We start from the raw sequence: 55,587 nt of genomic DNA on the forward strand, positions 1-55,587 counted from the left end.
CCATCAGTTCTAAGTAACGGTCAATCACCTCAATCACTTGGACATCCCAAGGATCAATTTCTCCCTGTTCGGCTTGGTAAATCAAAAGTGTGATTGTTTCTAATAGCTCGGAAGCTTCCATTAATGGGTTCTAAGTTAATTAATGAGAATTAAAAGATTGTAAATTCACAAAAAGCTGATTGACTATTGGCAAAGTGTGTACTCTATACCTTCGTTCGCATTTTTATTATTCAGGAATTGCTTGCTAGCAGCATCCTCTGAAATTTGTAATCAATCACCATTGTGAATTGTGAGATCAGATTGTGCAACTTTTCATTTCGGAATTGGGCATTGGACATTAGTCAATAATCAATAGTTCATCTTCCCCTGCTCCCCCTGCCTCCCCTACCCCTCTACCCTCTTAATCTGGGGGTAAGTCATGGGCAATAGTGACAGTTGATACAAAGTTACTAGACTTGCCGTTTTTGATCGCATCGAAAGTGCCTTTAATAGTACCAACAATGGGAACAGCAACAAGCGTCCCCAACAACCCAGCAATCTCAAACCCCATTAAAATAGCCACAAAAATCCAGATAGGATTCAGTCCAATAAAGTTGCCGAGTAATCTGGGAGCTAACAGGTTATCTTTAAGCTGCTGCATGAGAATCGCTGCGATCGCAACTTGAACTGCTAACCACCAATTTTGTAGCAGTACTAAAATTGTCACCAGACCAATGCCCAAAGATGCCCCGATAAAGGGAATAAGTTCTGAAATCCCAATTAATATGGCAAACAACAGGGCAAAGGGAACCTCCATTACTAAGAAAATAGGTTCAGGGTTAGCACCATGAAGAGTCCTAGCAACAACTGGCTGAGAAAGAAGTTCTGGAAATTTAGGCGATGCGGTAAGAGGATCTCCAATATTAGATGGCAAAAGATTAATCAGACCATACCAGACGCGATCGCCATATAAAAGCATATAAAATGCAAGCACAATGACTAACACTAAGTTAAGTAATCCTGACAGCAGTGTCCCAGCAAATCCTACTGCACCAGAAGCTAGCTGTTGCACCACATTTTGAATGTTGGCATTGATTTGACTGCTCACAACTCTCAGATCAATCGGCAAACGTCGTTGCTTTGCAACCATCTCAAACTGCTCTAGATTTGCTTGGCTGGCCGTTAACCAATCAGGGATATTATTTAACAGTTGGATTGTTTGGTCAATGATCAACGGCACTAGGGTAACGCCCAGAATCCCAAATAGAGTTAATGTTGCAAGTAAAACTACAATCACCGCCTGAGTAAGGGTGATCTGAGCACGTTCAAAGAACTTAACCGGGTAATTGAGGAGAAAAGCCAAAATTGTCGCAATGCTCAAGACGGTAATAGGATGCTGGAAATAGCGAAAAAGCACAGACAGCAGCCAAACATTGAGAGCGATAATCGAACCGCTCAGACCATAAATTAACAGGCGTTGAAGGGAGGCCAAACGGCGCATTTTATGCAACCTATTTTAGATATATTCTTGAAAGAATTTGTAAAATTTTTGATGGCGCTGATCATTATCTGATCATCATCATAGATATTTTTAACAAAGATATGTATAAGCGTATCTGATAGCAAGGAAACAAATCACAATGGACAAAACCATAGCTGACCTTCGCAAAGACTACACCTTGGAAGGTTTAAGCGAGCTCAAAGTAGACCTCAACCCTTTTATCCAATTTAAAAAATGGTTCGATCAGGCTTTAGCAGCACAGCTCCCTGAACCTAATGCTATGACCATTGCCACTGCCACACCAGACGGTAAGCCCTCAGCCAGAATGGTGTTACTCAAGGATTTTGATGAAAGGGGCTTTGTCTTATTCACCAATTACAACAGTCATAAAGGGCAAGAACTAGCAGAAAATCCCCAGGCGACCCTAGTCTTTTGGTGGGCAGAACTGGAGCGTCAAGTTCGAATTTCGGGGTATGTGGAGAAAGTTACTGAAACTGAGTCAGACCAGTATTTTGAAAGTCGGCCTGCTAACAGTCGCTTGGGTGCATGGGTATCTAATCAAAGCGAGGTGGTAGAAAGCCGAGAAGTCCTGGAGCGACGCTTGCAGGACTTTCAAAGCAAATATGAAAATCAGGAGATTCCTCGACCACCTCATTGGGGAGGCTTACGAGTGATCCCCACAGGAATTGAGTTTTGGCAAGGACGCTCTAGCCGTCTTCACGATCGCTTGCTCTATAGCCGTTTAGATAATGGCACTTGGAAAATTGAGCGATTGTCACCGTGAAGAAGAGGCAGGGGAGTAATCAATTCAAAATTCAAAATTTAAAATTCAAAATTAAAGAATTTCTGCCTCCTGCCTCCTCTTTATTTAATGCCCCATACCCAATGCCCAATGCCCCACATCACATTACTAGTGGGTGATTAAATTTTTAATTGCTGCCCGTGCTTCTGATAGAGATTGGGTACGGGCATCTCCCTCATTCAGGCTATTAGCGTTAATAAATTGAATGTCTGTAATCCCAATAAAACCGAAAATCGTCCGTAGGTATGGTTCTTGGAAGTCGTATGCAGCAGCAGGAGATGTCGCGCTAAAGTCGCCGCCGCGAGCTGTAATGATCACCGCCTTTTTACCCTCGACTAGCCCTCTTAAGCCTTGAGCATCTATAGCAAAAGTCCGGTTAGCGCGAACAATTTGGTCGATGTAAGCCTTAAAAGTGGAAGGTATATTGAAGTTGTACATTGGCACTCCAAAGACGTAGCGATCGGCTGCCAAAAACTCATCAATCAGTTCGTCAGAAATCCTAAGTGCCTCAGTTAATTCTGGGGTATGGGTTTCTGGTGGTGAAAATGCAGCCGCAATCCAAGCTTCATTAACGTGAGGAACTGGGTGACGCCCTATATCTCGATAGGCGATCGCATCTTCAGGATGTGCTGCTTTCCAACTACTGACGAATTCCTTAGATAGTTCTCTGGAGTGCGATCGCTCACCACGGGGGCTGGAATCAATATGTAGGATGTTGACCACCAAATATCTCCTGATTAAGCTAGGATTTACTGCTTTTACTTATTTTGAGTTTCTATTTCAAAGCATTACATTAGATACTAAAAGTAACTAGTTACTAAAGTAAAGTAGTTACCATAAAGTAACTGTCGGACTTTAAGCTAACTTATCGATGTCTGTCTCTAAAAATCCTGATGCTTGCCCTGTCAGTATTCTGATGTCTTTACTATCAGGGCCCTGGACAATGTATATACTGTGGGTGTTGTGTAATAGTGGGCCTACTCGCTTTGGTGCATTGAAGCATTTAGTCGAGGGCATCTCAACCAAAGTTCTAACAGAAAGACTGAGGATGCTTGAGGCAGCAGAGATTATTTATCGCCAGTATGAACCTACTGTCCCACCCCAAGTAACTTACGGTCTGACAGAACGTGGTCAGGAACTCATTGATGTGCTTCATCAACTCAATGCACTTGCTGAACGTTGGTATGGTAGTGACCATCTGTCTGAATGTGAAGCAAAAAAGCCGATGCATTCTCCATCGGCTTAACTGACATATAAACAGATGAATAGCCTACTGTTCTTGGATAGCTGCTGCTTTGGGAGAAAACTGAATTCTGGGATCTGGCATAAAATTGTATCTCAAGTACAATCCTGCCGAGACAAACAGGATAATTAACAACCCACCTATACCAAGGGGGCTAGGAAGCCAGAAAACAGCTTCTATGTGGTTTAGCTCACCAGGTTGGAGTTTCCACACTAATTGATTGCCATTTTTTTCTGGCTCAATTGCAGTTTCAGTTAGTCGAATATTTTTGGCTCCCCAAGGAGTCTTCAAGCTAAATTCTAAATCGAGAATTGAACCAGCATTAGCTAGAACATTACCTTTGCTGGCAATTAGAGATAGCGATCGCAAATCCAAATCATAAATCAACCGATTTCTGACTAAAAGTAAAAAATTGTTCTGCTCCAAGAGTACGTTTGATTCAATTTTCGGCAGTTCTGAGTCAGATTCGCTCTGCACAGACTTAGAGGGTTGATTAGCATGGGAGTTAAAAAATTCATTGAACTTTTCTTGCAATTCCCTACCATTGCTAAAAGGAATTCTGACGATGATTTCTTCTTGGGAAACTCGTTGTGCTTTACCCTCAAGTTGACGGGCGCGGCGTTCTATGCTATTCAACCATTCGTACACAGAATCGCCACTAAAACTGGTTAACCGTTCTCCCAATTTAATATGTTGTACTAGTTCACCACTATTTGAGTTATCAAAATTAAGCCCTACATCGTACTTTACACAGCCAGACAGTAGCAGGGATGTTAACAGCACTACCCACAGGATAGGATTTCGGATGGGGAAGACGCGGTTGATTCGATTTCGACCATTCAGTAGTAAAGGAAATTTCATTTTTGCCAGCACAAAACTAAATGGTCTGATTAATCGCCAGAAAATCTTTCTGATAATTGAATAAGTTAAAATCATAATTTTCCCTAAAAGTCAAACTTTTTAACTAATCTTGACTTCTTCGTATTGTTTGAGATTCCTGGAACACAATTTTGGTCACTCCCGGACTGGGTACTGGGCACTAGGAAAGAAAATATAAGTAAGATTTGCTTTGGCTCATCCTCATGCAAATCTTCCCAGTACCCAGTCCTTAGCCCCCTGTTCAATCCAAAATCCAAAATTGGTATCAGCCAGGGGTTCCTGAAAAACTCAACCAAACCAAGTACGAGATGGTTAAACCAATGGCAATTAGCGCTACCCAGATAAAGCGATTATCTCTGGTATTGACCTGACTAAGGTCAACGAATTCTGGCTCGGCAGATTTAGGCTTTTGCTGCACAGAAGATTTAGTAGACTTAGCAGCTACAGAAATTTTGAGTTCATTATCGGGTAGAGTGCCCAAATCGGGGATTTCGGTCATCCATTCGCTGGGTCTTTTCAGCTTTGGTGCTTTTAAAATGTAAAGCATTTGCCGCGCTTGTTTGCTGGTTTCAAAATGGGGATGGCGTTTGAGTCTTTCGCAAAGAGCGATCGCATCATCGGTGCGTCCAGCTGCTTCATAAGCTGTCACCAGATTAATTTCTACTTCACCCCCAAGGCGAGAATTACGACCTAACAAGGCACTGGCCTTTTCTAAATTTTCTACGGCTTCGCGGTATTGCCCATTTTCAAAGGCAACTTTTCCAGCCTGGTAGCGGGTTTTAGCAATTTCTAAACTTTCTGCACTCACGTTTTATACAAAAATCAGCACTGCTTTAATTTTGCCAATGCCAGCAATTTTTTTGGAATCTTTTCAAAAACTGGCAATCTAAAAGTGGATAAACTTCTAAAATTTTAACTAGGTAGATGCGATTATGATCTGATTAAAAATTCCGATATCAAATGCGGTGAGCAAAAATATGTTGAAAATCAAGCATTCGCAACTGAATTGGCTCTTAGCAGGTATGACTTTAGCAGTGATGGGTGTAGCCACTGCTCCAGCTTCCGCCCAGTCTGTGATCGTGATTGATGGTAGTTATGGAGTCAGGCAATCGCCTGCTGTTGGTTCCTTCATTTATGGTAGTCCGATTCCCACACCTATGCCTGTAGACCCAGCAACGGGACTAATGCCACAACGCAATAATTACCCCAATTATTACTATCCCCAGTTCAGGCAGAACGTGAGAAATTCCACGCTGATTAATCCAACTTTGATTAATCCGGCAATTCGAAACTCAACCATAATTAATCCGGTGATTATAGATAATTCATGGCATCGTAGACCATTTAGCGGCGGACACGGGCGATCGCGTGTTTTCATCTATCCTCGGTAGAGCAAAGAATAGGGAGTAGAGGAGGAAAACTCCTAACTCCTAACTCCTATTAGGTAAACTGCGAACCGAGAATCATCGTCCCAATCCCAACATCAGTAAAGATTTCTAGTAACAGGGCATGGGGAATGCGACCATCGATGATGTGTGCTGCACGGACTCCTTGAGCAAGCGATCGCACACAACAACTGACTTTGGGAATCATCCCACCGCTGACTATACCATCGGCAATCAACTGGCGGGCTTCGCGGATATCTACTTTTGGAATTAAAGTAGATTGGTCTTTGTAATCTTTTAAAATTCCACTGGTGTCGGTCAGTAAAATTAGCTTTTCTGCTCCTAATGCAGCAGCGATTTCTCCAGCTACAGTATCGGCGTTAATGTTATAAGCTTGCCCTGTCTCGTCTGCGGCGACGCTAGACACTACCGGAATATAGCCATTGCTAGCCAGGGTGTCCAAAATCTTGATATTGACATTACTGACTTCTCCCACAAAACCGATGCCTTCTTGACCTTGGGGGCGGGCTGTAAATAGATTACCGTCTTTACCGCAAAGTCCTACAGCCAATCCACCAGCTTGGTTAATTAGAGCGACAATTTCTTTATTAACTCGACCAACTAAAACCATTTCCACCACATCCATTGTCGCGGCATCAGTGACTCGCAAACCATTTTTAAACTGTGGTTCGATTCCCAGCTTATCTAACCAACTGTTAATTTCTGGGCCACCGCCGTGGACTACAATTGGACGCAAGCCGACGCAGGATAAGAATACAATGTCACGGATAACTTTGTCTTTGAGTGCGCTATCTTTCATGGCTGCGCCGCCATATTTAACAACAACAGTGCGACCTGCGAATTGTTGAATATAGGGTAGTGCTTCGCTTAGTACACGCACACGAGTGGCTTCATCTTGCCTGATGTATTCAGAATCGTTGACCGTCATGAGGAGCCGCCGTTAAGAGTTAAAACCTATTTCAGTAAGTGTAGAAGACTTTGTAACTCGTCACAATCTCTGATGCCAAAGTTGAGTTTGTCTGTACTGATAAACCATAGCTGTTTAGTTCGTCTCAGAAATGTGAAAATCTATAAAAGAAGGGCTAGCAACCAAAATCGAAAATTATCAGGAGAAATATGGATACACCGATTCTCAATCGGCTAATTGAAGAATTAAAAGTTATGCCTGAAGACTTGCAGTATCGAGTGCTGGAGTTTGCCCGAACTTTAGTAGGTTCGCAAATTCATGGTGTTCCAGGCAAACAATTATTAAATTTTGCAGGTACAATATCACCAAACGATATTCAGTTGATGCGCGAAGCAATTGAACAAGGTTGCGAACAGGTAGATATAGATGAGTGGTAGATACCTGCTTGACACTAATATTATTATTGCTTTATTTGCAAATGATATTAAAGTAAATAATCAGCTGGTAAATGCAGAATAAATTTTTATTCCCAGTGTTGCTATTGGTGAATTATTTTACGGTGCAAGAAAATCAGGGCGATCGCAAGGAAATTTAGAACGTATTGAGGAGTTCATTGCCAGAAATACGGTCATTGGATGCGATATAGAAACTGCCTGTAAATATGGTGAAGTTAAAAATAAATTGCGCCTCAAAGGTCGTCCATTACCCGAAAATGATGTTTGGATTGCATCTGTTGCAATTCAGTATAATTTAATTCTTGTTACGCGAGATGCTCATTTTCAAGAGGTTGAAAACCTACAAATAGTAGCTTGGTGAATACGTCTTGTACACAAGCAGCTTCAGCTTGCCTAATATATTCAGAATTGTTGACTGTCATGAGCAGCCTAACAGAGAGAGTTAAAACCTATTTCAGTAAGTGTAGAAGACTTTGTAATTCGTCACAATCTCTGATGCCCAATTTAAGTATGTTTGTACTACAATGACTCTAGCAATCTGGCTGGATTTGTCAAAATATGATTGCTTGTTGTGTAGATAAAACAGCAATAACAGTAATAGTGGCAGTATCTCTTTTGTAAGGAGATACTTTTAGTGGTGTTAATAAGCGCTTTATTTGAGTCATGGATATTAAAGAATTACTCAAACAGTATGCCTCTGGGGAAAGAAATTTTATTGGCATTAGTTTAAGGGATGCTAATTTACTAGGTATTAACTTGAGGGAGGCTAATTTAAGCAACTCTAATTTAAGACATGCGGAGTTACATGGGGCTAATCTTCAACGAACTATTCTTAAAGGAGTTGATTTAGAGGGAGCAAATCTACGCTACGCAATGCTAGATGAAGCAGATTTGAGTAATACCGATTTAACTGAATGCAATTTCCAATATGCCAGCTTAAAAAGGGCAAAATTAACAAACTGTAAAATATTGGAAAGCAGTTTAGAAGGCGCAAATTTAGAAAATGCAGAAATAGTTGATACAAGTTTTGAGGATACAAATCTTAAAAACGCTAATTTAAGTAATGCTGAGATTGCGGAAACCAGTGGTTCTCCAGAATTAAGGTTGGCTATTTTATGCAACACGATTATGCCAAGTGGTCATATTTGCAACGACAATTGTAATCCTGCTGCAATTAAACATATTTTGTTGCAACGTTACGCATTAGGAGAACGAGATTTTACAAATAATTTCAGTTATGTTGAATTAAGGCTTTCTGATTTGCGAGGAGCCGATTTAAGTGGTGTTCAGCTTCCTGATATAAAACTATGGAATGGTCTTTTAGAAGGCGTAAATCTAAGTAATGCAAATTTGAGCGGTGCTTGGTTAATTGATATTTTTTTCCAAAATGCCAACTTAGAAGGTATTAATCTTGAAGAAAGCAACTTGAGTAGCTCATCTTTTAAATCAACTAATTTAAGAAGAGCAAACTTAAAAGGTGCTAAATTCGACGTGGCTGAACATGGTTCTGCCTTAACAAACTTAACAGATACAGACTTCACAGAAGCTGATTTAAGTAATGCCAATTTAGCAAGAGCTATAGTAAGTAAAGCTAATTTTACTAGAGCTAAATTAATAAATACAAATCTAAGTAAGACTGATTTAATGCGTGCCAATTTCACCGAAGCCAACTTAACTGGAGTTAATTTTACTGAAGCACTTTACTGTTCAGAAACAATTTTTCCTACAAATGTTGATTTATCTCAAGCTATCCCAATTACCTCTGGAGTAGATTTATCTGGACATCACAAATATCTTTTATCTTGCAAAGATTTACACTCTCTTAATTTAAGTAGAGCTAACTTAAGCGGTCTTTACATGAATAATGTTAATTTGAGTGGTGTAAACCTTAATGAATCTAATCTTAGCAATACTCATTTAAGTGATGCCAATTTAAAAGGTGCAAGTTTAATAGGTGCTAACCTTGCTAAAGCTTATTTAGGTGGTGCTAATTTAAGTAATGCTGATCTTAGCTATAGCATCATGACTAATACCAATTTAGTAGGAGCATTTTATAATTCGGAAACTATTTTTCCTAATGGTAGTGATTTATCAAAAGCTATATATCTTGATTCGGGTGCAAATCTATCTAATATCTTTTTCACAAAAATTAATTTAAGTAGAGTTAATTTATCTAACGCAAACTTAAGTAATTCAATTTTAAAGTATATTGACTTAAGTTATGCAAACCTTAGTAATACTAATCTAACTAATGCCAATTTTGAAAGCGCGATTTTAGATGGTGCAAATCTGGAAGGAGCAATATTCAGTACAACTATTATGCCTGATGGTAGTGTTCGGAATAACTGATACTAAATAAATCACTGTTGCCAGATTACCCGACATAACAAGCAAGCGATCGCTGCTTCAAACATCTAGAATTATAATCATTCGTTCATTTGCACTAATTTGTCCTAGCTGTGTGATTGAGTTAAACTTCTGGTGCCGCAGCTACGCCCGTCATAGACATCGCCTGATAAAATTACAATACAAAATGCCGGAGTACTGGTTTGATAGCGCTATGCCGCTTTCACTTGATACGCAGCCTGTTGAACTGGAATTTCAATGATGAACTCTGTGCCATTGCCTGGACTAGAAACACAATTCAGAGTGCCATGATGTTTATCAACAATTACTTGACGAGCGATCGCCAAGCCTAATCCAGTTCCTTTGCCAACTCCTTTGGTGGTAAACAAATGCTCAAATATCTTTTGCTTGACATCATCTGTCATGCCAATTCCATTGTCTTTAATTCGGACAATAACTGATTGTTGATCCTCTGTTAGCCCTGTTTTGATCGTAATTCGATTTGGATGTTGTTTGAGATATTCATAACTTTGCCTTTGATTCGATTCTTCCAGAGCATCGATCGCATTTGCCAGAATATTCATAAACACCTGATTGATCTGTCCAGAAAAACAAGTAATTGCAGGAATCTTATCGTATAATCGCACGACCTCAATCGCTGGACGTAGCTCATTGGCTTTCAGGCGATATTTGAGGATCAGCAGGGTACTATCCAGTCCTTGATACAAATTAAATTGCACTGGATGCTCTGTGTCTGAGCGGGAAAACGTCCGTAAGCTGGTGCTGATATCTCCAACTCGATCTGTTGCTCCTTTCATAGACAAAATCAGTTTCGGCAAATCTTCAGCTAAAAACTCTAGGTCAATCTCCTCTGCATGGTCTTGAATATTGGATGAGGGATTAGGATAGGCTTGTTGATAATGGTGCAAATGGTTCAGCAAATCTTGGACATATTCAGTTGCGTTATTGAGGCTACCTTTAAGAAAACCGACTGGATTGTTGATTTCGTGGGCAACGCCAGCCACCAGATTGCCCAAAGCAGACATTTTCTCACTTTGAATAATTTGCATTTGAACTTGCTGCAAGTCTTGGATTGCTTTCTCTAAATCTTGGGCTTGCTGCCGTAATTGCGCTTCTGATGCCAGTAAAGCGGCTTCTGCTTCTTTGCGCTGTGCAACTTCTTGTTCAAGTTGCTGGTATGCCTCTACTCGTGTGGCGGCTGCTTGAATCGTATGGGCAAGGAATTGAATTTCGTTATCTGGCAATTCACTGGGCATAACAAAATGGTCAATGCTTTGACTGTCGGTGACGGCTTTATTCAAGCGTTGCAGGGGATGTAAGACCGATCGCTGAATCATCACTGTCATCAGTGCTAGAATCGCTGACATCCCAACAAGTAGGGTAAAGGTAGAGGTAGAGAAGGTTTTCCACGCTTGCTGTTGTAGCTCTTCGACATCAAGAATGGCGATCGTCATTCCGCGTTGGTTTGCCTGACCAAACATGGTGCTGCTAAAGGGCAAAATTTCTACTGATACGGCCTTACCATCAATTGTCGTTCTCAAACTCGTTTCTGAACCCGTTTGAGAAACCTGTTCTAATACTTGAGCCAATTCTGGATAAATCGAAGCATAGGGCGGATTTTGTAATGCCTCTCCACTCCGAGCCAGGGTTTGTCCATTGGGAGTGACGATCGCCACCTCCATGACCGTTGGTAGTGTAGCGTAGTTTTGTACCACTCGCTTGATAATGCTTCTATTCCCTAGTTCGATTAATCCTTCCGTGGAAAACCCAACCCCTTGGGTAATCGATTGGGCACGTTGTTCTAGTTCTTGCTCTAGCTTTGATTGAATCAAGAAGTAGTTCAATCCCAACGTGGTTAAGCCGACTGTTGCTAGAGAAATGCCAAAACCCATCAGTAGTTGATGGGATAAATTACTTTTAGATAACTTCTGGTTCATGATTTCCATCCTGCCATTGCTTCATTGACAAGGGTTGGATCAATCTCTACGTCTTGCCGAATCACCCGACCATGACGCGGATCTGCTTGGAGAAGTTGGACAATTTCTGCCTTTGCGGAATTGAGACGACCATCTGCTGCAAACATCCGCTTGTTCAAAGTAATATCTCCTTTTTTTAGCCCAGCATAATCACTGGCAAAAGACTCACTACTTTGTTCTAGTTTTTTTCCAACTGCGTTAAATACTTCTGTTGGCTGGGTTTCAACTGCGTGCATTACATCAAACCATGCCAGCATGAATTGTTTTAGTTCCGCTTTTTTAGCTTTGATCATGTTGTCACTCGACATCAAGATATCAATCACCAGACTGTCTACTTGTTTTGTGGTGTGAATCACATTGCCCTTGATGCTCTTCGCTGTTTCTCCTAGCATCGGTTCCCATAGCACAGCAGCATCGATCTCACCTGTCCCAATTTTCTGGGCTGCTACTTCATTGGAGTAATCCAGAATCTGAACTTCAGAGGGTTTGATTTGAAGGGCTTTTAGAGCTTCCAGCAAAATTAAATGGTTGACGGTTCCTAACTTTGCTCCTACTCGTTTAGCGCGTAGGTTTTGCAGCGATTTAATTGCTGTCTTGGCAACAATCCCATCAGCTCCAGCAGAAATATTTGTTGTGATTAACACCACGGGTTTACCATTGCCCGGATCAACCTGCATCACATCCCAGAGGGAGACAAATGCTGCATCTAATCTTCCTTGCATAACAGCCCGACTGGAATCTTGCTGGTTATCAAATCGCACAAATTCAACTTCTAGCCCGCGCTGCTTGAAGATATGTGAGGGTTGGGCATAAAGTGCAATGTCAAATCCTACCCAGCTTGTAATTCCTACCCGGAGCGGTTTGAGAGATTGGTTTTGCCCAAGACTACAGGCATTGATCACAAAAGTCAGGGAAAGGGCGATCGCAAACAAACAGAAAAAGGCAGGCTTAATACCTAACCTCAAATTTTGCTTCCACCAGATACTTAATGTGTCAATAATCTGGGCAACTTTCATGACTTACCAATCTAACTGTGGGAAAACTATACTCAAAGTTAAGAGTTCCCAAAAATATAGTTGGTATAACATCCTATGGAAAAATGTTCAAAAAACCTGCTGGAATAAGTGCAAGCTGTTATCCAGATCAAGTATTCTCTAAGAAAACTCTATGAACAAGCCTAAAGAATAAATCTCAAATATCTTACTTACAAAAAATTCGCTCTCAAGCAAGCTGTTAGTTGATTGATATTACCTTGACTGAAAAATTTAGTATCAAACTAAATTCCTGTGAAGCCATCACATATTTCTGCCAGCTAAGGGACTTCCAATTAAAAAAATAATCAATCTGTGTAGGCAGGTGAGCAAGGGGCTGGGGGAAAAGAAAAATATCATTTGAATAAATTGGGTAATTTATTCTCTGGAAGTCCCTAATAAGAAACTTGTGTTTTGAGAATGCTAGGAATTCCCTCAAGTACTAGCTTGGCAACATCTTCAGGTGTATCTCCCTCTCTTTCGGTGATGTGCAAATCGGCTTGAGAGTAAAGTGGTGTTCGTTGTTCGAGGAGCGATCGCAATTTCCCTTTAGGATCAGCATCTTGCAGCAGTGGTCTTGTGGTATCTTCAGCTAAACGGCTGTAAATTATCTCCACCGGCGTATCTAGCCACACTATCAAACCGTGGTGCAAGTAACCCCAATTTTCTCGCCGGAGTACAATGCCCCCACCAGTTGCGATAGTCAACTTTGTAAAAGCACAAACTTGTGAAAGTACGTCGCTTTCTAACTGGCGAAACCCTGCTTCACCTTCGTCGGTAAATATCTGATTGATAGATTTACCTGTTGCTTGGGCAATAACATCGTCGGTATCCACAAACCCATAACCCAATTCCTTTGCCAGTAAGCGCCCTATTGTCGTCTTACCAACGCCCATCATCCCAATTAAGTAAAGGTTGACTCCTTGTAATAAGTTGCTCACCAGTTGCTTCGCTCCAATTCTGAGTGCTGAGTCACAATTTCCAATTATAAACTTAACGACTCATACGTGCGTATTCAAGAAATGCCTGAGTTTGCCTGCGCCAACACATTTGATACTACACAACACTGGAAAAGCGATCGCAAAGCAAACATCTCAGTAATTGATTTTAAACGGGCATCAAGGCTTTTTCCTTTGCAAGCCTAAATTTCTCTATAAATATTGTTTTTAATTTCTACAAATTTATCTTCTATTTGAGTTTAATTAACTGCTGATATTACTCTTATTAATTTATTGAAAGTAACTTCTGCAATAGATTAACGATTTTTATGTGAAATTCCCATGAGTAATAAATGAAGAATTTGTAAGGAATATAGTAATTGCCCTGAAGTAACTTTGTAATTGCTGCCTAGCGATCGCTAGGCTTAACAAAAAAATTAATATAGCTTGTTTGAAACTTTATCCAAACAATATCTGTCTATTTAAATAATCCGAATTTTCCCTCTGGTGAGTAATTTTAAGTATACATAATACTGTGTTTTTACTAGTACAGGGTCATTATTCTAAAAGTTCAGTTATAACAAGCCCACCTACTTAAATGTTTCCTCTAAAGGTGTAAATAATGACTTATTTCCTGCGATCGCTCAAAAAAACCTTACCAAGTTGAAGTTTCGGCACAAAAACTACTGCGTATTTCACCCCAATAAGCCTGATGAATAAATATAGGATGGATGAGGTGTCAACCATGACTCGAATTCGTGACGTTGTACAAAAAGCTTTAGCAACTGGCTATTTGACAGTGGAAGCTGAAAATCAACTACGACAACTGTTGACAACCCGATATGACTTAGAAGATTTTAATGCTTTCATGACTTTACAAGAAGCTGCCATGACTGGTAAGGTCAAGCAGGAGTCTAGAGAGCGGTGTGGCATCAAGTAAAGACGTAGCCTGCTACATCTCATCGACGGGGGCGTTTACCATCATCCTCAAAATCATCATCATCAAAAAATTCCCAATCATCATCATCATTGGCTTGATTGGTAGTCGGCTGCTGATAAGGGGGGATGATTACCCGGTAATCAGCATCATAAACAGATTCAGTTTTTCCCGCAGCCGTATTTTTTGGTTCTCGGTAGCTGTAAGAGTAAACTGAACCAGACCGAGAACTGCTTTTGGCTTCTGATTGACGTTCGTAATTTGTTGAATCTTTAGGCTGTTGAGCTTGAGGATTAGGAGTAGCTGCTGACTCTGACTTTTCATCAAAGTTCCAATCATCATCTCTATTGCCATTTGTTTCCCAATCATCAAATACATCACTGCTAGACTCTTCATTTTTACTAGCTGCTGGTGGAGGACTGGCAGGACGAGATGTCGGTTCTTCTCTTTGAGTTGCCTTCGCACGAGTTGAAGCGGCGGTTGCTCTGTTAGAAGTTTGGCGTTGTCCTCCCCCAAAATAATTGGCTAAGTTAAACAAGGTAGCAATCAATATAGATGTGAAAGCACCAGTGGCAGTACTGAACAAAATCCATATCGCTAGTGGTAATTGTTGAGTTTGCACGCCCAAAAATACTAGCGATAGGGCAGGTGAGAAATTTTGAACTAACAACAGCGTTAGTCCTCCCAGTACTGCCACCAATAGAATTAAGCGAATTACAGCCATAGCAATTTTGTCAGTTGTCAATTATTAGTGGTCAGTTGTCAGTGGTCAGTTATGAGAGAAGGCAAGAGGCAAGGTAGGAGGCAGATTACTTTCTTTGTCTACAAGAGGCTGTGCCAACGACAAGCTCAGGAACCATAGTTCTGGGTTATTTACCCAGTTTAAAAAGAAGATACTGGTAGAGACAATACATAACGCGTTAGTGTAGCGGCACGGAGTGCGATACAAAACACCCAGACAAACCGCTCCACCTCCGCTCTTGCTTCAATCCCACGCTTTGCTTTTAAACGTGGTTTACTCTTGCCTTCTGCCGACGCTCGCGGACTCGCTAACGCTGCGCTATCCTGCCTCCTGCCTTCTACCTCCGATTACTCTTCACTGACTACTGACACTATCAGCCATCTCTATCATTACCTTTTTAGGACTATTGTGAAATTTACAATAAATCCACAGAGGGCGTTAGCGACGACCTTGCCACCGCTGAATTGGGATGCAGTCAATATCTAGTTGATCTAAAGCACGGGCAACTACAAAATCAACTAAATCCTCAATGGTTTGGGGATTATGATACCAGGCGGGAATCGCGGGGACAATTCTTACTCCAACTTCTGCTAAAGAGGTTAAATTACGGAGGTGGATGAGGCTAAAAGGGGTTTCACGCGGGACAATGACCAGCTTTCGCCCTTCTTTGAGTTGGACATCTGCTGCCCGTTCTAGTAAATCGGAACTCAAGCCAACTGCTAGCTTTGCCACTGTACTCATGCTGCATGGAATAATTATCATCCCCAGAGTGGCAAAGGAACCACTGGCAATCCCGGCTCCAACATCACCCCAAGGATGGCAGCGTAGTTTACCGGAAAGTGCGACTCCAGCTTGCTCTCGCCAAAATTGTTCTTGCCCGGTTGGTTCTGGTGGCATCCGAATTTCCTGTTCTGACTGCCAAACCATGTATGTTGATTTAGAGGCAACCAATTCAATGCTATAGTCTGCTTCTAGCAAAAATTTGATTGCGCGAACAGCGTAAATCAGACCAGATGCGCCCGATACGCCTAAAATTAAAGGTTTAGTGTTATTTGACACGTAGGGTTTAGTTTATTTTACTCATCCTCAGAGTAAGGATCTAGGTCATCAGGCTCAATGTCATTTGGTAAGTACAGGTCTGAAAGCTCTTCACTGGAATCATTGCCAGTTAATCCTTTAGCTACACCATCACTGCCGACTGTTACCAAATCAATTTGCTGACGGTAGTAATCGACACTCTTAACTTGGACGGCGACGCGATCGCCTAATCTATAAGAAGCGCGATTTTTGCGACCAAACAGTGCCTGTTGTCTGGCGCGATATTCATACCAATCATCTTTGAGAGAACTGACGTGTACCAATCCTTCTACCCTCAAAGGCACACCAGGATTACTGCTGGACTCTACCTCGGCTGCTGATACTTCAATTTCCACAAAGAAACCGTAGGATTGAACCCCGGTAATCACGCCTTGAAATACCTGACCAATGCGTTGCTTCATCAGTTGGGCTTTTTGCAGTCCAGCTAAATCGGCTTCGGCTTCTTGGACTTCTTTTTCTCGGTCGTTGATTTGGACAATTACCCTAGTTAAATCGCTTTGCAGTTCTTGTTGCAATTCTGGGGGTAAAACGTTCCAGTTAATTTCCTCATGGCTAGAGGAGTGGCGCAGGTTAACCCGCTCTCTTACACGGGTATTGCGGCGATCGCGTCCGTTTTCCAGTAGCGCGTAATACACTCTCTGCATGAGCAAATCTGGGTAACGTCGCAAGGGAGCGCTAAAGTGGACATATTGCGCTAGTGCTAGACCAAAGTGAGATCCTTTGGTGGTGCTGTACGCAGATGGCTTAAGCGTATCTTGTAATAAGTAAGTAAGAACTTGCTCAGAGGGAGATTCGCCAAAAGCTGTGGTCAAATGTTGATAATCTAAGGGTTGAATATCGACTTCTGGATCTAGTGTGAGGTCAACGCCTAAATTGACTGCCAATTTCAGCATTTCCTGGACATCTTCAACATCGGGAGTACCTTGGACTCGCCAGATAGCGGGAACACCAAGGGCATTTAAGTGAGTTGCCATCAGTTGATTAACTAGCAACACCAACTCCGTAAGTAGCGATCGCACTGGTAAATCATTCACCACCACAGCGCCGAGAATTCCCTCATCATAATAGGCGTTTTGGCTAGGTGGCAGATTCAACTGGAGGCTACCACGATTCAACCGTACCTGTTTGACGGCTGTTTGCAAGGCTTGGAGGTTTTGCAGGATTTGGGAAACTTGTGATGATTCTTGCGCTTCACCTGTAAGAATTGCTTGGGCTTGTTCAGTAGTCAGTGCAGTTTCGACATTAATTACACTGGGTTGAATTTCCCACTCTAGGACTTCTCCCGATTGAGGATCAATAGTAATTAAAAAAGAGATAGTTAAGCGATCGCTCCCAGGGACTAAAGAACAGCGTTCTACCACCGTTGGGGGCAAGATTGGCAACACCAATTCTCCCAAATACACTGATTTACCCCGTTTGAGTGCTTCTCTATCAAGGGCTTCGTCAGGTTGGACATAGTGAGAAACATCAGTGATATGAACGCCCAAAAGCCAATTTCCGGCTAAGTTTTTTTCTAAACTAAAAGCGTTTTCTATAACTTTGGTATCACCATTTACCCCTTCAATAGTCAGAGTAAACAAATTACGTAAATCCAGCCGATTTTTCAGGTCTGCTTTGAGGAGCTTTTTGGGCAACTTGGCAGATGCTTCTACGACATTATCTGGAAAAGTCCGGGAAAGGTCGTGTTTGCACGTAACTAAATCTATATCAGCAGCAGCTTCGGCATCACTGCCGAGAATTTGCACCACTCGACCAAGGGGAGGATATTGTGCCAACGGGTAACGCAAGACTTCAACGTGAACCAGGTGATCGATCGCTTCTTCTAACTTTGCCCCATTGGGTTGAATCTTGAGTTCAAACAGCAATCGATCATCTAAAGGCACAGCCCGGAAACCCGTTTCTACCTGCTTAATTCGTGCCAGTAAAGTGTGGTTAGAACGTTCGAGAATCAGCTTCACCTCCCCTTCAGGAGAGCGACGGCGACTGCCTTCTTTGAGAACTCTAACCAAAACGCGATCGCCATTCCAAGCATTACTCAGATGACTTTCGCGGATGTAAATATCCTCAGCGCCTTCTACATCTTGAATAGCGAAGCAAAACCCTTTACTAGAACAACGGAGTTTTGCCTCGATTACTCCCTCTTCTGAGACACGACGGTACTTGCCCCGTTCTTTCACTAAAATACCGATTTTTTCTAGAACATCTAAAGCAATGTGAAGTTTTTGTAAACTTTTTTCATCTTCACAGCCAAGTTTCTTTTCTAAAACCTTCCGAGCTACCAATTTATCATCGGTGAAATTGGCAAGGAGTGTAGCGATTGAAAATTCCATGCAGTGAACCGACCTTTGGTCAAAACATCATTTGTTGTTTAATCTGGTTCTTTTCTGTATATCCTCACGGCTTACAGAAACAAGCTGGAAACTAATTGTCCTGAAGTAAGGCATCCTAAGTTCTAAGGAAAGGAAGCCCGACCCAGCAAAAGCGGGAAACTACTCCCGCAGTTCCTTTGCAAGGAAGCCGACCCACGGACAACTCTGGGCGTTTACGAACTTCTCACTGCACGATCCTCTCAGAATTTGCCTGCGTTCAATTCTCTTCACCTAACCAAACTCAAGATTGCACGCCTGATTAACATTTAGCCCCGCTAGGTAGTTACGCGACGGGTTTTTGAGAAGCTGGGTTTAGAGAATCCATACTGCTCAAAAGCGCTATGCAGGGGAGCCACTGCGGTGAGGCGGTTCCCGTCGATAGCGCAGCGTTAGCGAGTTATCGAGCGTCTGGGGGACTGCCGAACCCGGAGGGTCTTCTCCAAGGGGAGACGCTAAAGCGATAGCGAGTCTGCGAGCGTCTGGGGTCTCCCGTGGAGGAGGCAGTGCGGTCTTGAGGTCTCCCCAAGTGGAGCAACTGCCGTCAAGTGGCGTGGAAACTACAGGTGTTTGATTGTCTAGAGTGAAGGTAATTTTAAGCCATTAGACTCTGATTTTTAACTAGGAGGAACTGCCGGTGAACCCAATTTTCCCACATGTAGAATCGGTAACAATTAGGTAAGCAGTTTAATAAGCAGTGAGGGCGAACCTTATCTTCATTATTGTAGATTTAGAGCGCACTTCCAGAAAATAGTTCTAGATATTGAGTTGGGTAATTAGTATAGCATTGCAGGCAATACTACCCAGACAAGCTAGCACTCGTTAAAAATTTCGTCAAAAAAGAGCTACTGCTACAATTGGGACACAAGGCAAAGCAAAAATATTACTTTAAAAGGGACTGGGGACTAGGGATTAGGATTAAAATAATTCTTTCCCAGTTTCCAGTCCCCAGTGTTCACTGAGCTTTGTCGAAGTGTCCCCAGTCCTCAACAGATTTAGATTGGTAGCAGTATTATGTTGGCTCAATTCCAGAGCTTGTATCCCAAGGGCAGTTTGATTTCTGAATTAGTGCAAATTTTTCAAGGAAAATATATAGTCCGGGCAAGCGTGCAAATTGAAGGCGTAACCCGTGCTACGGGTATGGCAGCAGCAGAAACAGTAGAAGCAGCAGAAGACCAAGCCAGAACTAGAGCGCTAATAGTTTTGGGTATTACAAATGCGCCACCAGAATCAGTGGCATTTACCTCAAATCCAATTTCCCCAACACACCTAAATCCTTCTTTAAATACCAAAGGTGGATTAAGTGAGCCTGCTGCCTATTCCTCTGGAAAAAATGAGGAGTTTGTGGATAATCAGTGGTCAGGGGTTAGCGATAAAGAAATATCTATACCGCCTTCTAAAGGACGGAACATCAAACCAGAAGTAGTAACAAGCACTAATGAACAGTACGGCTACAGCAATGCTGCACCCGTAGCAAGCGATACCTATAGCCCAGATTTAGGTCAAAACTTTCCTGTTCCCGTTAATCGGGAGCTAGAATTTGATCCCCCGGTTGAGAACTTGGAAATAACCTTTGATAACCAGGTGGAAAATCAAAGCTTTCCAGGAATTTCTGCTAATAATGTCACACCATTTACACCTCGGAATTACAGCCCTCAAGAAAATGTCACCACGCCGTCGGGGACAGGAAAGAGAAAGAAGAAAGCTGAACCCGTGGATTTATCGGATGTAATTGCGAAAACAGATGTTGAACTTCAGCGTTTAGGCTGGACACCAGAACAGGGACGGGAGCATCTGATTGAAACCTACGGCAAGCGTGGGCGTACTTTGCTGACTGAAGAAGAATTACACGGATTTCTCAAATACTTACAATCTCAACCAGACCCAATAGCGGGATTTTGATTTGTCATTAGTCATTGGTCATTTGTAAGGACTAATAGACCTTTTGCAAAAGTCTATCCCCTTTTCCACATCCCGTGAAAAGTCAGGTTAAGCGATCGCATTTGCTTGTTGAGCGATCGCATTTGCTTGTTGAGCGACAGCATTTGCTTGTTGAGCGACAGCATTTGCTTGTTAAGCGACAGCATTTGCTTGTTGAGCGACAGCATTTGCTTGTTGAGCGATCGCATTTGCTTGTTGAGCGACAGCATTTGCTTGTTGAGCGACAGCATTTGCTTGTTAAGCGATCGCATTTGCTTGTTTGGAAGAAGGTATTGGCTAAGACTGATGTCGAGATAGAGCATTTAGGCTGGACACAGAACAGGGACGGAAAGCGATCGCGTTCTTCACTGACCGATGAGCAATTGCATAAATTCCTCCAATATCTCCAATCTCAGCCAGATCCAAGAGCAGAATTTTGATTTCCAACTTCTAATACCAATTCACGAAAATCCTGATACATATAGATTTATCGTAGGGGCATGGCAAAGACAAGCCCTTACCAGCGTATTTGTATCATTATTAAAGTTAAATGGTATAAATCGAGTTTTGAACTTCTAAATCGACTTTTGAAGTCAAATAACCCCTTCTCACTAATGAAAAGGGGTTGTTTTTGGGGTTTAAGGAAATTAAAAGTGGTAAATCACCATTAACCAATCGTGACTATTAATTAACAGCAGCAACTTCTGGACGGCTACCAGCGGCGTGACGGTCAATCACTTGGTCAATCAAACCGTATTCCCTGGCTTCCTCTGGTGACATGAAGAAGTCACGTTCAGTATCTTCAGCAATGCGCTCAATTGGTTGACCTGTATGTTCAGCTAAATAATCGTTTAGCCGCCGCTTGTGGTAAAGAATTTCCCGCGCCTGAATTTCAATATCAGTCGCCTGTCCTTGAGCGCCGCCTAGAGGTTGATGAATCATAATCCGAGAATGGGGTAGACTCATCCGCTTACCCTTAGCACCAGCGCTGAGGAGAAAAGCGCCCATACTCGCCGCCAATCCGGTACATATTGTACAGACATCAGGGCGAATATGTTTCATAGTATCAAAAATGCCCATACCAGCCGTCACTGAACCACCGGGAGAATTGATGTACATATAAATGTCTTTCTCCGGGTCTTCAGCATCCAAATACAGCAGTTGGGCAACAATCAAGTTAGCAATGTTGTTATCAACTTGTTGTCCCAAAAAGATGATGCGCTCACGTAACAGCCGTGAGTAGATGTCAAAGGCGCGTTCACCTCGACCCGATTGTTCAATAACGATAGGAATCATGGAAGCGTGTTTGTGGCTACTTTAAATACATTTTATCGGTGACGGCACGAAACTGGGGTTTATCTCTACTATTCCTAGCAAAATAGAAATGAAAAGCAGTCAAAAGACAGAGTTCAGGATACCCTAGCAGTCAAGTCAGGGTGAAGAGCCACGGAGGAAAGAATTTTTTTTCACGCGCGTTTAAAGCTCCCTTGCGTTTTTTTCAATCTATAAGGGCACTTTTTAGCGATAAAAGCTGTCTAAGAGAATATCCCGATTTAGGGAAGAACAAATCAAAAAACTTTAACTATCGCCAATCTCATGTTTCGGCCTTTGCTGCACAAGCTTGGCAATGTAGTGATTAGACCGATAACCGAAATCCGACTTGCTTAGGGAGTAATGTTAATTTTAAGTAACATTTTAAACATTTTTTTAGGATTTCCCTCAGCAATTAGCAATTTATTTTTGTTAGATTCGGTAAGTCGATAGTACAAGGTGTATTTACAATAACTAGTCCTAATTGAAATGCTATCCACCCAGAGAGAGACGTGCCATGCTGGAAAAACTTATACAAGCCGCCATCATCACCTTCTTGCTCCATTTGATAGCAGGACTTAGCCCGAATACTTTAATTCAGACAAAGACAGCATCACCTATGCAAGAAACGCCACCAAATAATATTGTGAGCTTGCTATTGCGAACTTTTCAATAAGAATGTTTCATTAAATTGCACTGGTGTAACTAAGTCGGCGCAAATAAACCAAATTATATCAAGATGATTAAAGATGATTGCCTTGTAGTCAGCGCTAAAGCGTTAAAACGCTGACTACAAATCTGCAATTTTTTACACCAACTTACTTAGACGATCGCCAAAACATCCAGTAGTATAGCAGTTCCCATTCAGATGCGGTACAACATTACATGACAATGTGTAGGGGCACGGCAGTGCCGTGCCCCTACGGTTGTACCTCACGTAAACGAAAACCGCTATATCTCTTGCTCAAGGAGTAATTAACTCGTAGGGTTTCTTGCTTAATCTCCATATCTGGTCTAGGGTAACATTCCTGGGAACACGATAGACTGAGCAAAGAAGGCAACTACTAGCGTTTAATCATGACTAATCGCCTTGCTGAAGCTAAGAGCCTCTATCTCCGTAAACACGCCGAAAACCCAATTGATTGGTGGCCTTGGTGTGACGAAGCGCTTGCAACTGCAAGGGCGCAAAATAAACCAATTTTTCTCTCCATTGGCTACTCTAGTTGCCATTGGTGTACTGTCATGGAAGGCGAAGCTTTTTCTGATATTGCGATCGCTGACTACATGAATGCCAATTATCTTCCCATCAAAGTAGATAGGGAAGAAAGACCAGACCTCGATAGCATCTATATGCAAGCTTTGCAGATGATGACCGGTCAAGGTGGTTGGCCTTTAAATATTTTTCTTTCTCCAGAAGATTTAGTGCCATTTTACGCTGGTACTTATTTCCCTGTAGACCCGCGCTATGGTCGCCCGGGATTTTTGCAAGTGTTGCAAGCTCTTCGCCGTTATTACGATACTGAAAAAGCAGAATTACAACAACGCAAAGCCTTAATTATTGAGTCGCTGCTCACATCTGCGGTGTTGCAAGATGGTACAACCGATGAGCTTGAAGACCGAGAATTACTCCGCCAAGGTTGGGAAACCAGCACAGGTGTAATTACTCCTAGCCAATCAGGTAATAGCTTTCCGATGATTCCCTATGCTGAATTGGCATTGCGGGGAACTCGATTTAATTTTGAATCTCGCTATGATGGCAATCAAGTGTGTACCCAACGGGGATTAGACTTAGCACTGGGAGGCATTTACGACCATCTGGGCGGTGGGTTTCATCGCTATACTGTTGACTCTACTTGGACAGTACCCCATTTTGAAAAGATGCTCTACGACAATGGACAGATTGTGGAGTATATAGCAAATTTATGGAGTGCAGGAGTACAAGAACCAGCCTTTGAGAGGGCAGTTGCTGGTACTGTACAATGGCTGAAGCGGGAAATGACCGCGCCTGAAGGTTACTTCTATGCTGCTCAAGATGCCGATAGCTTCACTGTTCCCACGGCGGTAGAACCAGAAGAAGGAGCCTTTTACGTCTGGAGTTACAGCGAACTACAACAGTCGTTAACACCTAAAGAATTAACGGAATTACAGCAGCAGTTTAGTGTTACCCCTAACGGCAACTTTGAAGGACATAATGTTTTGCAAAGACGCTATTCAGGTCAACTGAGTGCAACGCTGGAAACGGCACTGAGTAAGCTATTTACAGCTCGCTATGGCGTTAGTTTGGAGTCACTAGAAACTTTTCCCCCTGCTCGTAACAATCAGGAAGCAAAAACCACTAACTGGCCGGGTCGCATTCCTTCGGTGACAGATACGAAAATGATTGTCGCCTGGAATAGCTTGATGATTTCCGGGCTGGCTAGGGCTGCTGGGGTGTTCCAAGAACCTTTATATCTGGAATTAGCAGCACGAGCGGCAAATTTTATCTGGGAAAATCAGTTTGTTGATGGGCGTTTCCACCGCCTCAACTATCAAGGAAAACCAAGCGTTTTAGCTCAATCGGAAGATTACGCTTTGTTTATTAAAGCTCTCCTAGATTTACAAGCTTCCAATCCTGAAGATAAACAATGGTTAGAAAAAGCGATCGCTATCCAAGATGAATTCAACGAGTTTCTCTGGAGCGTAGAGTTAGGCGGATATTACAACACATCAAGTGATTCTAGTCAAGATTTAATTGTGAGAGAGCGCAGTTACGCCGATAATGCGACACCATCAGCCAATGGAATTGCGATCGCTAACCTTGTCCGCCTCGCTCAACTCACCGATAATCTAGATTATTTGGATTTAGTGGAACTTGGGTTAAAAGCTTTTAAGAGTGTCATGCATCGCGCTCCTCAAGCTTGCCCCAGTTTATTTACAGCTTTGGATTGGTATCGTAACTCTACCTTGATTCGCACCACCACTGAGCAAATAAACTCTTTGATCCCTAAATTTCTACCAGCGTCTGTGTTTGCCATCACATCTGATTTACCAGAGGGAAGCGTTGGCTTAGTTTGCCAAGGTTTGAAGTGTCTTGCACCAGCAGAAAGTGTAGAGCATTTATTGCAGCAAGTGGAGAAAAGTCAAAATAGAGGATAGTTTTGGCAACATCGGACGCATAACCATGAATAAACCGCCTGTACTTGGAAACATCAGTCCTATTATTCCTGCTGGTGGCGATATGGAAAAAGCGATCGCTTTCTATGAACAACTTGGTTTTACAACAATCCATAAAGAAGGCGATCCGGTGATTATGGCAATTATAAAACGCGACTGTGCAGAAATTTTTCTGCAAAAAAATGACGATCAACACCTTGCAGAATGGACAACTTTTCGGATCAAAGTTGATGGTATTGAGCAGCTTTATCAGGAATTTCAAGCACAAGGCGGACAAATGATTCATCCCAACGGTCAGTTGCAAACACAACCTTGGGGAATGAAGGAGTTTGCCATTATTGATGTAACTGGTGTGTGCATTACGTTTTTTGAGCCAGAAAACTAACATGACTACCCGCAGGGAATTAACTACCATAGTCTTAGCAGGTGGCAAAAGTTCTCGCATGGGTCAGGATAAAGCCCTGATTTCCATTCAAGGAATGCCGTTGTTACAGCGAGTTTGTAGCATTGCTCAAAGCTGTGCTGATGTTATTTATGTAGTCACTCCCTGGCCAGAACGCTATCAAGATTTGCTTTTGCCTAGCTGCCAGTTTATTCGGGAAATACCTTTATCTGGAGAACCTCTAGCCCACGGCCCTTTAGTTGGGTTTGCCCAAGGACTAGCCGAAGTGCAAACACAATGGGTGCTACTGCTAGCTTGCGATTTGCCGAGATTGCGGGTTGAGGTGTTGCAAGATTGGGTAACTAGACTTGATAGGGTGGGAGATGATAAGGTCGCAGCTTTAGCTCATCATCCCAAAGGTTGGGAACCTCTATGTGGTTTCTATCGCCGTCGCTGTTTGCCCCAACTTTTAGAGTTTATCAACCAAGGGGGGCGATCGTTTCAGCAGTGGCTTCAGCAATATCCTGTAGAAGTTTTGCCTTTACCAGAACTAGAAATGCTGTTTAACTGTAATACACCAGAGGACTTGGCTTTAAGTTGAATTGGGGACTGGGAGTATATGTGGAACTATCTATTGCTTAGGGACTTCCAGAAATTAAATTATTCAATTTTGGGAGCGAAGATGATCGTTAGATTATTCCTCCCCTGCTTCCCAATACGGTTCGGTTAACAAAGTTATCTGTTGAGGCGAGCAGTTCTTGAGCAGGGGGAGAAGAGAAGCAGGGGAAGAGAAATTGCTTAATAATAACTCTCTTGCCTCCCCTGCCTCCCCTGCATCCCCTGCCTCCCCTGCTTATACGAACCGTATTGCCCTGCTTCCCCTGCTCCCCCTGCTTCCCCTGCTCACCAAAGCGATGAGTATTTTTTTAGTTGGAAGTCCCTTACCGAGTGCGACAGAATTTGCGATCGTTATCACTCTGAGGATATTGCCAGGAATAGGCAAAATGGCTAACTCCCTTTAGCTGGGGGGCAAATTTGCGGAGTGCCTGCATTTGCGCTTCTAGCGATGGACGATTACTAACGGATTCTCCCCATTTACCAGCTAAGGCGGGAATAATTTGCGTACCCGGTTTTGCCATACTCAAAACCCGCTGCACTTGCGCCACAATACAACTGACATTACCGCAAGTTCCATAAGCCATAGGATGCCATTCTAATGTAGCGGGGAACCGATCCCAAGGTTGCAAACGGGAATCATACCCTTGTCCAACAGTTTGGTTGCCATCAGAGAAAAAGACCACTCCTGTAGGAATACCTTGCTGTTTTGCTGGGTAACTAGCGATATTAACAAAATCTAGAATTCCTTGCATGGCGTGGGCAACGGCAAGCTGCCACAACTCCCATTGTAAAAGCGGCTGTCTATCGGTTGCAGACAGGATTGATTTTTGCCCTGGTGGGAGAATGCGTCCTTGCCAAAGAGGTTCTCCTTCCTGAGGATAAAGTTTATCAACTTGCGTTACATCTGTGCCAGTAACGAATCCCTTACTCAAAAAGCGGCGAATCAAGTCTAGCCCTTTGTAATTTTGTGCCCGTTTAAATAAAGCTTCTTGGGTTGCAGGACTAAATAGCCATAAATCTGAAACTTTGGTGGCGATGGAATCACTTCCAGCTTGCCGGGGATAACGCACGTAGTCTAATAGCAGTCCATCTGGGCGACGGCGCAAAATTTCTTGTACCAATCGGTAGTAGTCGCGTTTTGCTTGCGTGTTGTAAGGGTCAATAAATAGTTGAGAGCCGTTATCTACCACATATAAACTCGTTTGACCTTTGCCATTACGAGCGATCGCATCTTCTCTGTCTCGTCGCTGGGCGTAAGTATAGCCGAAATTTGTGGTAAACATCCAGGCGTAGACTTTCAAGCCACGTTGCCGACCTTTTTTAATTGCTGTGGCGAGTATATCAATGTTTTCTGCCCCTGGAGTGCGAATGACAGCAGGCCAAACCGTCGGGTTAGTTCTTGCTGGCAATAATACCTGCCCGTCGGAAAATACTTCTAAATAAACTTGGTTATAGCCACGGTTAACAATCCGATCCATAATTTGATCAATTGTTCCTGGCTGAACGTCACAAGGATACAAGCGCAACCAAATAGCTTGGATTTTTGGCCAAGTGCGAGTACGGCACTCCCGTAATTCTTGTGCCTGTTTTTGTAATAAATTTTGGTAGCGCGTTTGAGCATCTTGTTTGCCTTTGAGGGCTGACAAACGTAAATTTTCTTTTTCTTGCACAGCCGCTGATGGTAACTGACAATATTCAGTTACTTGCGCCATTGCTGGTTGGCTGCCAAAGTTGGGGAGCAAGGAACTACTAGTGAAAACAACAGTAAATAAGCGCCGCCAAAATAATTTTGATTTTGCAACGTTCAAATAACGGTTAAACATACCTATCAGTAGATGCACACTATAACAATTCAAAATTAAAAATTTGTACCCTGCAAGTTTTTTGCCGACCAATCAGAGGACTGAATGATTGAGGGATGTTGACATAAGCTTACCCTACCGTCAAAAGTTTTCCCCTGTCAATTTGCTACAAACTTATGCAAAGGGTTAATTGTAACTTTAAATGATTGATGAAGTCCAGAATTTCTGGCTCAGTGAGTTGTAGACGCGTAGGCGTAGCCCGTCGTAGACATCGCTTACCATATTTACACTGTAAATATTCCTTTTCCTGCTCTGGAGTCAAATTTAATTGGACTAAATATCTATCGGTTTGAGCTATCAGAACTTAATGCAGTTCTAGCGTCATTGTATTAGTTGATATTTTTATCGGCTCTTGATTTAAATTTTGAATACAGTTAATTTTTCAATTTACTTTTACCCTAGAGTTTGCCTGTCAATTTCACTATGTCCGTCCCAACTAATGCCTATAGCTCAATAAGCAACTGGATTATGAAAATGACAAAATTTTGTGAATCTATTACAAACTTTCTGGCTCAACACCTAGCGCTCTTAACCTTTCTGTTAACATTTTGACTTGTTGTTCTGTTTCCACACGTCGCTGTTCTTCAAAAGCTGTGCGTTCTTCCGCTTCCCTGATACGTTCTTCTGGTGTTAGCAATCTTTGCCCTTCTTTGTCATACCAGTACAGCCATTCCCGAACTATACCTTGATAAATTCCTCGTTCTTTACCAATCCCTAAACCAATTTCTGGTATCCAAACGGGATTTCCTGACATTAAAATATATTCCCCATCAACTAGACGATACACTTCCAAAGGTGTCTTTTTACGCCGAAGAGGACTATATACAATGTAGTATAAAATTCCTAATTCTTTAGCATAAAATTCTTTCTTGGTGCTATATTCTTCCCGATATATTTGAGAAACAACTTCTAGTGCTAAAGTTGGCAGCTTCTTTTCTTCCCACAGCACATAACTCAGGCGTAAGTCCTCATCAATAAAGCGTTTAACTCCTAAGCTGAGAAACCCATCAGGGACAATAGCTGGTTTGTCCGGGTCATAATAAATACCCATGTCAACACCAAAAAACCAATCCCAGCGATCGCACCAAACCAAAGCCAGTATCGTTTTCAGTAAGCCGGGAATTAAATTTTGTAGTTCATTATCCACAGCGGTATCATCTGAGTCGGGTAATTCTTCGGAAGATGGCAAACAATGTAACGGATTGTAGTTTAACATAAGCAGTTTTACCAAATCTGATTGTACCTTGATTGTAAGAAATGTATCGATAATTAAGGAAGTATATAAAGACAAAATTATTGTGGATTACTGGATGCACATAAGTGTGGCGAAAATGAACCTCTTGGATAAATTATGACCAATATTGATGATGTCTACGACGGGCTACACCTACGCGCTAATTTTGATAGCCCTTGGAAAGAAATTATAGAAGCTTATTTTCCCCAAGCAATGCATTTCTTTTTTCCAGAAACTTCTGCATTAATTGATTGGGAACGTCCCTACGAATTTATAAATAAAGAATTTCAACAAATAGCTCGTGAAGCTGAACAGCGTAAGAGATATGCCGATCAATTAGTTAAAGTTTGGCAAACCCAAGGGGAAGAACTGTGGTTATTAATCCATGTTGAAATTCAGGGACAAAAAGAAGATAACTTTAGTAAGCGGATGTTTACCTACAATTTTCGCATATTTGACCGCTTTGATCGACTAGCAATAAGTCTTGGAATTCTCTGCGATCCAAACCGCGAATGGCGGCCAAGCAATTACAGTTACAATTATCCCAATACTCGCTTAGTTTTTGAATTTGGCAGTATTAAACTTTTAGATTACGAAAATAGATTTCATGAGTTAGAAAATAGCGATAATCCATTTGCAACTGTCGTCATGGCGCATTTGAAAACGCAGCAAACGCGATCATCACCCGAACAACGCAAAATATGGAAATTTAGCTTAATTCGCAGACTATATGATTTGGGGTTAGGAGAGCAGGATATTCGTAATCTGTATCGATTTATCGATTGGGTTATGATATTACCAAAGGCATTGGAAAATCAGTTTTGGGAAGAGTTTAAACAATTTGAGCAGGAGCGGACTATGAGATATGTAACTACAGGTGAGCGCATCGGCTACGAGCGCGGAAAACAAGAAGGTGAACAACAGCTTATTTTAAGGTTACTACAAAGACAAGTGGGAGAATTATCACTAGAATTGCAAGAGCGCATCAAATCTCTTTCTTTAAATCAATTAGAAACCCTTGGCGAAGCTTTGTTAGATTTTACTGCTATGGAAGATTTGCTTAACTGGTTGCAAACAAATCAATCAGCTTAAAATCTATTTTTATTAAAAATATAAAAAATACATCTACTCACTTGGCGAGAGAGGATTTTTTTAACTCAGTTCAATAATTTTTTACCTTACTGAATAAAAAGTTACGAGTGAGTAACAAAAAGGGCAGGTATAAAACCCGCCCTTAAAGCAATCAATATTTAAACTAAACTAGCGATCGCAACTTAATTAGCAATTTTGGGCGCACTCAAAGAAACCTTTAGTGTGTCGTCTTTTTGCTGTGCTAATGTTGGCACGGAATCACGCAATCTTGCCGTCAATTGTACAGTTGTCGCGTCATACATCTGAGTCAGCAATTTTGGATAGAAACCAATACCAATAATTGGAATTAACAAACAAGCGATGATAAATACTTCACGGGGTTCAGCATCTATCAAAGCTTGGTGAGAAACTAATTCCTTGTTCTCTTCTCCGTAGAAAATTTCTCGTAACATCGACAGCAGATAAATCGGAGTTAAAATTACTCCCACTGCCATCAAGAATACAACAATGACTTTGAAGGTAGAACTATAAGCATCGCTAGTAGCAAAGCCGACAAATACCATTAATTCTGCCACGAAACCGCTCATCCCTGGCAGTGCCAAAGAAGCCATTGAACAGGTGGTGAACATGGCGAAAATCTTCGGCATTCTCTTAGCAACACCACCCATTTCATCCAACATCAGGGTGTGTGTGCGATCGTAAGTTGCGCCAACCAGGAAGAATAAACTCGCCCCAATTAACCCGTGGGAAACCATTTGCAACACTGCTCCACTCAATCCCAAATCGGTGAAGGAGGCAATACCAATCATCACAAAGCCCATGTGAGAAATTGAGGAGTAGGCAATTTTTCGCTTCAGATTGCGCTGGGCAAAGGATGTCAAGGCAGCGTAGATGATATTAACTACCCCCAAAACTACCAACACTGGTGCAAAAAGAGCGTGGGCATCGGGGAGCATTTGAGCATTCATCCGAATTAAGGCGTAACCACCCATTTTCAGAAGAATACCCGCCAATAACATATGTACAGGTGCTGTAGCTTCACCGTGGGCATCAGGTAGCCAGGTGTGCAAGGGAATAATCGGCAACTTGACGGCGTAGGCAATCAGGAAGCCAGCATAGACGGCAAGTTGGAAATTGAGGGCGAAGTCTTTTAAGCCGAGCGATCGCATGTCAAACGTCACCGTATCGCCGTAAAATCCCATTGTCAGGGCAGACAGCAAAATAAACAGCGAACCGCCTGCTGTGTATAAAATAAATTTAGTCGCTGCATACTGCCGTCTTTTGCCTCCCCAAATCGACAGCAGAAAGTATATCGGTACTAGTTCCAGTTCCCACACCAGGAAAAATAACAGCATATCCTGGACAGCGAACACGGCAATCTGACCGCCATACATCGCCAAAATCAAGAAGTAAAATAGCTTCGGCTTGAAGGTAACAGGCCAAGCTGCTAAAATCGCCAGCGTGGTAATGAATCCAGTCAAAATAATTAGGGGCATAGATAAGCCATCTGCCCCTACTGACCAATTCAAATCTAGTTGGGGTACCCAGGGGTAACTCTCGACCAACTGCAAATCTGGATTGGAGAAATCATACCCAGTATAAAAAGCATAAACAATTAGTGCAAAATCGATCAGCCCTACGATGAGGGAGTACCAGCGCACTGTTTTGCCTTCTTTATCTGGGATGACGGGAATCAGTAGTGAAGCGGCTATCGGCAACAGAATAATCGTCGTCAGCCACGGAAAATTAGCTGTATTCATCACAATTCGTCTGCTATCAAAATCATGTTTGGCAAAAAGTCACTAGTTATTAAGTAACAGCTTTTTGGGGATTTCGTCTTCCTCGTTAGGTTGATTTAATTAAATTGGCAATCCCCGATTTTTTCTCTTGGGAGTTTTGTTTGACACTTTGGGTGTGCGGAATGTGGGTTGTGATACTCCCAGTGAAGTCAAAAATTTACCCTCAAAAAGCCGATAAAATTATAGTTTAGTAGTGCGATGTCTACGACAAGCCGCTCCGCGTCTACGCGTAGTCCAACCCTAAAAATACAAAATGCTGTTTGGTGGTTGTTGAAAAAAGCGATTTGGTACAAAAAAGCATAACAGGAGAACTAAGCATAATGATAATCGCACAAATTGAAAGTCAAATTCGTTATGTCACCAACATAAATGGAGAAACAACAGATGTACTCGTCCCTGTAGAACTTTGGCAACAGCTTATAAGTTCCATAAATTCTGATAACGTCAGTGGTTTAGCTTGGATTGATGAACAAGAGCCAAAAGCACAAATATTAGCCGATTTGCAAGAGTCAGTGCGACAAGCAGCAGCAGGACAAACTTTCCCCGCTTCAGAGCTTTGGGACGATATCGAAGCCTAGATTTATGTCAGAAGTTCGCTTTACATCTCCCTTCAAACGCCGTCTCAAAACTCTGACTAAACGCTATCGGCAAATTCAAATTGACATTCAACCCATTATCGATCAGCTACAGGCTGGGAATTTTATCGGCGATCAAATTTCTGGGATAGACTTGACCGTTTTTAAAGTTAGAGCAAAAAACAGTGATATCCCGACGGGTAAAAGTGGTGGATATCGGGTGATCTATCAGCTTGTCTCACCTGAATGCGTCTTACTTCTACTCATCTATGCAAAATCGGATCAGGCAGATGTGAGCTTAGAGGAGATTGAAGATGCAATTAAAAAGACATAGCCATACATAGATAAAGCGCGATCGCCCGCGATCGCATATCATTTATCTACTGTGTAGTCTGTCTCCCATAGCAATAACTTCATGCCTTTCTCCGATTTCACTAATCCTTACCAAAATCCGGCGAATATACCACAGAACTATCGCCAGCATATAAATCTACTGAAGTTATTTAAAGCTGATGGTTCTTATGTGCGTCCAGCAGAAGACCCTGTGACGATGTGGGCGCTTCAGATTTTAGTAGAAGAGTACGGTGTTCCACTAGAGGCAATGGAACTAGAACTAAATTCAGATTTTGCCGAGGGAACTTATCAAAGTGGGCGACGCTATCAAGGACGTGTAGACATCGTAGGGTGGAGGCTATGGAACCAAGTAAAAAAGTTGGCGGGACTGAGGGGGAAGGTTGGGTCGATCATCTTAACCGACTCAATGCTTACATGAGTGCTTCACCATCTGCCCGTTATGCCATTTTAACCAGTGGTAAACATACAGTAATTTATCGTCGTGACCTTGAATATCCAAGAAAGTTAGAAATAATTGGTGATTTACAGAAGTATGAAAGCGCCCGTGAAGCCGCAAAGCACAGTTTTTATACTGTAATCCTTAATCCCAGTGAACCAGATGGGATTAAAACCGGACTCACGCCCCTAACCCGTGATAGATTTCGGGAGGTTTTGGGAGATACGCGTTCTGGTTGTCACTCAATTCTTAGAGATAACGAGGGTTTGCAGCCACAAGAAGCCGTTGATGCAATGGTTAAATTCTTGTTTGCTAAGTGGTATGACGAACAGGCAACAATTGACTTGGTAAAGCAAACAGGAGAATCACGGGCTTATGTATTTAGTGTTAGTAATGAAACTGATCCAGAACGTTTATTAGTTCAGGTAAGAGACACTTTTGAGAAAGCGAAGCAGTGGGAACGAAAAACACTAGCGAAAAAATTTGGTGATGATTTGGGTGTGCGTTTGGCTTTTAATGAGGATTATTTGTCTCTATTTTTTAATAGTCGTTTTGGGACAATTCAGACTAAAGTTAGCGCAGCAAAAAGTGTAGTGCCGATTGTGAATTATGGACGATTACGAAAAATGCTAGTTCCTGTTCCTCCTAGACCTATTCAAGACCGCATTGCTCAAATAGTGCAGGATGCTTATGTTGTAAGATATAAAAAGCTAGCACAGGCTGAATATATAGACTTACATATCAGTAATTTTGTTTTAGAAAAACTACAAATAAATTGTACTGAAATTGAAGATACCAAATATTTCTGCATATCTATCAAGGAATTATTATCATCAAGGTTTGATATTAACTATCAATCTCCAAGAGCTAAAAATGCTTTATTTATATTAGATAATAGCGGACATGATATAAAATATTTAGGGAATTTAATTGAGGAAATACACTATGGAGCATCAATAAAAAATGACTATGCTGATGATGGCATTCCGTTTCTACGTATTGGAAATTTAAAGCCCAATTATATTGATATTTCTAATATTGTGTATTTGATGAAAGTAAACGCAATTTACTTGGAAAAGCCTTTGTTAAACCAGGAGACTTACTGATGTCTCGTAGTGGTTCTGTGGGCATAGTCGCAGTTGTACCATCTGAGGCAAATGGGTTTGCCTTCGGTTCATTTCAAATTAAATTTAGACTTCGTAAGGGTTTAGCTAATCCATTCTTCATTGCATATTTTTTGAATTCAGCAATTGGTAAAGCCCAAGTTGAACAACAGAAAACAGGTTCTATTCAAATGAATATTACTATAGAGGGTATCAAAGCACTTAAAGTCCCTCTACCAGCGATTGAAATTCAAAATAAAATAGTTCAAGAAGCAGATGAGCTACGTACTAAAGCTAATTTTTTGCGCCATCAAGCCGAAGATATACTTTTATCAGCAAAAGCCCGTGTTGAGCGCATGATATTGGGACAGGAAGATATGACATGAAGGAGGGCAGTAAATACCAACCACTCCTTGAATTTTTGCGTGGCAGTGAGCAAAATGAAATAACTTTATCATTTGCTGAAATTGAAACTTTAATAAATGATGTGTTGCCTGAATCAGCAAGAAATAAACAGGCATGGTGGAGTAACCGCAAACAAGGCTCATCACAAGCTTACGCTTGGATGGAAGCGGGATATCGTGTTGAAAAAGTAGATTTTGATCAGCAACAAGTGACATTTCGTAAACCTCCTGATAAATATCAAGTTGAGCTTCAGGGTGATACTGTACTGTGGAATGCTGAATTAATCAAAGCACTGCGGCAACACATGGATTTAACACAATCGGAGTTTGCACAAAGGCTAGGTGTGCGACAAGCAACAGTGAGCCAATGGGAAAAAAGTGTATATGAGCCGACTTTAGCCACATCAAAGTATTTGACCTTAATTGCAAAACAAGCTGGATTCAAAATTTAAACTAAATCTATTTACATAATAATACTTTACCGCATATATTGTTTTTTGGTCAAACATTTTATTCGGTAGAGCATGAATATTCAAAACACCGAAGCCAAAGCCCTCTTCCTCTCCCCTGACGGCAACGTATACCCCGACAACCTAATTTGTACTGGCATCATCCCCGCAGAACTCGACGGCAAACCCTGCCCTCATTCCCAAGCAGGGCGCTTTCCTGGAATTAAACCCCTCAATCCTGAAGACTCAAACTACACCATCGACAAAGGAAAACCAGGCGACCTCTGCCCAACCTGCGCCAAACAACAACTTGCACACCTTGGACACTGGCAAGGTCACAGAAATCAAATATTCCCTGAAGAACTTCTATCATTGCGCTTGTTCAAGTGCCGGATGTGGCTATGGCTAGTTGTCCCAGGACTTCACGACCATGATGCAACCCAGCTTTTACCGCAAAATCTATGAGATGAGAGTGTTTAGAAGCGATGAAAACACACTCACACTTACAGCAACCCAGCAACAAAATTACAAATCTTGTCAAAAGCCAGCAAATAAGTTTCCGAGGCTTCCTGCTGGCTCTTGGCTCCCTAACAAAAGGAGACATTCACCATGATAAAACCAGTTATTGTCCAAAATCATCCTTGGGTGATAGTAAAAACTGTAGTGATTACCTAATCTCACACCGTCGCTCGTTTTGCTAACCGCCAAGATGCAGACGACCATTTAAGATTTTTGCGCCGAACTATTCCCAATGGAGGTTTTGAGATTATGTTTGAACCGCCAAATGATGTAAAAGATATTGAGGAATAGCTTGTACAGTGGTTTAATTTGAGAAGCGATCGCCTAGCCCAACCGGAGCATTGCTAAAAATGTATGATGCTGCTCAGTTATTCTTAAAAATAAGCATCATACATTCGTTAAAGTACACTGCAAATGCAAATTACCATTGAGATACCCGATGACATTGCCCATCAACTCGCTAATACCCCTGACCAACTTTCTCGCCGCGCCTTAGAATCTCTAGTGGTTGAAGCTTATCGCCATCAACAAATTTCTACTGCTCAAGTTCAACGTCTGTTAAATCTTTCTTCTCGACTTGCTATCGATGCTTTTCTTAAAACCTATGAAGCTTACCTACCCTACACCGTAGCTGACTTAGAGCAAGACTTACAAGCTATTGACCAAGCAATTACTCAACCTCTTATTCTAAGTATTAGCCTGCTTCATCACTAAGCATCTTAATAATATGTTTTGCAAGTTGCTCCTTGATTTCTCTGTGTCTAGGAACGGCTTGAGAAATTTTTGTTATTGGATTCTGATACCAATCATGTTTGCCACCATGACGAACGAAGATACAACCCATTTCTTCAATCTTACTGATTAAATCTCTTCGTTTCATGAAACTTCAAGTTCTGCAACTCTACGAATATTTTGGATATTTCCACTTGTTAATTCACTGTAAATATCGAGTAAATTTTCTCTTAACTCCTCTTCAGTTTCACCCTGAGTCCAATAGTCAGGATATTCTTCAAGATACCCTAACCACATATCATCATCTTGCCAGTAAATGTATTTCTTCTTTGTCATGTGCCTATTCACCACCTTTTTCTAAACTATCGAATTACTGAACTATCCGCCAAAAAAAGAGTCTAAATTAGACTCTTAAAAAAACTTAGGGGCGGACGATCGCCCACCCCTATGAAAATTAGGTAACACCAAAAACAATCACTAAGCCCAAAACCGCCCCAAACACAATCAAGGCATAGAATTGAGCGCGACCGTTTTCTAGGTACTTCAGACCTTCACCGCTAACAAGGGTGAAAAAGCCTGTGAGGTTAACAGCACCATCTACAACGCGGAAGTCAACTTCCATAACTTGTCTGGCTACGCGACGCAAGCCGAGGACAAAAACCCGATGGTAAATGTCATCAAAGTACCACTTGTTGAGGGATAACTCGTAAAGTGGTTGGATTTTAGCAGCGATCGCAGCCGGGTCAATTTTACGGCGCAAATACATCAGCGAAGCCAGGGTAATCGCAATCAAAGAAATTCCGACTGAGGCACCTGCCATGATGTAGAATTCCGTCGGATTGAACTCGGCAGACTTTTCTATAACTTCGGAGAGAGTTTCACTAGGAGGAAAGATAAACTCTTCAAAATAATTGGCGTAGGGAGTTCCCACCAAACCAATCAAAATCGAAGGCACAGCCAACAGTGCCAACGGCAGCGTCATTGTCCACGGCGATTCGTGGGGAGAGTCGCTGTGATGCCCGTGGGAGTCATGGGAATCATGCTGCTGACTAGTTGCCGCCAATTCTCCTTTCTTCATTGCCCCAGGCCCAAAATTCGGGACTGGTTCTTCTGACTCTAATTCCAAGACAATTGTCGCCGCAGCTTTTTTAAGTTTTTCCTTGATTTTCTCGTCAGTACCCCGGAATTTGCCTTCAAATGTCATGAAATACATTCTGAACATATAGAAAGCTGTAATCCCGGCAGTTAGCCAGCCGATAAACCAAAGAAATGGGTTAGCTTCAAAAGCGTTACCCAGAATTTCATCTTTTGACCAGAAACCAGCAAAGGGTGGAATACCAGAAATTGCCAAACAACCAATTAAGAAAGTAGTTGCTGTGACAGGCATATATTTTCGCAGTCCACCCATCAAGCGCATATCTTGCGCTAAGGCGGGGTCGTGTCCAACGACACCTTCCATACCGTGAATTACAGAACCTGAACCCAAGAACAGCATTGCCTTGAAATAGGCGTGGGTCATCAGGTGGAATAATCCAGCACTGTAGGAACCTATTCCCATTGCCATCACCATGTAACCAAGTTGGGAAATGGTGGAGTAAGCCAAGCCCTTTTTGATGTCGTTTTGGGTAATGGCAATGCTAGCCCCCAAAAACGCCGTAAACGCCCCAGTAAAGGCAATGACATTCATTGCAACTGGAACGCCTTCAAATACTGGGTACATCCGGGCAATTAGGAAAACACCTGCCGCCACCATTGTTGCCGCGTGAATCAAGGCAGAAATGGGTGTGGGGCCTTCCATCGCGTCTGGTAGCCAGACATGGAGAGGAAATTGCGCTGATTTTGCAACTGGGCCTAAGAAAACTAAAATCGCAAACAGGACAGCGAGAAAATTGCTGATACTACCTGATTCGACGAGTTGGGCGAGGCGATCGCCCATGATATTAAAATCAAAGCTTCCTGTTGCCCAGAACAGCCCCAAAATGCCGAGTAATAGACCAAAGTCGCCCACCCGGTTGGTTACAAACGCTTTTTGAGCGGCATCTGCTGCTGACTTGCGATCGTACCAAAAACCGACCAGCAAGTAGGAACACATCCCGACCAGTTCCCAGAATATATAAATCTGTACTAGGTTGGGGCTGACCACCAGACCTAACATTGAAGAGCCAAACAAACTGAGATAGGCGTAAAACCTCACGTAACCGGGATCGTGAGCCATGTAGCCATCGGTGTAAACCATGACTAAACAGGCTACTGTTGTAACAATCACCAGCATTAGGGCTGTCAGGTGGTCAATAGTGTAGCCCATGCTCAGGTGAAAATTACCAGCAGCTGCCCACTCAAAGGTGCGGAGATAAGGCGCGTGTCCTTGAATTTGACTCCACAACAAGGCAAACGACAGTGCCATAGCTGCTGCCATCATGGAGATAATCACCACAGCGTTCAACTGCCGCAGGCGGTTTGTCACCTGATTAAACGAGATTAACCCTAGACCGACCAGCATTGCCCCAAAAAGAGGGAACACCGGAATCAGCCAGGCATACTGATAGATTACTTCCATCACTGACGCCTACTTTTAAAATTCTTGATTAGCGTGTCCAAACTGTTAATAATTGTGACACACACCCTTTAGGATAAAATAACCCACCCAAGACTGAGTTGGGTGGGGTGTTAAGCATGGTTTTAGATTTGGTCATTAGTCATTAGTCATTAGTCATTGGTCATTGGTCATTAGTTTTTAGCCCCATGCCCCATGCCTAATACCCAATATCCATCAGGCTGACCGACACTCTAAGTCCACTGTCTTTGAACTTTTGTAGATTTTGGGGCGGTGGCTGTAGCTGGCTTTAATCTCTTCTAAAGCTAGACGTAAATCTTCTCTGCCGCGAAAGCATTCCAAGCGATGGCGAACAATGCCATTTTCAATCAATAGTAAAGTGGGTAGTGATTTAAGCCTATAAGTAGTAGACAATTTAAAATTTTGATCGGCGTTAACCCCAACTAATTTAATTTCTTCCCCACATTGGGCTTGAAATTGCAACAACAGGGGGTGGATAATCCGACACAAGCCACACCAAGGTGCTTCAAAATTAACTAAAACAGGAATAGGAGATTCTAAAACTTCTTGAGTAAATGTCCGCTCACTAACCGACAACACCATGACGCCTCTTGGATTATAAGGTTTTATATCAAACTAGCTATCAGCACTGAAGTGAAAGATTGGCAAGTCAGTAACTACCGATAGATGCTTTCAGGACAAAAATTTCAGGACAGAGAAAAATTGAGTGCGTTAATGTGTCTCTGACAAAAAAGCCAGCGCGATTTCACGGTGGCTTTTTTGGATGTTAAACTCCTCATTGCCGAGGCCGCCTGGAGATTTAACTGAATTTGCCACCTTTTCCCAAGGAAAAGCAACTGACCAACGACTACCAATATAAAATCTCAAGCTGACTGAACGCTCCCACTAATGATAGATGTTTGAATTTATCCTACATCGATTTGGAGCAATTGATAAGCTGAAATTTTCAGTTTTTTGGCATTTTCTGCTGACACTGGGGATCATCTAAATTTACCATACTATCCTACTAGTTGCTTCGATCAACAGTGGATGCGACCACCAAAGCAAAGCGATGAAAATGGCAACTCCCAAATAGGCAGGACGCAAAAATTCCTCCCATTTGAGAGATTGACGTCCGTCAATAATTGCTTTAAAGGGAATAATTGAAGTTCGCTGTTTGGCAATTTCGAAAGCTTCCCCATAACGATCGCTCAGGCGACGATCGCCGTGCCAAACTCCAAACAAGTGATGCAACACCAACCCAATGGAAGTTACAAGGGTAAAGGTAGTTCCCAGCCAGAGAGTATGGGCAACACACCAAATTATTTGTCCTACCATCTGCGGATGACGGGTAATTCGAATGATTCCTGTTTCGTAGAGATGAACTTGGGGCTTTTGAATGGCAGCAATTTCTAGTAGATTGAAGGTAGCAGGATATAAAAACAAAAACGAGATTGCTGACAGCAGCCAAACAAATTCTCGCACTCCTAGCACCCCTTGTACCTGCCAAAGTTGCAAACCATCATAGCGGTGCCCAAAAAAGTAAATAATCAATATCACAGCCAACGGTAGGCTGATTAATGCAAAGAGAATGCGATAAAGCCTTGGGCCAATGTGTTTTTCTGCCCAAGGGCGTAAAGCAGCGCCTCCACTGTGAGCGATCGCAAAAACTATTTGTAACCCCAGTATGACAAAATGACTGGGTGTCAACCAAGAAATCAGCAGCATATACACGGGTGAAGTAATTTAAAGAAAACTGAATTCAGTACAACCAATACCACAAAGTATTCAAAAGGAGACTTTAGTCTAGATGTTGTGCTACTGTCTTTTTCGAGTTAAGCCTTCAAGTTTAATATCCAACAAATCACGCCCAGCTAATTGCTGCTAAACCTGATTTGTTGTGTGCATCCGCTCCTTTAAAAGTTTGTGGGTTGAGCCTTATGTCTGACCTTCCTTTCACTTTAGATCAGTTACGTATCCTGAAAGCGATCGCTGTAGAAGGAAGCTTCAAGCGTGCCGCTGATAGTCTTTACGTCTCACAGCCTGCCGTGAGTTTGCAAGTGCAAAATCTCGAACGGCAGCTCGATGTTCCTTTATTCGATCGTGGAGGACGACGCGCCCAATTAACCGAAGCAGGGCATCTACTCTTAAGCTACGGCGAAAAAATTCTCAGTCTGTGTCAGGAAACCTGCCGAGCGATCGAGGATTTACAAAATCTCCAAGGTGGTACTTTAATTGTCGGTGCTTCTCAAACCACCGGCACTTATCTTTTGCCCAAAATGATCGGGATGTTCCGACAAAAATATGCCGATGTGGCAGTACAACTACACGTCCACTCTACCCGGCGGACTGCTTGGAGCGTGGCTAATGGACAAGTTGATCTAGCAATTATCGGCGGTGAAATTCCTGGTGAACTGTCAGAATCGTTAGAAGTTATTCCTTACGCTGAAGACGAACTAGCGCTGATCTTACCTGTATTTCATCCCTTTGCCAAACTTGAAACAATCCAAAAAGAAGACCTATACAAATTACAATTCATTGCCCTAGATTCTCAATCGACTATCCGCAAAGTTATTGACCAAGTGCTGTCACGTTGTGAAATTGATCCCAGACGTTTGAAGGTGGAAATGGAATTAAATTCCATTGAAGCGATTAAAAATGCTGTGCAATCTGGTTTGGGGGCTGCCTTTGTTTCAACTAGTGCGATCGCTAAAGAGTTACAAATGGGTGTTCTACACCGTACCCCCATTGAAGGTGTCGTTGTCAAACGGACACTGTGGCTGATTTTTAATCCCAATCGCTATAGATCCAAAGCCGCAGAAGCTTTTAGTCAAGAAATCTTGCCCCAGTTTGCTAACCCAGAATGGAATCAAAATGTGTTAAAATTAGCACAAAAAAACATAGTATTAACTACACTGGAGGTACTAACACCCAACTTATCCGGCGAAGGCTAAAATCACGTTATTTAGTCGTTTGTCATTTGTCCGGTGTTTTTTGTAAATTACCAATGGCCAAATAATTCGTAATGAAGCTGCTGTGTCGCTAACGTAATTCGTAATTATTAACCCATTGCTGTTTGTGCAGGATGCTGTAAGCAAACCAGGGGTTTAACATCAGGAAAAAAGTTTTTGGTTCTTGATTAATAAATTTAGTTTTTCTGTAACCTGAAGTATTTACGAAGTACGTTAGCGTAACGTTAGCCAGTCCGCGTACCCCTATGGGGCAGTAAGCTACGCGTAGCGTTAGCCAGTCCGCGTACCCCTATGGGGCAGTAAGCTACGCGTAGCGTCTGGTAGAGAGCGTCATTATCAATTACGAATTATTTTGACTAATTACGAAAATGGAAGTTTACTGCACTCGTCCACGTTGTCCACGCCCACAAAACTATTTTGCCGATTTAGATAATATTACAACCCTGAAAACAACCCAGCAAAAGTATTGCACTACCTGTGGTATGCCACTGCTACTAGATGGTCGATACGTGCCAACGAAGCTGCTGGGAAGAGGCGGGTTTGGAGCAGCGTTTTTGGCACGCGATCGCCGAATACCAGGAATGCGTCAATGCGTAGTTAAGCAGTTTCAACCATCGGGAAATTTAACCTCAGATCAGCTGCAACAAGCGCAGTTAATGTTTGAGAGAGAAGCAGAAGTTTTAGCACAGCTTGGTAATGACCACGAGCAAATTCCTGACTTGTTTGCTTTTTTTCCAGTGATAGTTAATAGCTTGCAATCAGTACAAGAAGACCAATTTTTTTACTTGGTGCAAGAATATATTGATGGGCAAAACTTAGAGCAAGAATTAATTCAAAATGGTAAATTTTCTGAACAGCAAGTGTTGGAAGTGCTGCAAGAAATCTTGAAGGTACTAAAGTTTGTCCATGATAGAGGCATTATCCACAGAGACATCAAACCTTCAAACATCATGCGTCGTCGTGATGGTAAACTTTTTTTACTAGATTTTGGCGCAGTCAAGCAAGTAACAAACGCTGTACCTGGTTCTGTGGGTTCTTCTACAGGAATTTATTCTATGGGATTTGCACCGCCTGAGCAGATGGCTGGCGGCCAAGTATTTCCATCTACAGACTTATACGCGTTGGCGGTAACTCTTATTACCTTGTTAACAAACCAGGAAGCAATTCAACTATTTGATGCCTATAGCAACCAGTGGAAATGGCGAACTCAAGTAAGTGTCAACCCACACCTTGCTGACATATTAGATAAAATGCTGCTACCTGCTGCTAATCAACGCTTCCAGTCAGCCCTGGAGGTTCTATATGCACTTAACCCACAGGCGGCTCAAGCCCCTACACAACTGAATTCGCCCTCTGTAACCCTCCCACCACAACCATCCAAAGGTTCTAATCCCGTCGTTCCCCGCCGTCCATCAACTAAACCAGCGTTTTCTACATTGGAATTATTGGGTGGGGCGGCATTTAGTGGATTTGAGGGTGCATTAATTGCGATCGCTCTCTTCAGTCTCGTAAAAGACCTAATAGTTACTTTAAGTGTTGCGTGTGTGATTTTAGGAATACTAATATTTGCCCAAACTAGACGGTGGATTGAAAAATTCGATTTATTAATTATTCCCACAATTACTTTTGCGATTATTTTTTTTGTCCCCTTTTTACAAGGGGGGCTTGCCATTCAAGAAGTAGTTTTTTTAGCAGTTGGAGCAGGCTTAGTAGCCATTTCAATCACAGCCATCTTTCGACTTATTTATAAATTATTATCTCTAATACTTTAAAATTCCTGCTGTTAAGAGCCACCTATGTCTCAGAAAAACGAAACGCTTAGTCTTTTCTTAGCCGTTGTCATCACTATTGGTTTAATCTTTGGTGGTCTATGGTTTTTTATGGAACGGTGGGCGCAACTAAATGGAACTGTTGCTAAAACTTCGGGGAATAGCAATACAGGTAATCCCATAAACCAGTTTGTCAACAACAGATGTAACGTGCCGAATCTCCCGGATGGGACATTCAATTATGGTGGTAGTACAACCTGGGCACCCATCCGTAAAGACGTAGACTCCGTACTAGAAAGCCTGTGCCCTCAATTTACTTTACGCTATACTCAACCTCCTTCCGGTCAAGCAGGATCTGGAACTGGCATTCGGATGTTGATAGATAATCAACTAGCTTTTTCTCAATCTTCTCGCTCAGTTAAAGCTGAAGAAAATACAGAAGCTAAACAAAAAGAATTTAGTTTGAAAGAAATTCCAGTGGCGATTGATGGTATTGCGATCGCAGTTAACCACAATTTGAATATTCCTGGTTTAACTGTTGCCCAACTCAAAGACATCTACACTGGCAAGATTACTAATTGGCAACAGGTGGGTGGGCCAAATTTACCAATTATAGTCTACTCTCGCAGCCAAGAAGCTGGGGGAACAGTGGAGTTTTTTGTAGAAAATGTTTTAAATAAAGACAAGTTTGGTACTAATGTTAGTTACATTGGCACGACCACAGAAGCAGTACGAAAGATAGCGATGAATACTGGCGCAATTTACTATGCTTCTGCCCCAGAGGTTGTACCCCAGTGTACGATTAAGTCCCTACCACTAGGTCGCACAAGCGGTCAATTTGTGCCTCCTTATCAAGAACCGTTTATACCCCAATCGGAATGTCCCAGTAAACGTAATCAATTGAATAGTCAAGCATTTCGTAGTGGAGACTATGCAATTACCCGGAATTTATTTGTAATCGTTAAACAAAATGGTCAAACAGACCAAAAAGCTGGTGAAGCTTATGTCAATTGGCTGCTTACACCTCAAGGTCAAGAATTGATCGAAAAAGCTGGATTTGTCAGAATTAAATGATTAAAATGGTTAAAATTAGCCAAATAATCAAATTAGGACTTACGCAAAAACTCTCAAACTCTTATTTCTCAGTGTTATCTGTGTTGAGAGTAATTCGTTTTTTATCTTAATCCGTAAGTTCTACAAATATATAGACATTTTTTCTTTATTTAAATTTGTTCATGGTAGTGGCAGTTCCCTGGCATATTCAGGGCGATCCTAAATCAGATTTTCCTCAGAAATCGCGGCAGCTATGGGGTGGGGATGTGAGTTGGCGAAGCGCCCTCAGCTATGATGCCACTGTAGCTCTGATTGAGGCATTAAAACGTAACCCCACACGTTCTGGAGTCTAACAAGCACTAACCTCCTCTGACTTTTCTACCACTGGCGCTTCTGGTACAATTCGGTTTTTAGCATCAAGCGAGCCTCCCTTCGGGAGGAGCTACGCTAACGCAATGCGCCAGAACTTGTAAAAATTGTTCCTGGTTCTCGCTCTCGCACTGGTTATGACTTTCAACCAGTGCATTAGTCAGCAATAAAAAATTAAAAATTAACCAATACTTAACCTAAAAAAACTCTCAAGATGGGAAATTGAGCTTTATAGGAAAATTCTAGTGTCAATTTATTCTTCCCAGCACTCAAACCTTGAGACAAAATACAAATCATCCAAATGAAATTATTATACCTTCGCTTCTAAAGTAGTCAGAAGTCAGAATTTTCTAACAAAATACCCGTCCTCCAAATACAATCTCAAGTAGCAAGTATCAATCAAGCACTTATATTGAATGGACGCGGGGGTAATTTACTATGTCCCAAAAAAATGAAATACCTATTCTTGTATTATCAATTTTAATCACCGTCGGGCTAATAGCTGGCGGTTTTTGGTGGTTTAGCAGAAAGTCTGGGGTACAGATAAATACAATTAATTCTGGTAACAGCAACACGCCCCAAGCCGCATCAGGAAAACCTAGCAGCGGAACTTTCTCTTTAGTAAAGGATGTTCCTACAGGATTATTTAATTACGGTGGCAGTACATCTTGGGCACCAATTCGACTAGTAGTTGATCCAGCAATTCAAGCCGCACGACCAGAGTTCAGGCTGCGCTATGTAGAACCCAGCAATGCATCTCCTGGTTCTAATACTGGTATCCAATCCTTGATAGACGGTCAACTAGCCTTTGCCCAGTCCTCCCGACCAGTTTTAGATCAGGAATTAAGCCGTGCCCAGCAGCGTGGGTTCAGTTTAAAACAAATTCCTGTGGCAATTGATGGTTTGGCAGTCGCAGTTAATCCCAACCTGAATATCCCAGGAATAACGGTAGAACAGTTAAAGTCAATTTACACAGGCAAAATCAATAATTGGAGCCAGGTGGGTGGCCCCAATATCCCGATTAAGCCCTATTCCCGCCGCATTGCTGATGGCGGTACAGTCGAACTTTTTGTCCAAGACATCTTGGGCGGTCAAGCTTTCAGCTCCAATGTGGAATTTATCTCCACAACCACCCAAGCCTTACAAAAATTGGCTGGTAGTCCTGGTAGCATCTACTACGCTTCTGCCCCAGAGGTGATTCCTCAATGCTCAATCAAAGCCTTGCCGTTGGGGCGGACGCAAGGGCAATACATTGCACCATACCAAGAACCTTCTGTCCTCCCGTCTGAATGTCCTGGTAAACGGAACAAGTTGAACATTGAGGCTTTCCAATCAGGAAAATACCCGATTACCCGGAATCTGTTTGTGGTGGTCAAACAGAATGGTCAGATTGAGCAACAAGCAGGTGTCGCTTACGCCAACTTACTGCTGACTGAGCAGGGACAGGAACTGATTAGCCAAGCTGGGTTTGTCAAAATTCGCTGACACCTGCGATCGCCTCCGGTAGGGTATAGCCCATCGCATTTAAGACAGAGTGGCGGAAATCGCCGCTCTGAACAGTACTTTAACCAGCTCTATTAATCGACTCTGCTGGCAAGCATATTAAATTATCCCCTTGAGTCAGGATTAAGCCACGTTGACGCAGCTTACCCATCAAGCGGGTAACGGTAACACGAGTGGAACCAATCGCGCTACCAATTTGGGCATGGGTGAGGGGGAAAGGCAGACAATAGCCGCGAATCACATCAGGATCAGTGTCGCTCATTGCTGGTTCTCCATATTCCTCAATTAACAATGTGAGAAATCCTAAGAGCCGGTCAATTGTGCGGCGTTGTCCCAAGGCACTCAGCCACAGCAGCTTACGCTGGTGCTGATACCTAAAGGCATCCATAACTTCACGACGGAAGTGAGGCCAATTGTCTAAATCGTGCCAGTACATCCACAACACCGCAGTTTGGTCAACATGGGCGTAAGCCTGGAGTGTGAATGGTGATTGAGCAACAATTTCAAATGGCTGTCCCGCTCCGACAAAACCCAAGAACGCTTCTTCTGGGGTTCTGTTGATTCGTCGAGATGTTAGCTGACTAGCTGTCGCACTAACTTGGGCGGTTCCTACCATACGGATCGCCCCCCTTTGCACCAAATACAGCAATCCAGGCCGGGCTGGAATGCGCTCATCTTTGCTAAAGGTGCGGCAGCGGTAGTGTTCTTGAGCCCAGTCAAGAATGCGTTGCCAAGTTAAAAAAGGCCGTGATGCCTCAGAAAAGGAGGATGGAGATTGCATAGGTAACAAAGAGCGTTCGGCTGAAGACAAAGACGTAAATAAAAGGGTGCAAGGAGTGTCTTTGTGTTGACGAGGCAGGCTTAACGCCTAACAGCGCCAGCCAATCCAAAGAATAGAAAGCAAATTAACTCTCTACTCTTTTGTTATACTTCCTACTGTACAATGATGGTAGTAAAGTTTACTTACTATTCATCGATTATTCATCAAATTTTATCCTATTCTCATTTTTCTTTATCTAAATTAAATTTATACCGCAAGATAGATGACAGAAAAGTAGCAAATATATCTTACATGACGATTTAAATAATATTACGTGCATTATAAAATACAAGTTAGCAAATATACGTCAATCAAACAGTTAGTGTACAGTTATTCAATAAAGTCACTAAGCATTGATACTTATAAAGCAGAAAATCAATGCATAAAATATGAGAAAATTCCTCTACATAAAGTTAGAGATAATAATAGAATTTTATACACCTCAAGTGTGTCTCTGGGACTATCAAAATCTCAGAATCGAAAAGCGATGGAGCTTGCCAGTGCGATCGCATCTGATTTATCAGGGATTTGTGACGACGTTTTTAGTATCCAAATAGTTCCCCCTGGTTGGATACATTTTGAATTAACTCACTCAGCCTTAGCTACTTGGTTACAAAGTCTTGTAGTCGGGAGTGGAGAAGAAGCAGGGGAGCAGGGAGCAGGGAGCAAGGGAGAAGAATTTTCCCCTCTGCCCCCTGCACCCCGCCCCTCTGCCTCTTTTCAATGCCCAATGCCCAATTTGTTTGCTGTTCAGTACGCTCATGCACGCTGCTGTTCGCTAGTGCTTTTGGCTCATAGAGAGGGATTGATTAAACTTAGAGAACCAGTTCCAAATCCTAATCCAGCTTTTTGGAGTGTTATCTCTCCTAACCCTTTACCTTGGCTTAATGGTGACGGAACACTGCGGCTAAATCACCCAGATGAGCGTCGTCTAATTGGCGAATTAATACAAGTGGTAGACAACATAGAGTGCCCTGATGTTAGCGATTCTGTGAAATGGGAAAAAGTAGCGCTGAATTTGAGCCAAGCTTTTGAAAAGTTTTGGTCTAATTGCCGGATTTGGGGTGAGGTGAAAATTAACTCACCAGAGCTAGCTCAAGCCAGACTCGGATTGCTTATGGCTACTCAGTCAGTATTAAGATTTGTCCTAGAGGAAAACTTGGGGGTTTTTGCGCCCTTGGAGTTATAAATCGGTAATGTCGCTTAGGCAAAAATAAAAACTTTTATCATAGCTATTGACTCAATGCACCACCTCAGCTACATTAGCAGGTGTGTGAGGAGCGAACCAGCTAGGGCACCGAGACGAAACACGGCCAGTCGTCGGTGTCCTTTCTGATTTATATGGATTTGGCTTGAAAAAGTGCCCTCACTACAGCAAAAACTTTTCAATTGCTACTGCTGCTCCATCTTCCTCTACGCTGGGAGCCACCCACTGCGCGATCGCTTGCACTCCTTCTGGTGCATTGCCCATAGCTATACCAAGTCCGGCATACTCCAGCATCTCCACATCATTGAAGTTATCACCAATCGCCATAACATTGGCTAACTCTAATCCCAACAATTCTTCAGCTAGGTAACGTACAGCAGTCCCCTTATTCACAGAGGCGTTAGTTGCTTCAAAGAAGGTTGCAACAGATGTTGTCAGATAAAGTTCAGCGGGTGTGTATTGACGGCGCAAATTTCCTAGTAGCTTGTCGATTACATCAATGTCATCAGACAAAGCAAGAATTTTCGTCGGTTCATCTGTTAAGGCTTGACGCAAATCACCCACGGGAATAGCGATAACACCAGAACGTTCTGCATAAATTTGAGTTTCTCTGGTTAACTCACGAACGTATAGCTGATCGTTGATGTAAAAGTGGACAGATAGGAGCGATCGCAACTCAGGCTGTTCAAAATGGTCGAGTAACTTGTGGGCGATTTCCCTGGAAACAGCCCAATGGCGATGGATTTTTTGGGTGATCGGGTCTTGAATCCAGGCTCCCTGATAGGCCATTAATGGTAGGGTAGAGCCAATGTCTTGGTGAAAGCGCAAGGCTGACCGATACATTCGACCTGTAGCGATCGCCACTTGAATTCCTCGTGCTTGCGCTGCAAAGATTGCTTGCTTTACAAGTTTGCTAATGGTGTTAGAGTGCCCTGCGATCGTCCCATCTATATCCAAAACTAGTAGTTTAATGTCTTTTGCAGCAGCCTGATTGTCAGTAGATGCTTTCTGCATAATTTCCTAGATTTTAAGTTCCAGTAAGAGGTTAACAGGCTCTAGCGACCAGTGGGGAGTAATAGAAAATAATTGGCTTCTCTAGTCAATCCAATTTTCTTGCTGTGAGGATGCTGAGTAACACAATTAAGTTGTTAAAATTCTGACTAGTAGTCGCAACAAAAAACCCGATTCTCGAAAAAATCGGGGATTTTAATTTAAATTTAGATGCCTGACCGATAGGTGGGATGGAAAAAACCTACCTGTTCAAAAAAGTCTATGAATTGGACACCTTAATCCAGCTTTTTTTGCGTTGTGATAACAGACAAAGCCCAGCAATTAAACCAACTCCAAGTGTGGTGGTGGGTTCAGGTACTGATTTCACATCATCGTACTCATAAGTTACTGTGATACCTGCCTTGGCATAAGTATCAATATAGGATCTCATGTTGCCCGATCCTGTAACTAGTGAGTCGGCTATAGCTGAGAACAAAAAGTCTATGTTGCCATTACCAATGAAAGACTGTAAGAATTGCGTATTAGTGAAAGTCTGGAGACCAGATTGTGTAGCAGTTAAGTTAGAAAGAGTGTTTCCAGATGTGCCTTTATAATCAGTGATGTTATCGTATTTGGTAACTTGATAACTGGAAGTATATTGTGGATTCAGTGCAAACAAAGACTGATTATTTAGCTGTAAGTTCAATTCACTGCCAAGTTTTACTGTGACTATACTTGGGGTTGGACTTCTATTTTCAAAACCTGCATTGCCGAGTATGTCACCAGTAAATCCTATCGTTACACCCTTGAGTGTGCCTAGAGATGAGTCAAATTTTTGGATGCTCAAAGGTAGCTCAATGATATCTGTAAACTGGTAATTAGTGGAACTAGTGTATGAGAGAGAAGCTGCATTAGCTACTCCAGATGTGGCAATAATTCCTACCAAAGTTGTGGCAGCAGCTAGAGTGTTGAATAGTTTTGTTGTCATGTATGGAAGATGCTTTTCTAAAATTAATCATTACGGGATAAGTAACTTATTTCTAACTCTGAAACTTTACTTATAGTCTTGATAAATATACGTAACTTTATGTAAAGTTATTATGTTCAAATTTTTACGAAAAATAGACTTTTTGATTGATATATATAAAGTTTTATTAAGGCAAGACGTTTTGAAAGTAGTAATATTATGTCGAAATATTAAGCTAGTTTTTGTTGGTTGCTGAGAAGTAAGCTAGGTCAATCTAATTAAACATAAAACGCTCAAGAGATAGATCCCTGGCTTCTGATGATAGGTTGGGGATGTAGTTACTATCTGGTTACTATGCTTATACTTACGTGCTTAATTGGGCTGGTATCCCTGCCAAAAGTTGGTTATACTTGGCTTCCGTACTAAAGCTGCAAATGCGTAGACATTGGTTTGCCAAAATTATACTCAATAGTAATTGGTACACAAAACTGGGCTATTGTCACCAAAGCCAAGCTGAACAAGCATCGGAAATTGCTAACTATGTGACAAAGCTTCTGGCTAAAATAGGGCTATGTCTGAAACTTTTACTTCTGCAACTGCAACACGGCCCACATTCATCCTCGTAGATGGACACTCGCTGGCTTATCGTTCATACTTTGCTTTCGCCAAAGGGCGAGATGGAGGACTGCGTACCAAAACGGGGATTCCTACCAGTATATGTTTTGGTTTTGTGAAGTGCCTGCTGGAGGTAATGGCAACACAACAGCCCCAAGCAATGGCGATCGCTTTTGATTTGGCTGAGGCAACTTTTCGTCACGAAGCTGATGAGACTTATAAAGCCGATCGCCCGGAAACGCCGGAAGACTTCATTCCCGATTTAGAAAACCTGCATGAGTTGCTCAATGGCTTCAATCTACCATTTTTTACTGCCCCTGGTTTCGAGGCAGATGATGTTTTAGGAACCTTAGCACAACGAGTAACTGCGGCTGGGTATAGGGTGAAGATTCTGACTGGCGATCGCGATTTATTTCAACTAATAGATTCTGATAAAGAAATCACTGTTCTAAATTTTAGTCCAGATGCCCTAAAGCGCTCTACAAATAGCATCACGGAATTTGAAGCAGAACAAGTCAAAGAGAAAATGGGCGTTTTGCCTTCACAAATTATTGATTTCAAAGCTCTTTGTGGTGATAAATCAGATAATATTCCTGGTGTCAAGGGAATTGGCGAAAAAACAGCAGTGCAGCTGCTGAATACTTATGGTTCACTTGAGAATGTTTATGCTGCATTAGATGAAATTAAAGGCGCAACTCAGAAGAAACTGGCAGCAGGTAAAGAAGATGCCGATAAGTCTCGCTATTTGGCAACCATAGTTTTAGATGTTCCTATAGAATTTGATTTAGAAGATTGCAAATTAAAAGGTTTTGATACAAGCGTATTATCACCAATTTTAGAAAAATTAGAATTCAAGTCTTTTTTAGGCAGGATAAACGACCTCCAACAACGTTTTGGTGGGAAAATTGAAGATAAAGAAGAAGCCAAAATAGACAAAAGTAATCCCAATACTAACTCAGAAGTCAGCGCTGATGAAGATAATGATTTATGGTTTTTCAGTGCTAGTGATACAGCAGCAGTTCCACAACAATCTACTTCTCCAATTACACCACGCATCATCAACACCGAAGCCAAACTCACTGAGTTAGTGAAACTTTTGCAAAAATTCACTAATCCAGAGACACCCGTTGCTTGGGACACTGAAACTACAGCTTTAGAACCAAGAGATGCTGAGTTAGTAGGAATTGGTTGCTGTTGGGGAACGGAACCAGATGAAGTAGCCTATATTCCCGTGGGGCATAAAACTGGGGAAAATTTGCGTAAAGATTTGGCGCTAGAAGCATTACGCCCAATTCTCGAAAGTACTGATTATCCTAAAGCTCTACAAAATGCTAAATTTGACCGCTTAGTTTTAAAGTGTCAAGGAATTAATTTGGCAGGAGTAGTGTTTGATCCCATGCTGGCAAGTTACATTCTAAATCCCGATTCAAGTCATAATTTGATGGATTTGTCGCAGCGATATTTGGGATTGATAGCAAAAAGTTATTTGGATTTAGTTCCTAAAGGCAAAACCATCGCTGATATAGATATTCCCGCCGTAGCAGATTACTGCGGTATGGATGCTTATTCTACTTTCCGTTTAGTGGTGAAATTGCGTGAGGAACTTGATAAAATCCCAACTTTGTCTAAGCTATTAGTGGAAGTGGAACAGCCACTAGAAGCGGTTTTAGCCCAAATGGAATACACGGGTGTTCGCATTAATTCTGCTTATTTACAAGAACTTTCACAGCATTTAGAAACTGAGTTAGCCAGGTTAAAAGAGGAAGCAACTGAAATAGCTGGGGAAAATTTTAACTTGGGTTCTCCTAAACAATTGAGCCAAATTTTGTTTGAAAAGTTGGGATTAAGCACTAGACATTCTCGTAAAATTCAAACGGGCTTCTCTACAGACGCAGCAACACTAGAAAAACTTCAAGAAGATGATAACACTGGATTTGTAGAGGCGATTATTGAGTATCGCACCCTATCTAAATTAAAGTCTACTTATGTTGATGCCTTACCTGCATTGGTGCGTCCAGATACACAGCGAGTACATACTGATTTTAATCAAGCAGCAACATCAACTGGTAGATTATCCTCTTCTAATCCGAATTTGCAAAATATCCCGATTCGTACAGCTTTTAGTCGCCAAATTCGGAAGGCATTTTTGCCAGAATCTGGTTGGTTAATGGTGGCTGCTGATTACTCACAAATTGAATTGCGGATTTTGGCTCATTTAAGTCAAGAGCCGATATTAGTGCAAGCATATCAGCAGAATGAAGATGTTCACACTGTGACAGCACGTTTAGTGTTTGAAAAAGAAAATATCACATCAGAAGAACGAGGTATCGCAAAAACTATCAATTTTGGCGTGATTTATGGAATGGGTTCTCTCAGGTTTTCACGCTCAACTGGGATAGATAAGACCATTGCCAACGAGTTTATTAAGCGGTTTAATGAACGATATCCGAAAGTATTTGCATATTTGGAGCGAGTGAAAAAAGAAGCGATCGCTCTTGGTTATGTAGAAACTATTTTCGGTCGCCGTCGCTATTTTGACTTTACTAATAACAGTTTACGCAAGCTAAAAGGCAGTAACCCAGAAGATATTGATCTGAGTAAATTGAAGAATTTGGGTGCTTACGATGCGGGTTTATTACGCTCTGCGGCTAATGCACCAATTCAAGGTTCTAATGCGGATATTATCAAAATTGCAATGGTGAGATTGCATGAGGTGTTGAAGCAATATCAGGCGCGTTTGTTGTTGCAAGTTCACGATGAATTAGTGTTTGAAATCCCTCCTCATGAGTGGGAAGAATTACAACTGCAAATTAAGTCGGTGATGGAAAATGCAGTGCAGTTGAGTGTGCCGTTGCTGGTGGATGCGCGTGTTGGTGAAAATTGGATGGAGACGAAGTAAGTTTAACTGGGGATTGGGGATTGAAACAATTAAATTACATTGTGATAGGCGTAAATCTGTGTTAGCAGTTACTACAGCCTGACTCGAGATCAATTTTATACCATTGTTACCCCAGAAGGAATTTTAATATGCATCGTCGTTGGCTCTTATCTGCTTTCGCAGTTTTGTTGAGTATAGTTTTAGTTGCTTGCACCACTGCAAATACTCAACAACCACAAACCCAAGTGGAAAACATTACTGAGACGACAAACACAAATTCTCAGCAATTACCAAAAGGATCAGCAAAAAGAGTTGTTGCTCTTTCTTCCCTTTCTGCTGATATTATTTATCGACTTGATCAAACAAAAATTATTGGAATCACTGGTAGTAAATTATTCAAGAATGACTCAAGATTCAAGGATATTCCCCGCGTTAGCGAAGGTCAAAGTCCGCCAAATTTAGAGAAAGTTGTAGCACTTAAACCAGATTTAGTTATTGGCGCTGAAGGTTTTTCTAATATCCCAATTCAAAAACTTCAGCAGTTAGGAATTTCAACTCTGCTCACCAAAGTGAATAGCTGGGAATCTCTAGAAGAGCTTACTAAAACACTTGCTAAATCAATTGACGCTGATCCTCAGCCTTTGTTAAGTCGTTACAAAAGTTTCTTGCCAGAAAAGCCAACTCAGGGTTTTTCTACTCTAGCGCTGGTTAGTCGTCAACCAATTTTAGCGCCGAATAAAAATAGTTGGGCAGGGGATTTGCTGGCGAAATTTCAAGCGAAAAATATAGCAGCAGATTTACAAGGCAAAAGTCCAGTTGGTGGCTATGTGACGCTTTCGGCTGAGAAAATTTTAGAAGCAAATCCAGAGGTAATAATTTTGGTTAATCCTCCACAAGGAAATTCGGAAGCGGCGCTTTTAGATTCTTTAAAAAAGGAAGCTTTTTGGCAGCAACTACAAGCGACCAAAAATAACCGAGTCTATGTGTTTGATTATTTTGGTCTGGTGAATCCAGGTAGCATAAATGCAATTGAAAAGGCTTGTCAGCAGCTTAAACAAGTTGTTTAAACAAGGGGAGCATCCACTTTTGGCAGAAAGACTCAAATAGCTAATAAACCATTGAGATAAGCACAACGAATAGAGAGGATGTGATTAACACTATCAACATTCCACTGTGCGCCAGAAATTTTAATCCTCGCACCAATTTGTTTAATAGCAGATTCAACTGCTCCAGAACCAATAGAACAAAGTTGTTCAGCCTGGTAATAGGCATAGTTGACAATACGAGAGCGATGTTTTTCAAGATAAGTAATGAAGTTCT

Annotated in this window: 55 protein-coding genes and 1 pseudogene (1 of these 56 running past the window's edge); 31 read left to right on the forward strand and 25 right to left on the reverse strand. The window is 42.0% G+C overall.

Going from position 1 to position 55,587, the window contains the following annotated elements; genetic code table 11:
• Together H6G97_RS05075 and H6G97_RS05080 are read right to left on the reverse strand one after the other, a co-directional pair.
• Nucleotides 1-121: the 5' portion of a segregation/condensation protein A gene (locus H6G97_RS05075; protein WP_190939605.1), read on the reverse strand. Its footprint begins 710 nt before the window's first position; only the first 121 of its 831 coding nucleotides appear in the window; its start codon is at nt 119-121; its stop codon lies off the left edge, out of view.
• Between the two features lie 279 nt (nt 122-400).
• Nucleotides 401-1,480, reverse strand: a complete 1,080-nt coding sequence (locus H6G97_RS05080; RefSeq protein ID WP_190939606.1) for an AI-2E family transporter — start codon at nt 1,478-1,480, stop codon at nt 401-403.
• 139 nt (nt 1,481-1,619) lie between these two features.
• Between H6G97_RS05080 and pdxH the strand changes: the two genes are divergently transcribed.
• The gene (gene pdxH, locus H6G97_RS05085; RefSeq protein WP_190939607.1) at nt 1,620-2,264 is read left to right on the forward strand and encodes a pyridoxamine 5'-phosphate oxidase; all 645 of its coding nucleotides are present in this window, start codon (nt 1,620-1,622) and stop codon (nt 2,262-2,264) included.
• Nucleotides 2,265-2,390: 126 nt separating this feature from the next.
• Here pdxH and H6G97_RS05090 read toward each other — a convergent pair whose 3' ends face one another.
• Nucleotides 2,391-3,005 (reverse strand): NAD(P)H-dependent oxidoreductase, encoded by a 615-nt coding sequence (locus tag H6G97_RS05090; RefSeq protein WP_190939608.1) that lies wholly within the window; start codon nt 3,003-3,005, stop codon nt 2,391-2,393.
• Between the two features lie 148 nt (nt 3,006-3,153).
• Between H6G97_RS05090 and H6G97_RS05095 the strand changes: the two genes are divergently transcribed.
• Complete coding sequence (locus tag H6G97_RS05095) at nt 3,154-3,528, forward strand: winged helix-turn-helix transcriptional regulator (RefSeq protein ID WP_190939609.1); 375 nt, start codon at nt 3,154-3,156, stop codon at nt 3,526-3,528.
• Nucleotides 3,529-3,552: 24 nt separating this feature from the next.
• Here H6G97_RS05095 and H6G97_RS05100 read toward each other — a convergent pair whose 3' ends face one another.
• Together H6G97_RS05100 and H6G97_RS05105 are read right to left on the reverse strand one after the other, a co-directional pair.
• Nucleotides 3,553-4,461 (reverse strand): DUF3153 domain-containing protein, encoded by a 909-nt coding sequence (locus tag H6G97_RS05100; protein WP_190939610.1) that lies wholly within the window; start codon nt 4,459-4,461, stop codon nt 3,553-3,555.
• A 208-nt stretch (nt 4,462-4,669) separates the two neighbouring features.
• Complete coding sequence (locus H6G97_RS05105) at nt 4,670-5,212, reverse strand: tetratricopeptide repeat protein (RefSeq protein ID WP_190939611.1); 543 nt, start codon at nt 5,210-5,212, stop codon at nt 4,670-4,672.
• 169 nt (nt 5,213-5,381) lie between these two features.
• On the opposite strand from H6G97_RS05105, the gene H6G97_RS05110 reads away from it, so the two are divergent.
• Nucleotides 5,382-5,795 carry a hypothetical protein gene (locus tag H6G97_RS05110; RefSeq protein ID WP_190939612.1) on the forward strand — a complete coding sequence of 138 codons (414 nt, stop codon included), beginning with the start codon at nt 5,382-5,384 and terminating at the stop codon, nt 5,793-5,795.
• Between the two features lie 49 nt (nt 5,796-5,844).
• Here the strand turns inward: H6G97_RS05110 and argB are convergent, their stop codons facing one another.
• Entirely contained in the window at nt 5,845-6,738 is an 894-nt protein-coding gene (gene argB, locus H6G97_RS05115) for an acetylglutamate kinase (RefSeq protein ID WP_190939613.1), read from the reverse strand.
• A gap of 188 nt (nt 6,739-6,926) precedes the next feature.
• Here argB and H6G97_RS05120 point away from each other — a divergent pair, with 188 nt between their 5' ends.
• From H6G97_RS05120 to H6G97_RS05130, 3 genes are all read left to right on the forward strand, one after another.
• Nucleotides 6,927-7,154: a hypothetical protein gene (locus H6G97_RS05120; RefSeq protein ID WP_190939614.1), complete on the forward strand. Its 228-nt coding sequence runs from the start codon at nt 6,927-6,929 to the stop codon at nt 7,152-7,154.
• A gap of 88 nt (nt 7,155-7,242) precedes the next feature.
• Complete coding sequence (locus H6G97_RS52225; protein ID WP_338421584.1) at nt 7,243-7,533, forward strand: type II toxin-antitoxin system VapC family toxin; 291 nt, start codon at nt 7,243-7,245, stop codon at nt 7,531-7,533.
• A 302-nt stretch (nt 7,534-7,835) separates the two neighbouring features.
• The gene (locus tag H6G97_RS05130) at nt 7,836-9,521 is read left to right on the forward strand and encodes a pentapeptide repeat-containing protein (protein ID WP_190939615.1); all 1,686 of its coding nucleotides are present in this window, start codon (nt 7,836-7,838) and stop codon (nt 9,519-9,521) included.
• A gap of 209 nt (nt 9,522-9,730) precedes the next feature.
• Here the strand turns inward: H6G97_RS05130 and H6G97_RS05135 are convergent, their stop codons facing one another.
• The 3 genes from H6G97_RS05135 to H6G97_RS05145 form a co-directional block, all read right to left on the reverse strand.
• Nucleotides 9,731-11,476: a sensor histidine kinase gene (locus tag H6G97_RS05135; protein ID WP_190939616.1), complete on the reverse strand. Its 1,746-nt coding sequence runs from the start codon at nt 11,474-11,476 to the stop codon at nt 9,731-9,733.
• Nucleotides 11,473-12,531, reverse strand: a complete 1,059-nt coding sequence (locus H6G97_RS05140) for an ABC transporter substrate-binding protein (RefSeq protein WP_190939617.1) — start codon at nt 12,529-12,531, stop codon at nt 11,473-11,475. The genes H6G97_RS05135 and H6G97_RS05140 overlap by 4 nt, the downstream gene beginning before the upstream one ends.
• Nucleotides 12,532-12,941: 410 nt before the next feature.
• Nucleotides 12,942-13,487, reverse strand: a complete 546-nt coding sequence (locus H6G97_RS05145; RefSeq protein WP_190939618.1) for a shikimate kinase — start codon at nt 13,485-13,487, stop codon at nt 12,942-12,944.
• 66 nt (nt 13,488-13,553) lie between these two features.
• Between H6G97_RS05145 and H6G97_RS05150 the strand changes: the two genes are divergently transcribed.
• The gene (locus tag H6G97_RS05150) at nt 13,554-13,691 is read left to right on the forward strand and encodes a hypothetical protein (protein ID WP_190939619.1); all 138 of its coding nucleotides are present in this window, start codon (nt 13,554-13,556) and stop codon (nt 13,689-13,691) included.
• A 538-nt stretch (nt 13,692-14,229) separates the two neighbouring features.
• The gene (locus H6G97_RS05155) at nt 14,230-14,424 is read left to right on the forward strand and encodes a hypothetical protein (RefSeq protein ID WP_190939620.1); all 195 of its coding nucleotides are present in this window, start codon (nt 14,230-14,232) and stop codon (nt 14,422-14,424) included.
• 19 nt (nt 14,425-14,443) lie between these two features.
• On the opposite strand, the gene H6G97_RS05160 is transcribed toward H6G97_RS05155, so the two are convergent.
• From H6G97_RS05160 to H6G97_RS05170, 3 genes are all read right to left on the reverse strand, one after another.
• Nucleotides 14,444-15,145, reverse strand: coding sequence for a LapA family protein (locus tag H6G97_RS05160; RefSeq protein WP_190939661.1), 702 nt, complete (start codon nt 15,143-15,145; stop codon nt 14,444-14,446).
• A gap of 456 nt (nt 15,146-15,601) precedes the next feature.
• A complete protein-coding gene (locus tag H6G97_RS05165; RefSeq protein ID WP_190939621.1) occupies nt 15,602-16,222 on the reverse strand; it encodes a UbiX family flavin prenyltransferase in 621 nt (206 codons plus the stop codon).
• Between the two features lie 17 nt (nt 16,223-16,239).
• The gene (locus H6G97_RS05170) at nt 16,240-18,591 is read right to left on the reverse strand and encodes a ribonuclease R family protein (protein WP_190939622.1); all 2,352 of its coding nucleotides are present in this window, start codon (nt 18,589-18,591) and stop codon (nt 16,240-16,242) included.
• A gap of 1,050 nt (nt 18,592-19,641) precedes the next feature.
• Here H6G97_RS05170 and H6G97_RS05175 point away from each other — a divergent pair.
• Together H6G97_RS05175 and H6G97_RS05180 are read left to right on the forward strand one after the other, a co-directional pair.
• A complete protein-coding gene (locus H6G97_RS05175; protein ID WP_190939623.1) occupies nt 19,642-20,529 on the forward strand; it encodes a hypothetical protein in 888 nt (295 codons plus the stop codon).
• A gap of 74 nt (nt 20,530-20,603) precedes the next feature.
• On the forward strand, nt 20,604-20,987 hold the full coding sequence (locus tag H6G97_RS05180; protein ID WP_190939624.1) for a hypothetical protein: 384 nt from the start codon (nt 20,604-20,606) through the stop codon (nt 20,985-20,987).
• 244 nt (nt 20,988-21,231) lie between these two features.
• Here the strand turns inward: H6G97_RS05180 and clpP are convergent, their stop codons facing one another.
• Nucleotides 21,232-21,843, reverse strand: coding sequence for an ATP-dependent Clp endopeptidase proteolytic subunit ClpP (clpP, locus tag H6G97_RS05185; protein WP_190939625.1), 612 nt, complete (start codon nt 21,841-21,843; stop codon nt 21,232-21,234).
• Between the two features lie 532 nt (nt 21,844-22,375).
• Between clpP and H6G97_RS05190 the strand changes: the two genes are divergently transcribed.
• The 4 genes from H6G97_RS05190 to H6G97_RS05205 all read left to right on the forward strand — a co-directional run bounded on the left by H6G97_RS05190 (nt 22,376) and on the right by H6G97_RS05205 (nt 25,994).
• Nucleotides 22,376-22,534 (forward strand): hypothetical protein, encoded by a 159-nt coding sequence (locus H6G97_RS05190; protein ID WP_190939626.1) that lies wholly within the window; start codon nt 22,376-22,378, stop codon nt 22,532-22,534.
• Nucleotides 22,535-22,935: 401 nt separating this feature from the next.
• The gene (locus H6G97_RS05195; RefSeq protein WP_190939627.1) at nt 22,936-24,993 is read left to right on the forward strand and encodes a thioredoxin domain-containing protein; all 2,058 of its coding nucleotides are present in this window, start codon (nt 22,936-22,938) and stop codon (nt 24,991-24,993) included.
• 25 nt (nt 24,994-25,018) lie between these two features.
• Nucleotides 25,019-25,396 (forward strand): VOC family protein, encoded by a 378-nt coding sequence (locus H6G97_RS05200; protein WP_190939628.1) that lies wholly within the window; start codon nt 25,019-25,021, stop codon nt 25,394-25,396.
• Between the two features lies 1 nt (nt 25,397).
• The gene (locus H6G97_RS05205) at nt 25,398-25,994 is read left to right on the forward strand and encodes a molybdenum cofactor guanylyltransferase (RefSeq protein WP_190939629.1); all 597 of its coding nucleotides are present in this window, start codon (nt 25,398-25,400) and stop codon (nt 25,992-25,994) included.
• 340 nt (nt 25,995-26,334) lie between these two features.
• Here H6G97_RS05205 and H6G97_RS05210 read toward each other — a convergent pair whose 3' ends face one another.
• On the reverse strand, nt 26,335-27,834 hold the full coding sequence (locus H6G97_RS05210; protein WP_190939630.1) for a family 10 glycosylhydrolase: 1,500 nt from the start codon (nt 27,832-27,834) through the stop codon (nt 26,335-26,337).
• Nucleotides 27,835-28,369: 535 nt separating this feature from the next.
• The gene (locus tag H6G97_RS05215) at nt 28,370-29,089 is read right to left on the reverse strand and encodes a Uma2 family endonuclease (RefSeq protein ID WP_190939631.1); all 720 of its coding nucleotides are present in this window, start codon (nt 29,087-29,089) and stop codon (nt 28,370-28,372) included.
• 135 nt (nt 29,090-29,224) lie between these two features.
• Here H6G97_RS05215 and H6G97_RS05220 point away from each other — a divergent pair, with 135 nt between their 5' ends.
• A complete protein-coding gene (locus tag H6G97_RS05220; RefSeq protein ID WP_190939632.1) occupies nt 29,225-30,199 on the forward strand; it encodes a DUF4351 domain-containing protein in 975 nt (324 codons plus the stop codon).
• Nucleotides 30,200-30,381: 182 nt separating this feature from the next.
• Here the strand turns inward: H6G97_RS05220 and H6G97_RS05225 are convergent, their stop codons facing one another.
• The gene (locus tag H6G97_RS05225) at nt 30,382-31,959 is read right to left on the reverse strand and encodes an NAD(P)H-quinone oxidoreductase subunit 4 (protein WP_190939633.1); all 1,578 of its coding nucleotides are present in this window, start codon (nt 31,957-31,959) and stop codon (nt 30,382-30,384) included.
• 359 nt (nt 31,960-32,318) lie between these two features.
• Here H6G97_RS05225 and H6G97_RS05230 point away from each other — a divergent pair, with 359 nt between their 5' ends.
• The 8 genes from H6G97_RS05230 (at nt 32,319) to H6G97_RS05265 (ending at nt 36,552) form a co-directional block, all read left to right on the forward strand.
• Nucleotides 32,319-32,576 (forward strand): hypothetical protein, encoded by a 258-nt coding sequence (locus H6G97_RS05230; protein WP_190939634.1) that lies wholly within the window; start codon nt 32,319-32,321, stop codon nt 32,574-32,576.
• A gap of 4 nt (nt 32,577-32,580) precedes the next feature.
• Nucleotides 32,581-32,907 carry a type II toxin-antitoxin system RelE/ParE family toxin gene (locus H6G97_RS05235; protein WP_190939635.1) on the forward strand — a complete coding sequence of 109 codons (327 nt, stop codon included), beginning with the start codon at nt 32,581-32,583 and terminating at the stop codon, nt 32,905-32,907.
• An 81-nt stretch (nt 32,908-32,988) separates the two neighbouring features.
• Entirely contained in the window at nt 32,989-33,345 is a 357-nt protein-coding gene (locus tag H6G97_RS05240) for a hypothetical protein (protein ID WP_190939636.1), read from the forward strand.
• Nucleotides 33,267-34,469 carry a restriction endonuclease subunit S domain-containing protein gene (locus H6G97_RS05245; protein ID WP_190939637.1) on the forward strand — a complete coding sequence of 401 codons (1,203 nt, stop codon included), beginning with the start codon at nt 33,267-33,269 and terminating at the stop codon, nt 34,467-34,469. The genes H6G97_RS05240 and H6G97_RS05245 overlap by 79 nt, the downstream gene beginning before the upstream one ends.
• Nucleotides 34,469-34,852: a restriction endonuclease subunit S gene (locus H6G97_RS05250; protein ID WP_190939638.1), complete on the forward strand. Its 384-nt coding sequence runs from the start codon at nt 34,469-34,471 to the stop codon at nt 34,850-34,852. Before H6G97_RS05245 ends, H6G97_RS05250 begins: the two co-directional genes overlap by 1 nt.
• Nucleotides 34,849-35,322, forward strand: coding sequence for a helix-turn-helix domain-containing protein (locus H6G97_RS05255; protein ID WP_190939639.1), 474 nt, complete (start codon nt 34,849-34,851; stop codon nt 35,320-35,322). Before H6G97_RS05250 ends, H6G97_RS05255 begins: the two co-directional genes overlap by 4 nt.
• Nucleotides 35,323-35,394: 72 nt before the next feature.
• Complete coding sequence (locus H6G97_RS05260; protein ID WP_190939640.1) at nt 35,395-35,784, forward strand: hypothetical protein; 390 nt, start codon at nt 35,395-35,397, stop codon at nt 35,782-35,784.
• A gap of 468 nt (nt 35,785-36,252) precedes the next feature.
• On the forward strand, nt 36,253-36,552 hold the full coding sequence (locus tag H6G97_RS05265; protein ID WP_190939641.1) for a UPF0175 family protein: 300 nt from the start codon (nt 36,253-36,255) through the stop codon (nt 36,550-36,552).
• On the opposite strand, the gene H6G97_RS05270 is transcribed toward H6G97_RS05265, so the two are convergent.
• The 5 genes from H6G97_RS05270 to H6G97_RS05290 form a co-directional block, all read right to left on the reverse strand.
• Entirely contained in the window at nt 36,533-36,718 is a 186-nt protein-coding gene (locus H6G97_RS05270; protein ID WP_152588361.1) for a type II toxin-antitoxin system HicA family toxin, read from the reverse strand. The two genes, H6G97_RS05265 and H6G97_RS05270, sit on opposite strands and share 20 nt — an antisense overlap.
• Nucleotides 36,715-36,906 carry a type II toxin-antitoxin system HicB family antitoxin gene (locus H6G97_RS05275; RefSeq protein ID WP_118162850.1) on the reverse strand — a complete coding sequence of 64 codons (192 nt, stop codon included), beginning with the start codon at nt 36,904-36,906 and terminating at the stop codon, nt 36,715-36,717. The genes H6G97_RS05270 and H6G97_RS05275 overlap by 4 nt, the downstream gene beginning before the upstream one ends.
• A 118-nt stretch (nt 36,907-37,024) precedes the next feature.
• Complete coding sequence (locus H6G97_RS05280; RefSeq protein WP_190939642.1) at nt 37,025-39,127, reverse strand: NAD(P)H-quinone oxidoreductase subunit 5; 2,103 nt, start codon at nt 39,125-39,127, stop codon at nt 37,025-37,027.
• A 213-nt stretch (nt 39,128-39,340) separates the two neighbouring features.
• Nucleotides 39,341-39,727, reverse strand: coding sequence for a thioredoxin family protein (locus H6G97_RS05285; RefSeq protein ID WP_190939643.1), 387 nt, complete (start codon nt 39,725-39,727; stop codon nt 39,341-39,343).
• 408 nt (nt 39,728-40,135) lie between these two features.
• Nucleotides 40,136-40,852 (reverse strand): NnrU family protein, encoded by a 717-nt coding sequence (locus H6G97_RS05290; RefSeq protein WP_190939644.1) that lies wholly within the window; start codon nt 40,850-40,852, stop codon nt 40,136-40,138.
• A gap of 212 nt (nt 40,853-41,064) precedes the next feature.
• On the opposite strand from H6G97_RS05290, the gene H6G97_RS05295 reads away from it, so the two are divergent.
• From H6G97_RS05295 to H6G97_RS05315, 5 genes are all read left to right on the forward strand, one after another.
• Complete coding sequence (locus H6G97_RS05295) at nt 41,065-42,078, forward strand: LysR family transcriptional regulator (protein WP_190939645.1); 1,014 nt, start codon at nt 41,065-41,067, stop codon at nt 42,076-42,078.
• A 386-nt stretch (nt 42,079-42,464) separates the two neighbouring features.
• Nucleotides 42,465-43,868, forward strand: coding sequence for a serine/threonine-protein kinase (locus H6G97_RS05300; protein WP_190939646.1), 1,404 nt, complete (start codon nt 42,465-42,467; stop codon nt 43,866-43,868).
• 24 nt (nt 43,869-43,892) lie between these two features.
• Nucleotides 43,893-44,939 (forward strand): PstS family phosphate ABC transporter substrate-binding protein, encoded by a 1,047-nt coding sequence (locus H6G97_RS05305; RefSeq protein WP_190939647.1) that lies wholly within the window; start codon nt 43,893-43,895, stop codon nt 44,937-44,939.
• A 161-nt stretch (nt 44,940-45,100) separates the two neighbouring features.
• Nucleotides 45,101-45,271, forward strand: a complete 171-nt coding sequence (locus H6G97_RS55320) for a hypothetical protein (RefSeq protein ID WP_338421582.1) — start codon at nt 45,101-45,103, stop codon at nt 45,269-45,271.
• 454 nt (nt 45,272-45,725) lie between these two features.
• Nucleotides 45,726-46,772, forward strand: a complete 1,047-nt coding sequence (locus H6G97_RS05315) for a PstS family phosphate ABC transporter substrate-binding protein (RefSeq protein ID WP_190939648.1) — start codon at nt 45,726-45,728, stop codon at nt 46,770-46,772.
• A gap of 79 nt (nt 46,773-46,851) precedes the next feature.
• On the opposite strand, the gene H6G97_RS05320 is transcribed toward H6G97_RS05315, so the two are convergent.
• Entirely contained in the window at nt 46,852-47,571 is a 720-nt protein-coding gene (locus H6G97_RS05320; protein ID WP_012412419.1) for a Crp/Fnr family transcriptional regulator, read from the reverse strand.
• Between the two features lie 526 nt (nt 47,572-48,097).
• Here H6G97_RS05320 and H6G97_RS05325 point away from each other — a divergent pair.
• On the forward strand, nt 48,098-48,799 hold the full coding sequence (locus H6G97_RS05325; RefSeq protein ID WP_338421583.1) for a DALR anticodon-binding domain-containing protein: 702 nt from the start codon (nt 48,098-48,100) through the stop codon (nt 48,797-48,799).
• Between the two features lie 180 nt (nt 48,800-48,979).
• Here H6G97_RS05325 and H6G97_RS05330 read toward each other — a convergent pair whose 3' ends face one another.
• Both H6G97_RS05330 and H6G97_RS05335 read right to left on the reverse strand, forming a co-directional pair.
• Nucleotides 48,980-49,831 (reverse strand): Cof-type HAD-IIB family hydrolase, encoded by an 852-nt coding sequence (locus H6G97_RS05330; RefSeq protein WP_190939650.1) that lies wholly within the window; start codon nt 49,829-49,831, stop codon nt 48,980-48,982.
• 256 nt (nt 49,832-50,087) lie between these two features.
• Complete coding sequence (locus tag H6G97_RS05335; RefSeq protein ID WP_190939651.1) at nt 50,088-50,795, reverse strand: choice-of-anchor E domain-containing protein; 708 nt, start codon at nt 50,793-50,795, stop codon at nt 50,088-50,090.
• 550 nt (nt 50,796-51,345) lie between these two features.
• Here H6G97_RS05335 and polA point away from each other — a divergent pair.
• Both polA and H6G97_RS05345 read left to right on the forward strand, forming a co-directional pair.
• Nucleotides 51,346-54,288, forward strand: coding sequence for a DNA polymerase I (gene polA, locus H6G97_RS05340; protein ID WP_190939652.1), 2,943 nt, complete (start codon nt 51,346-51,348; stop codon nt 54,286-54,288).
• Between the two features lie 128 nt (nt 54,289-54,416).
• Complete coding sequence (locus H6G97_RS05345; protein ID WP_190939653.1) at nt 54,417-55,334, forward strand: ABC transporter substrate-binding protein; 918 nt, start codon at nt 54,417-54,419, stop codon at nt 55,332-55,334.
• A gap of 32 nt (nt 55,335-55,366) precedes the next feature.
• Here H6G97_RS05345 and H6G97_RS05350 read toward each other — a convergent pair.
• A pseudogene (locus tag H6G97_RS05350) lies at nt 55,367-55,587 on the reverse strand (ISKra4 family transposase); the annotation flags it as partial.

This window comes from Nostoc flagelliforme FACHB-838, assembly GCF_014698065.1.
GTDB lineage: Bacteria > Cyanobacteriota > Cyanobacteriia > Cyanobacteriales > Nostocaceae > Nostoc > Nostoc flagelliforme_B.

Bases quoted from the DNA above. Each gene is read 5' to 3' on its own strand.
- H6G97_RS05080 (WP_190939606.1), bottom strand. From the start codon at position 1,480: ATGCGCCGTTTGGCCTCCCTTCAACGCCTGTTAATTTATGGTCTGAGC.
- pdxH (WP_190939607.1), top strand. From the start codon at position 1,620: ATGGACAAAACCATAGCTGACCTTCGCAAAGACTACACCTTGGAAGGT.
- H6G97_RS05095 (WP_190939609.1), top strand. From the start codon at position 3,154: ATGTCTGTCTCTAAAAATCCTGATGCTTGCCCTGTCAGTATTCTGATG.
- H6G97_RS05100 (WP_190939610.1), bottom strand. From the start codon at position 4,461: ATGATTTTAACTTATTCAATTATCAGAAAGATTTTCTGGCGATTAATC.
- H6G97_RS05110 (WP_190939612.1), top strand. From the start codon at position 5,382: ATGTTGAAAATCAAGCATTCGCAACTGAATTGGCTCTTAGCAGGTATG.
- argB (WP_190939613.1), bottom strand. From the start codon at position 6,738: ATGACGGTCAACGATTCTGAATACATCAGGCAAGATGAAGCCACTCGT.
- H6G97_RS05120 (WP_190939614.1), top strand. From the start codon at position 6,927: ATGGATACACCGATTCTCAATCGGCTAATTGAAGAATTAAAAGTTATG.
- H6G97_RS05130 (WP_190939615.1), top strand. From the start codon at position 7,836: ATGGATATTAAAGAATTACTCAAACAGTATGCCTCTGGGGAAAGAAAT.
- H6G97_RS05135 (WP_190939616.1), bottom strand. From the start codon at position 11,476: ATGAACCAGAAGTTATCTAAAAGTAATTTATCCCATCAACTACTGATG.
- H6G97_RS05140 (WP_190939617.1), bottom strand. From the start codon at position 12,531: ATGAAAGTTGCCCAGATTATTGACACATTAAGTATCTGGTGGAAGCAA.
- H6G97_RS05155 (WP_190939620.1), top strand. From the start codon at position 14,230: ATGACTCGAATTCGTGACGTTGTACAAAAAGCTTTAGCAACTGGCTAT.
- H6G97_RS05160 (WP_190939661.1), bottom strand. From the start codon at position 15,145: ATGGCTGTAATTCGCTTAATTCTATTGGTGGCAGTACTGGGAGGACTA.
- H6G97_RS05170 (WP_190939622.1), bottom strand. From the start codon at position 18,591: ATGGAATTTTCAATCGCTACACTCCTTGCCAATTTCACCGATGATAAA.
- H6G97_RS05175 (WP_190939623.1), top strand. From the start codon at position 19,642: ATGTTGGCTCAATTCCAGAGCTTGTATCCCAAGGGCAGTTTGATTTCT.
- clpP (WP_190939625.1), bottom strand. From the start codon at position 21,843: ATGATTCCTATCGTTATTGAACAATCGGGTCGAGGTGAACGCGCCTTT.
- H6G97_RS05190 (WP_190939626.1), top strand. From the start codon at position 22,376: ATGCTGGAAAAACTTATACAAGCCGCCATCATCACCTTCTTGCTCCAT.
- H6G97_RS05195 (WP_190939627.1), top strand. From the start codon at position 22,936: ATGACTAATCGCCTTGCTGAAGCTAAGAGCCTCTATCTCCGTAAACAC.
- H6G97_RS05200 (WP_190939628.1), top strand. From the start codon at position 25,019: ATGAATAAACCGCCTGTACTTGGAAACATCAGTCCTATTATTCCTGCT.
- H6G97_RS05205 (WP_190939629.1), top strand. From the start codon at position 25,398: ATGACTACCCGCAGGGAATTAACTACCATAGTCTTAGCAGGTGGCAAA.
- H6G97_RS05210 (WP_190939630.1), bottom strand. From the start codon at position 27,834: ATGTTTAACCGTTATTTGAACGTTGCAAAATCAAAATTATTTTGGCGG.
- H6G97_RS05215 (WP_190939631.1), bottom strand. From the start codon at position 29,089: ATGTTAAACTACAATCCGTTACATTGTTTGCCATCTTCCGAAGAATTA.
- H6G97_RS05220 (WP_190939632.1), top strand. From the start codon at position 29,225: ATGACCAATATTGATGATGTCTACGACGGGCTACACCTACGCGCTAAT.
- H6G97_RS05225 (WP_190939633.1), bottom strand. From the start codon at position 31,959: ATGAATACAGCTAATTTTCCGTGGCTGACGACGATTATTCTGTTGCCG.
- H6G97_RS05230 (WP_190939634.1), top strand. From the start codon at position 32,319: ATGATAATCGCACAAATTGAAAGTCAAATTCGTTATGTCACCAACATA.
- H6G97_RS05235 (WP_190939635.1), top strand. From the start codon at position 32,581: ATGTCAGAAGTTCGCTTTACATCTCCCTTCAAACGCCGTCTCAAAACT.
- H6G97_RS05240 (WP_190939636.1), top strand. From the start codon at position 32,989: ATGCCTTTCTCCGATTTCACTAATCCTTACCAAAATCCGGCGAATATA.
- H6G97_RS05245 (WP_190939637.1), top strand. From the start codon at position 33,267: ATGGAACCAAGTAAAAAAGTTGGCGGGACTGAGGGGGAAGGTTGGGTC.
- H6G97_RS05250 (WP_190939638.1), top strand. From the start codon at position 34,469: ATGTCTCGTAGTGGTTCTGTGGGCATAGTCGCAGTTGTACCATCTGAG.
- H6G97_RS05255 (WP_190939639.1), top strand. From the start codon at position 34,849: ATGAAGGAGGGCAGTAAATACCAACCACTCCTTGAATTTTTGCGTGGC.
- H6G97_RS05260 (WP_190939640.1), top strand. From the start codon at position 35,395: ATGAATATTCAAAACACCGAAGCCAAAGCCCTCTTCCTCTCCCCTGAC.
- H6G97_RS05265 (WP_190939641.1), top strand. From the start codon at position 36,253: ATGCAAATTACCATTGAGATACCCGATGACATTGCCCATCAACTCGCT.
- H6G97_RS05270 (WP_152588361.1), bottom strand. From the start codon at position 36,718: ATGAAACGAAGAGATTTAATCAGTAAGATTGAAGAAATGGGTTGTATC.
- H6G97_RS05275 (WP_118162850.1), bottom strand. From the start codon at position 36,906: ATGACAAAGAAGAAATACATTTACTGGCAAGATGATGATATGTGGTTA.
- H6G97_RS05280 (WP_190939642.1), bottom strand. From the start codon at position 39,127: ATGGAAGTAATCTATCAGTATGCCTGGCTGATTCCGGTGTTCCCTCTT.
- H6G97_RS05285 (WP_190939643.1), bottom strand. From the start codon at position 39,727: ATGGTGTTGTCGGTTAGTGAGCGGACATTTACTCAAGAAGTTTTAGAA.
- H6G97_RS05290 (WP_190939644.1), bottom strand. From the start codon at position 40,852: ATGCTGCTGATTTCTTGGTTGACACCCAGTCATTTTGTCATACTGGGG.
- H6G97_RS05295 (WP_190939645.1), top strand. From the start codon at position 41,065: ATGTCTGACCTTCCTTTCACTTTAGATCAGTTACGTATCCTGAAAGCG.
- H6G97_RS05300 (WP_190939646.1), top strand. From the start codon at position 42,465: ATGGAAGTTTACTGCACTCGTCCACGTTGTCCACGCCCACAAAACTAT.
- H6G97_RS05305 (WP_190939647.1), top strand. From the start codon at position 43,893: ATGTCTCAGAAAAACGAAACGCTTAGTCTTTTCTTAGCCGTTGTCATC.
- H6G97_RS55320 (WP_338421582.1), top strand. From the start codon at position 45,101: ATGGTAGTGGCAGTTCCCTGGCATATTCAGGGCGATCCTAAATCAGAT.
- H6G97_RS05315 (WP_190939648.1), top strand. From the start codon at position 45,726: ATGTCCCAAAAAAATGAAATACCTATTCTTGTATTATCAATTTTAATC.
- H6G97_RS05320 (WP_012412419.1), bottom strand. From the start codon at position 47,571: ATGCAATCTCCATCCTCCTTTTCTGAGGCATCACGGCCTTTTTTAACT.
- H6G97_RS05325 (WP_338421583.1), top strand. From the start codon at position 48,098: ATGGAGCTTGCCAGTGCGATCGCATCTGATTTATCAGGGATTTGTGAC.
- H6G97_RS05330 (WP_190939650.1), bottom strand. From the start codon at position 49,831: ATGCAGAAAGCATCTACTGACAATCAGGCTGCTGCAAAAGACATTAAA.
- H6G97_RS05335 (WP_190939651.1), bottom strand. From the start codon at position 50,795: ATGACAACAAAACTATTCAACACTCTAGCTGCTGCCACAACTTTGGTA.
- polA (WP_190939652.1), top strand. From the start codon at position 51,346: ATGTCTGAAACTTTTACTTCTGCAACTGCAACACGGCCCACATTCATC.
- H6G97_RS05345 (WP_190939653.1), top strand. From the start codon at position 54,417: ATGCATCGTCGTTGGCTCTTATCTGCTTTCGCAGTTTTGTTGAGTATA.